The following is a 49,040-nucleotide window of genomic DNA, read 5'->3' as shown; positions in this document are numbered from 1 at the left end:
GCATATCCTTACGAATCTTATCTATCGTAAAATAAGGAAGCATTCTCACAGAAACGATTTAAATAAGCGATTACAGATTAAAATAGTACCCTATTTTTGCACAGGGAAAATTGAGATAATTATATTGTTGCTGCGCCATTTATATATTTGCGGCCAGACACCACGGTGGAAATCACCTACAATAGGAGGATATAACGATGAAAGATATGGAATTGTTGAATTCTAGTGAGGGAAAAATTGTACTTGCTCGAATGTACGGTCAACAGCAGGTTGCAGAGCAAACGACGCGATATCAATCACTTCTACAGGCGTACCGGGAGCACTTCGGCGTCGGGGATATTGAATGGTTTAGTGCTCCGGGAAGATGCGAAATTGGGGGGAATCATACAGACCACAATCACGGGAAGGTGCTGGCAGGCAGTATTACACTTGATACCATCGCTGTAGCTGCTAAAGTGGAGGAGCCTGTAATTACGTTTTTTTCCGAAGGCTACAAAACGAAATACGTCATTGATTTAAATGACTTGTCACCACGACCGGAGGATGACGGTACGATGCTTCTGGTCCGCGGTATTGCGGCTGGCTTGCTCGAATTCGGCTATCGCATCGGAGGATTCCAGGCTTATATATCAAGCAATGTATTCTCTGCTTCAGGATTAAGCTCTTCTGCTTCATTTGAAATGTTGATTTGTACGATAATCAGTCATTTTTATAATGAGGGAGCGTTGGATGCTGTCGCCAAATCCAAAATCGGCCAGTACGCCGAAAATGGCTACTGGAACAAGCCGTCGGGGCTGCTTGACCAAATGGCTTGTGCATATGGGGGATTGGTTGCCATTGATTTTGTAAACCCCAAGGAACCGATCATAAATTCAGTTCATTGGAATTTTCAAGAAAACGGATATTCCCTGGTTATCGTCAATACAGGCGGAGATCATGCTGATTTAACGGACGATTACGCGGCAGTACCCAACGAAATGCGTGCAGTGGCTCAGTCCTTAGGTGCTTCTGTTTGCCGTGACTTATCGCCGGAGGATCTGTATGCCAACCTCAAAATGGTCAGGGAAAAAGCAGGAGATCGTGCAGTGCTGCGTGCGTTGCATTTTTTTGAAGAAAATAGGCGTGTGGATGAACAGGTGAAGTCGTTGGAGGAGGGACGTTTTTCTGATTTCTTGAGGCTCGTCACAGAATCCGGTAATTCTTCATGGAAATGGCTTCAAAACGTATATAGAAGTGGGGTTGACCGGGAACAGGACGTATCTGTCGCGCTTGCATTAACGGAAATGTATTTGCAATCAATAGATGACAGCGCATGCAGGGTACATGGTGGTGGCTTTGCTGGAGTCATCTTGACGATTCTTCCCAATGATCGTGTTGATGATTATAAGACGTGGATCAGCGGAATGCTGGGAACTCCCGTACTCGTTGTCAACGTCCGTGAGCAGGGTGCTGTTAATGTAAGTGATTTGATTCATGCGACAACGAAGGATTGAAAATGAAGCCAGAGTTGGACGGATCTCAGGAGTTATTGCGAATTGACTATACTAGACCGTTGAAGGCTTTAACCTCTGGGTTAAAGTCTTCGTTCTTTTTGGCCGATGCAGTCCAGGCTTGCGGTATAATAGAGCATGGAAGTTCTAACGAAGGAGGGCCTATTCATGGCTATGTACCCGTCCTGGTCCTATTCGCAATCGAGGGCCCAAACGTTCGATGAATGCCTACGCAAATACTATTACCATTATTACGGCTCGCATAACGGCTGGAGCTCTGCACAGGGCAGTGAAGAGCAGGTTACGTTGTATCGGCTCAAGCAGCTGAGCAACTTATATATTTTATTTGGGAATATTACGCATCAAATGTGTGAATCGGTCATACGTGGTTGGGTGGAAAAAGGCGCTGTTCCACGTCCGGCGTACCTGGAGACAGCGATGAAGAACATGCTGAATGACAGCTACAAGGAATCGCTGCAACGTGAGCTATGGCTGCAAGACCCCAAAAATCGCATCATGCTCGCTGAAGTTTATTATGATGACGAAGTGCTGCCGGAACGAATTGCCCGGATTAAGGAGCGACAGTATGCGGTGGTACATAATCTGTACCGGACTGCGGTTTGGCGTGAATTGCAGCAGGGTGAGGCCCGAATCGTCGAGGTGGAAAAGTGGGATACGATGCTGCTTCATGAGACGAAGGTATATGTCAAAATGGATTTGCTTTACCGTAGAGGTAATGGAGACTTGGTTATCGTAGATTGGAAGACAGGCAAGGAAGGCGACTTCTCCGACCAACTATTTTTGTACGCTTCCTATGTGCAGGAGCATTACCAGCTTCCCTTGGAGAAGATCGAGGTACGTGTGGAATATTTGATGACCGGAGAGCATGAAGTGTACCATCCTGCGCAGGAGGATATCGACAAGGTCGTTGCCAATGTCGGGCGATACATCGAGGAAATGAAGTCCTGTCTCGATGATGATTATTATAATCGGCCGAAACCCGAGTCTTTTTTCACTCCGATGCCTTCACGCAGAGCGTGCGGCGGCTGTAATTTTCGGGAGGTATGCAAGTACCGCGCGGTGTAGGATGGGATTGTGACAGGCGCAACCAATGCGGATGGAGGGATCACATTGAACAAAGGCGCCATGATAGGAAAAGGCATGAGTGCTGAGGTTTATGAATGACGAATTATCAATCAATCGCAATTGATTGGACAAACGCAAGTATAGGAGACCCGATGTGCGATGTAGCAAGAACTTCATTAATGTTGCTTTCTCCGTTTAATCCACCAGGGACACCAAGAACGATGGAGCCTTTATTGTGTCTATTTAAAAGAATACTAAACAGAGCTTACCTGAATGAATATTGCAGAAGGTCCAATATAAAAGCTGATAGCATGAATAGCTGGATATTACCTGTAGCGGCTGCCAGGTTGCGAGAGGGGATTCCTGGTGAGCAAGAGTGGCTGCTGCATCTGATTAATCATCGGCTCCAAAACATGTAGGTACGCTTATACAATCTAGCCGGAATCATTACGACAAGCCAGCCTAAGAGTGTATGGCAAATCTACAATTCTCTCAATTTTTGAAACCGCTTTCTAATTTAAGAAATACAAGGTATGATAAGGATATTATTGGAAAATGTTAAGGAGGGAATGTGGAATATGACTAGCAGCACTAATACAGGACGCACACGTATTCTTTTTCAGGGGGATTCCATAACAGATGGAGGAAGAGGACGGAATGAGGACGCGAACCATTGGCTGGGTCAGAGCTATGTGTATCTGATCGCAGGTGCATTAGGGAGCCGTTTGACTGCTACGCAGCCAGAATTTGTGAACCGGGGGATTTCGGGGGATCGGGTTTCGGATTTGTATGCACGCTGGAATGAGGACACGTTTAGCCTGAAGCCGAACCTGCTCAGTATTCTGATCGGAGTGAACGATGCCTGGCGGATCGTGGAGCAGGAGCCGTCCGGGGTGACGGACCGATTTGAGCGAGCCTATCGCCACATTTTGGCGGAAATGCGTGAAGTGCTGCCTGATACCGGGCTGGTGCTGTGTGAGCCGTTTATTTTGAAAACGGGAGCTACCGAGGCACGCTGGGACATTTGGCAGGAAAAAATAACGGGCTATCAGCGTCTGGTGCGTCAGCTTGCGGACGAATTTGGGGCCGTATTTGTGCCGCTCCAAAGCCTGCTGAACGAGGCTGCTACCAAGGCGGATGCCTCCTATTGGCTGCATGACGGGGTTCATCCGACAGCTGTTGGGCATCAATTGATAGCGGATCAATGGATAGATATCGTGCAAAAGAGTCCGCTGGCGATTCGCTAACTTGGTCAACCATAGTCTACTCCTTGTCATTTTTGGGTAATACACGATTATGGACATAATGACTTATAGGATCTGTCCATCCAAAAATGAACGTCATAAGGGGGGGCTTCTTGCTTCGTATGGCGGGGCAAGAGAGGGCTGTGGAAACTGTGAATATCATCCTGGTCATTTTACTGATTGCGTTAACTGCGTTTTTCGTTGCATCCGAGTATTCCATTATTCGCGTGCGGGTATCCCGTATCAACCAGCTTGCATCCGAAGGGAATAAAAATGCCAAAGCTGTCAAAAATATTTTGTCCCGACTGGACGAGTATTTATCCGCTTGTCAGCTAGGGACCACGTTAACCTCGATGGCGTTAGGCTGGCTCGGGGAGTCTACGGTTGAAAAGCTGCTGCATCCGCTGTTTGTGCTGGCGCATATTCCGGCCGGACTCACGGGAGTATTATCCTTTTTGCTGGCTTTTCTAATTTTGACGTATTTCGAGGTGGTTATCGGGGAGCTGGTGCCCAAAACATTCGCTATACAGATTGCGGAGCCGATGGCTTTGTTTTTTGCCCGTCCCATTACAATCTTCTATAAAATGACGTATCCGCTGAACTGGGTACTCAGCCGTTCCTCGCGTGTTATTACGGGACTTTTCGGGCTGAAAAAGGTTTCCGAGGAAGATGCGGCTCTCAGTGAGGCAGAGCTGCGTTTGGCATTATCCGAAGGATACCGCAGTGGTGAAATTACACCGACAGAATATCGCTACCTGAACAATGTGTTTGATTTTGACGACCGTGCGGCGCAAGAGATTATGGTACCGCGTATCCATATCCGCTCCATTTCTCATCTGGCAACGGTGGCAGAGTTTATGGAGCTGATCGAGGACAAGGTCTATAACTTTCTGCCTGTAGCCGAAAACGGGGATCGGGATCGCATCATCGGAATGATTCGTGTGAAGGAAGCGCTGCATGATTTGGCCCGAGGGCACAGCACAGGGAATACCACGATGGCTTCCTATATTCATCCAGTGCTTCAGGTGATTGAAACCATTCAGGCCCGGGACCTGCTGATTCAGATGCAAAAGCGGCGTATTCCCGTAGCGGTGCTGGTGGACGAATATGGCGGCACATCCGGATTGGTCACACTGGAGGATATTATGGAGGAGATTGTAGGGGACATTCCTTCCTATACCGATACCGAAACCCCTGCGGCGCTAACCCCTCTCATTACAAAAACAGACGATCATCGTTACATACTCAAATCGCAAGCGCTCATTCATGAAGTCAATCGGCGTTTGGAGACGGATATTGAGGCCAGAGACGTATATACGATTGGCGGCTGGATGCTTTCAGAGCATTTTGATATCCGACAGGGAGAGAGTATGACCATAGGCTCATGGGAGTTTACCGTACTGGAAAAAAACAGTCACCAAATAGACACAATTGAAGCAGTCAAAAAAACAGCTAGTGAACAGGAAAATGACAATAATGCCGAATGATGGAATGGTTGAGTGCCTGAAAATCAATGGTTTAATAGGTGACGAATGGCCTGTAAAGCAAGCAGCAGTGCGGTTCGTCCCTTTTTTAATGCACGCTGATGCCTGTTACATGTTATTTTTGGCTGTTAAGGTGGGGGCCTAAAGTCTCTCTATCTTTATGCTCATAAATAAGGCTGTCTGTGAAAAACACCACTAGAATTGTAGCAATTATATGGTAAAATGGAATCAAATTTGAGTTTTTTGGGGTGGGCTACATTACATGAAAATGTCACTAGGTACGAAAATGGTTGCTGCATTTGTCGCTATTTCTGCAATCACCTATGGAACAAGCGCTTTTTTTATTTTGTACTCAAGGACTGGCTTGCTCAAGGTACACAGGAATGGCTGTATATCTCAATCATTCTGTTAATGGGCGTTCTGTGGAGTGGCATTTTGGGGTGGTTGATCTCCAAATTTCTCACACGTCCGATTGTCAGATTGGCAAAGGCGGCTGAGGAAGCCTCGGCGGGGAATCTGTCCGTTGTCATTCCTGATCGTCGTTCAGATGACGAAATCAAGGTGCTCTATGATGCATTCCGGCGTATGATGCTAAACATCAAGGATATGTTTAACGAGATATCGTATAGCTCAAGAGCGACTTCACAAAATGCGGAAAACCTTAGTTCGGCTATTGTACAGGCTACGACACAGATTGAGTCCATGACTTCGGTGGTGGAGGATATTTTGGAAGGCGTAAAGCAGCAAAGGGATGCGTCTGTCCAATCTATTGAAACAGCGGATCGAATGTTGGGCGATTTTAAAATGATGCGCAGCAAATCGGGCCATATGCTGGAACTGTCTGGCCACATGGAGCATTCGGTCGATTCGACGCAGACGGTTTTTTCATCCCTGATGGAGGGAATGGGGGAGCTGACTGCTTCGCATAGTCGTTCGCAGCAGGTCATTGCACGACTGGAAAAGGAAGCTTCACAAATTGAAGCGATTACAAGCACCGTCAAGGATATCGCGGAGCAAACTCATTTGCTGGCGCTGAACGCCTCCATTGAAGCCGCACGTGCAGGAGAAGAAGGTAACGGGTTTGCCGTAGTTGCTCACCAGATTCGCGCATTGGCTTCACAAAGTACGGAATCGGTGCAGCAAATCAATGCCATCGTTAGCCGTGTGCAGTCGCAAATTGTGGAAACGGTACAATTAATGCACCAGCAAACATCACTGGTCAGCGCTGAGGCGGAACGGACAAGCTCGGTGGATCAGACGTTGAGTCGTTTGAACTCGATTGTGCGTGAATTTGTTGAAGGTATTCGCTTAATGGAAGAAGCTGTGACGGAGCAGACGAATCGGGTAGATCAAACCTTCGAGCAGATCAATCGTATTCAGCAAATGTCAGGGGCCTTCTCGGAAGGTGCGCACAAGATTTATACAGCCGCTCATGAGGAAACGGCTATTATGCAGGAAATTTCGTCTTCTTCCGAGGACCTGAAAGTGCTTACGAACAAGCTCATGATGAAAACTCGTGGAATGCAGCTGTAGAACGTAACGTGTCAGAACATGCGAATGTAACCGCTATATACCGGAAAACGAAGCAAGATGGTTCTCCGGTGTGTAGCGATTATTTTTTTATTTCAAAAAACTCACATTGCTTTCTGGGATGGTAGGCCAGATCACTGACACTGGATTGCACGACTATAGTTTGATCGTCAAAACGGATAATGACTCCGCCCGAACCAATCAACTGGTCATCCTGAAAAATGCGGACACGAAGATGACGTTCCAACGCCTCGGTGAAATCCTGATCTGTGATCAAACGGCGATTAATGGGCATGAGGGGTCTCCTTTGAATATGATATCTTTTATCATAAAGGCTAAGGTGTCGAACAAGCAAGAAAGAGAAAAAAGATAGAAGGGGGCTTTTGATGGACAAGCCGTGGTCATGGTCCTGGTTCGATGCTGCTGCACCGGAAGGATTCGAGGCTTTTACTTCGTCACATTGGGTGGCTGTACTAGGGCTTATTTTATGTGCTTTACTGCTTTGGCTGACTCGGGGCCTGATTCAGTCGCATAAGCTGTTAAGTGAGGGGATTCGCTGGCTCCTGGTTACCATACTCATTCTGTCAGAGGTAACTCTGAATATATGGTATGTGACGCAGCACATTTGGGATGCTCAGACATCATTGCCGCTGGAGCTGTGCAGTGTGACGCTGCTGCTGTCGATTCTGCTGCTGATTTTCCGTAGCCGCTGGCTGTATCCGATCATACTTTTTGCCGGAATTGGAGGAGCGCTTCAAGCGGTACTTACACCTAATTTGGCGTACGCTTTTCCGCACTATCGTTTTATTCATTTTTTTGTGGCTCATAGTGCCATTATATGGGCTGCCTTGTACATGACATGGATCGAAGGGCTGAAACCGACGTGGAAGGGCGTTGGGGGAGCAATGCTTTTCCTCAATGGCTTGGCGCTGATCGTTTGGCTCGTAGATAATGTACTCGGAGCAAACTATATGTTTCTTGCCGGAAAGCCGTCAACACCGTCGATATTGGATGTTTTGGGACCATATCCGTTGTATATTTTGGCAGAAGAGGTCATTGCGCTCTTATTCTTTTCTCTTACGATGTTACTGTTCGAGGTGCTGCCTGGAGGCAGGCTATATGCCCGCTTTCGCAGAGGAGCTGTGCACAGAGCTGAACGTCTTGGGGAAGATCATAGCACGGAGAAAACACTGCGCTGAGGGGTCAGTGATTTCCTCTTCATCCGCTCATAAGCTAACCTGACTCGTTATTCCAATACCTCTGATTGCTGACTGCTGCATTTCCGTCTGTAAGTCTGCATTTCACTGAATTTGCGAAGTATGGTAACATAGGCGAACCAGCAGGAGCATATAGCGAAGAGACGGGTAACGGAGGTGGATCCAATTGAGCTTTAACGGAAATGACGGGACACAATCAACAGGATTTATAACTTTGACCGGAAAAATAAAGCCATGGGCGCTGAGCGGCCCCAGTATTCAAATAGATCCGTTGTTTCCCTATTACGCCAACCGTTCGCGGGACAGTATAGCCGATGAAATCGCCCTTGCAGGCTACCGGACCGTTCATTATTTTGTTGTGCGTGAAAATGAAGTGGATGGAGCGCTCGTTGCGGCCTTTCAACGCAGGGGAATAGCGGTATGGGCGATGGTGCTTGGCAATGGTTCCTTCGGTGTGTCACAGCTGCCACCAGAGTGGAAAGGATGGCGCATGGAACTGCTGCGCGAGCCGAATGACGGGTTTCAGCGGCTTTCGCATTTTGCACAGGAATACGTGGAGTGGAAAAAGAAAGCCGCTGCCCGGCTGGTCACCGACATTCCGTTCGACGGGTTCGAGGTGGCAGAGCCTTATTTTCCCGAATGGAACGGGCTGCGCAGTGGAGTGTACGGGGATATTGGCCCGCATGCCCGGCGGGCCTTCCGCGAGCGCAGCGGTGAGGACATTCCGGATTTCCGCGACAAGCATACGCGGAATTACTACCGAAAGGTCCCGGAGCTGTACGCGCAGTGGGTCGATCTGCGCGTGGACGCCGTGAACGCGCTGATCGGCGAGCTGGTGAACGGCGCAGGCGGCGTGCGTGATGTCCGGCCGGACATCTGCGTGGCGACGTGGTCGCTGGCCGTGAACGGACGCGGCGATGTGCCCGGCCAGCTACGGGAATGGCAGGGGCTGGACGCAGTAGCGATGATCCGCTGCGTAGCCCCGGATATGCATGTGCTCCAGACCCATTGGCCGGACTGGATGCGTCGTCGCCTGCCGCCGCATTATATTGGCGGCTACGCCCGCATAGCGCAGGCGGTACGCGCCGCTAATCCGAACCTGCCCCTCGGGGTGCAGGCGGATATCGGTTCACTCGCGAGCATGGTTCGGGACCGCGAATGGACCCGGCAGTTCGGGGCTACCGCCCTGGAGGGCGGTTATGACGTCTGGACCGCCTACGAATACCATCTGGGCGGCTATATGTACGATGAGCCGCCCATCCCGCTCCGTGCGGAAAGATCGACCGCAGATGATGAGGTGGTCGTTTCTTTCAGCAAGCGGATTGCCACGCCGTCTGTGAATGAGCTGCGTGTCTGGAGCCGAGAGAGTGCGGCTGATGCCACGGGCGATCTGATTCGCACAGGCAGGAACGATTCACTGAGGCCATTAGAGCTTGTGGACGCAGCGGCAGACGGTAACCGTCTACTGTTACGTATACGTAATTTGCCGCCGAGGGCGTTCAGCTTGAGACTTGAAGGGGTACAGGATACACCGAAGCTATGGCTGCTCAAGGGAAGGAAGGCACATCACAATCTGCCGGAGCATGAAGTGCAAGTTCCTTAAAATGTGGGTAATAACAAGGTACGACATCTGTTCAAGAAATAAAATGTAGTGGAGTGAACAAGAGTATGTGGGATTGGGATTATCTGATTCGGGTCATGTTCGCCGGCTTGTGCGGCGCGTTAATCGGCTATGAACGCAAAAGTCGGATGAAGGAGGCGGGCATTCGCACGCATTTCATTGTCGGTATCGGCGCGTCGCTCATGATGGTGGTATCCAAATACGGTTTTCAGGATCAAACAGCTTGGTCGAAAATGAGCCGGGCGTACTGAATCGGATTAAAGAACTGCTGTCATTACTTCAGGAGATGGAAGGTATTCGTTCGGTAGAAACCAAATCCAATTAGACGGCTTATACTGCTCATACAGTATCTCTTTCAGTGCTTCTTTTGTCGAACGCTGACAGGCCCTTATCGGTGAAAAAAGCTTTAAAAATAATGATTGAAAACGCTTCCTTTTGTGTATATACTCTTACTACATCACAGAGGCAGCAGCCAAGTAAACATTACTGTGGAACACGATAATCATCTTTGTAGAACATGTAAAACGACCCCATGCATACGCACAGGGCCGATATAATCTTACTTCACTTTGACTGGAGCCGGATATTTCTTACCCAGCGTGTCCACGGTTACTTTTTTCATCGTCGCTGGTTTGATGGGTTTATCATTGCTGTCACGCTTGGAGTTCACGATGGCATCTACCACGTCTAATCCAGACGTTACTTTGCCGAAAGCAGCGTATTGACCGTCAAGGTAATCCGCATCGGCAACCATGATGAAAAATTGCGATCCGGCTGAATCCAGATCTGCTGAGCGGGCCATGGATAGTACGCCGCGCGTGTGCTTGAGCGTATTGTTGACACCGTTGCTCTTGAACTCGCCTTTGATGCTGTAGCCGGGGCCGCCTGTACCGTTACCCTGCGGGTCACCGCCCTGAATCATGAAGCCGGGGATGACACGATGGAAGATCGTACCGTTGTAAGCGCCCTTTTGCACCAGGGAAATGAAATTGTTAACGGTGTTCGGTGCTACTTCCGGGTACAGCTCAAGTTTAATCTTTTTACCGTCGTTCATGACAATCGTGACGACAGGATGGGAAACAGGTTTACTTTTGTCTTTAGTCGCGGCAGGGGTTGTACTGCTTGTCCGGCTTGCGGCTTCTACATCTGTCGCTTTTGTGCCACATCCGGCAACCAGCACGAGCATGGTAGCCAGCAGGCAAAGCATATACCAGGGACGTATCTTTTTTCGGATCATTTGTATTCCTCCTGAAAGATTAGATGTGTAAAATCCTAAATTATAGTTTGGGGCAGCGCAGAGCACTTTTCCGTTTTCTATCATACCTTTTTTTGTTGGGATTAGGAAATACGGGTTTGAATACCGTATTCTTGACCCATACTGCTGCTATTCCCAAGGAAAGGGGCAGGATCATGGTGGAGGTAGACAAAAAGCTGGCTAAAGGTCTCATATGGGGGATGGCGTTCAGTCTGCCGGTTTGGGTAGGGGTGCTGTACTCGGTACAACACATCCGTGACTGGCTATAATATAATCAAGCGTGGAGATAGGCCAAAACCGGGATGGTTTTGGCTTATTTATATTTGTGCCAGTCCAGATTGCTGTTATTCAGCAGATGCTCGAAGTTGTTGTCCAGCTTCTTCTGTTCTGCTTTTTTTGCTTCGAGGGCACGCTGCCGTTCGTCTTCCTTACGTTTATCCTGCTCTGCCTGGGCTTCATTGGCCTGGGCCTTGAGCTTATTCAGCACGTCTTGGCTCAACAGATCCTTTAACGTTGCAGGTTTGTCCTGAGCCGCAGGAGCGGTGGAAGACGAATTTCTTTTTTTAGCCATGTCATCAACTCCATTCCATTCGATTATATCAGCTTCTGCATGGTTGTTCCACGGCTGAAGGGTGAGGTTTGCTGTGGACTTTTCTAATTTAGAGGTTAATAATGGAATGAGGAGAAGGGACGTGTAACATCATGCATCTTTATTGGAAGCGAAACCTGGTCGTTTTGTGGATCGGTGTATTTTTTTGCAGCATGGCCTATTCCGTTTCCATTCCGTTTTTACCTATTTTTCTGAATACGGAAATGGGTGTGACCGATCATCTGGAGCTGTGGGCGGGGATCGCCTTTGGGGTTACCTTTTTAGCCAGTGCTCTGATTGCTCCGTTTTGGGGTTCGCTCGCAGATAAGTACGGACGGAAGCCGATGCTGATTCGTTCAGGCTTTAGTCTGGCGGTATTGTATTTGATATGTGCCTTTGTGACTGATCCGTATGTGTTTGTAGGGGTACGGCTGTTTCAGGGCCTGCTCTCCGGGTTTATTCCTGCTGCCATCGCATTGGTCGGAACGGGTTCGCCTGAGGATAAAACGGGTTATGCACTCGGCATTATGGCAACCTCCGGGGCGACGGGAAGTATCATAGGTCCGTTGATTGGCGGAGTGGTAAGTCATTATTACGGCAACCGGAATGCCTTTCTGTTCTCTGCGGGGCTTGTGCTGGTCTCTGCGCTAATTGCGACCTTTGCCGCTAGAGAGGATAACTTCAAGGGAACCAGTACCCGTTCGCATGTCCGTGACGATATCAAGGAGGCCATTGCTAATCGGCCGTTGTACTTTTTGCTCATACTGGCAGGATTAAGTACCTTTTCCGTCATGATCTTGGAGCCGCTGATTACGGTGTATGTTCTGGAAATGGGAATTGACCGTAGTCGAGCGTCTTTAAGCTCCGGAATTGTATTCTCAGCTGTAGGTATTGCGGCTGTGCTGATGGCCCCCCGCTGGGGACGGATGGGTGGCAGGATTGGATTTGCACAAGTGCTGCTGATCGGGCTGATTGGTTCAGGTATAGGGAATATCCTGCAATTTTTTGTATCGAATTTTATCGGCTTTGGTGCGCTTCGGTTCGGTTATGGATTGTTTTATGCGTCTGTCATTCCGGCTATCAATGCGATGACTGTGGAGGTTACCAAACCGGAGTTTCGTGGACGAGCCTTTAGCTTGAATCAGTCAGCGACACAACTGGCGATGATGGCGGGGCCGCTCATTGGCGGCTTGCTTGGTAGCTGGATGCCGATCCGCTGGATCTTTGTGTTGAACGGTGGAATGTTGCTGGTGGCGGCATTGCTGTTATGGGCGAAGGGAAGAGAGATTTTCCATGCCTCTGCCAAAAATAACGCAACGGATCGGGATGTTCATCCTGCCGGATAGGTGGAGTATAGTTAACTGTTCGATGTGCATTAACAAAGGGCCCGTGGAGCTTGACCTCCATGAGCCTTTTTCAATAGTTTAGGTTGCAAAGTAATCCTATTGAAGGTATATGAAAACATTCCAGAAGATGGTATGATTATTTGCGGAAAACTATATTATTATTTGTTTGTCATAGTTTTCATTTATATTGGTCGATATCCTAAAAAGTTAACTTTAAAGGGGTGGTTTATTTTGTCCAATACAACCACGATACTCGCAGAGATGATGAAGTACATGAATGAAAATGGTTTGAACATTAGCGATTTAGCCAGAGAATCCAAGATGAATCCCGGCACAGTGAGTAGTATCGTCAATGGAAACCGTAAGTTTTCAGTCTACCAGTTGGATCGAATAACAGAAGTGATGGGACACCCCATCGGCTATTATTACGAACGGTACATAGACGAATATTTGGCAGATTCCAACCCGAACTGGCGTAGAATGAGTCCTTTTTTGTATAATTGCGCAAAATTGAACAAGCTGGACTGTATTCAGCAAGTTGTGGATATGTTGTTGGATAAGTTGGGATATTCCGATCCCTTATTTGAACTTGCCGAGGAATTTTTCAAGGACGGTATGAATGAAGCGGCAGCTATACTTTATGAGAATGTGGCCCTAACTGAGAAAAAGCAGTATTCCGAACGTTTGGCTATTTGTCAGTACCGTTTATTCGTAACGAGGCAAGGGGATGACTCAGAGAAAAATTATGAGGCTGCTGTCCAGTTTGAGACTTACGTCGATCGTCTTGATGAAATTGACCAGCTAGATGCATTAAGAGATTTATTGAATACATATCGCTCATTGCGTAAGTGGGATAAAGTAAACAAATTCGCTAAAATTTTGGGGAATTTGGCTGAAATCCAATATAAGCTGGAACTCCAGCAGCAAAAAACACAGAAAGAAAATAAAAAAAAGCCGTTTTACCCTCTATTTGTATACTGGGGAGTTTCATATTTACTTCGTGCAGAAGTTTGCGATGCAAGGAAAGACTATGAGCAGGCACTCCTACATATTAACACTTACGCTGATGTAAGTTGGGTAAAGGAAACGGATGAAACGACCCTGAAGTGGAAGAATCGGTTTAAGGAGTGGTCGGAGGTCAACACGTATGTAAACAGGCTTATGTCAGGCGATGTAAGCGTACTCTCGGATTATGTAGCTTATTTTTCTACAAAGGAAGACGAAGTTCTCCCCGCATTAGATAACATCATTGAGGCGGCTAATCGTTATAATATGAATGTAGATGATCTGCTCAAGCGATTTGAAGTGCAGATTCTATCTCTTCTGGAGCAACAAAATGGGGTGGGCGTGTACAATCAACAATTTATTTCAGAACGCTTTACTCATTTTTCATGTGAATTGTCCATCTACTATTTGCGTAAAGGTATGTTTTTGAATGGTTTTACATTTTTGTTAAGTTGTTTGGAAAAATCTACTGTGATTAATAATAAAGCATATATAATCAAATGTATGAGACTGTTTGAGTCTTTTAGAGAAAATGCAACCTCTGAGGTAAAGGCAGTTTATCGTAATTTGATTAACGAGGTGGACGAAGATGAAGAATAAAATGGTTTTAACCTTATTGGTGACAAGTTTTGCGTTATTGATGGTAGTAATTATTCCTTACCCATATCAAGAGAAAGGATCTACTTTCGAACCCACAGGACATCATGGTGGTTTCTGATCATTCTTGATATTAAAAAATGCTCCATTCCAAGACCCGCTTTCGTAGCAGGTCTTTTTTTGTTTGATTATTGATAATTATCCCAAACCTTTACTTTTAGTAAACTTATTCATAACCCTCTAAACTAAGGATACAACAAGGAGGGTTATATCATGGTAAGGGACGACATTTTGCGTCAACGGTTGGAGAAAGCTCGACAAAAGCTTTATGCTTTGCAAGCAAAACATGGTTTCAGCCACGCCAGCGTGCTCAGACAATCTATGATTATGGACAAGCTCATTAATCAATATAACCACCATTTTTATATGAAAGAGAAAAAGCCGACTGCATAAATGCAACCGACTGGGCGAGAAACTTTTGGTGAGGTCACTCGCCCCTTTATTGTAGCACAGGATACATAATAATACTTCCCCGTTCTATTTGCTGCTTGGTTGATGTGCACTGAGTAGGACACCTAGGATAACGACCAAACCGCCAATAATTTGTCGCCACGAAATGGTTTCCTGCAACAATAGAACAGAGAATAATACCCCGAATATCGGTACCAAATTCATTAAAGAAACGGAGCTGCTCGGTGACAGCTTGATTAATCCGTAATTGTAAAGCAAAAATGCGATAACGGAACAGAATACGCCCAGATATACTAACAACATAAACGATCCCGTTGTCGGAGCTTGCCAGCTATCTTTTTCAATGAGTGCCAGAGGTATAAAGAAGATACTGCCTGCTACGGTTTGATAAAAAGATAAAGTCACGGGCGGGTATTTGTCCACAACCTTGCGCGTCATGAAAGTATAAAATGCCCACGCAAAACCAGTTCCAATCAATATTAAATTTCCGATCAGTTCATTCTTTCCATTCGAGCTTCCGCCTACCGAAGTCAAAAAATATACCCCGATCATAGCGAGTGCAATGCCGATGATTTTATATTTGGACAGTTTCACTTTATATATCATGAGTTCAAGCAACGATGTGATCGCGGGATAGGAGGCGACAATCAATGCTGCGTTGGAAGCTGTAGTCAGGCTTACTCCTATATTCTCCATCGAAAAATAAAGAGTGATTCCCAAAACACCGCTAAATGCAATAATAGCTAAGTCCTTTGGCTTAATTTTGACAAATTCCTTTCTTATAAGCAAAACAATACCCAACACAACAGAGGCTATCATAAATCTGGATAGTCCCAACGTAAGAGGGGGGAACGTGGTATACGCTGCTTTTGTGGCGATAAACGATGTGCTCCAAATCAGCAGGGCCAGAATCGTAGCACTATAATAGATACGGTTGCTGTTGCTGTTGATAGCTATGACTTTGTTCAAGTGAAATCCTCCCTGACATGATCTCGTATCAAATGAAATATTAGTAGTTACTTGAGTAGCTACTTTAGTAACTACTCATAAAAAGATAGTTCGTATATCGGTTTTTGTCAAGGGGAAGTGATATAGTAAGGTTGAACATGAATTTGAGGAGAATGCGTCATGAAACCAAATGTGTTAGAAATTCTGCGGGATCTGAATTTTACGGAATATGAAGCTAAAGCTTATGTGACCTTGTTGGAAAGCTCTCCACTTTCGGGATACGCTGTGTCATTGAATTCCGGCGTGCCAAGATCCAAAATTTATGAGGTATTATCAGGGATGGTTAACCGTGGGGACATTATGGTCAGTCAGGATAATACACCGCTATATGTACCACTCCCGCCCCATGAATTGATTGCCCAGAGAAAACGCAAAGCAGAGCAGATTTTTAATGTAGCGCAAGAGACATTGGAGCAGTATACAGCATCGTCCCAAAACAGAGAGAATATTTGGAATATATCGGGTTATGAAGCCATTATAAGTCGCATACAAGAAGGAATTAAGGGAGCCAAACACCGAATCTTAATGGAAATTTGGAAAGAGGATGCCGAGGTGTTCAGAGCTGCTTTAGAGCAAGTCGCCCGGGAAGGAGTTGAGATTTTCATTGTAGCGTACGGTGATCTTAACTTTGAATTCGCCACCATTTACCACCATGATATGAGTGAAGAGATTACGTCCGAAATTGGTGGGCGGTGGATTGTACTCAGCGTAGATGACCGGGAGGTTGTGGCTGGTATACTTTCACTCGGGGATGATAGCCGTGCTGCATGGACGATGCATCCAGGGCTTGTGATGCCGATCACGGAAGTGATTATTCATGATGTTTATATTATGGAAATCATGTATGAGTTTCGTGAAGAGTTGGAAGCCAAATTCGGCCCTAATCTTATCCATCTTCGCAATAAATTCGCGATGGGTCCGAATGGCAAAGGATATTATGTCCCTTTACCTGAAAAGAAGGCTTAGACGAGTATGCGCTGGTCCAAAATGCATAAATAAAGGCCCATGGAGTGTTAATTCCATGAGCCTTTTTCATTGGACGTTCCGTCTGTTATTTTACAGTTACAATCACACGTTGGTAATGTTTTAGCTGATGCTTTCCATTGTCCTGTACTTCTGCGATGATATGAATCGTATTTCCGGACTTGGCATCTGCTGGAACTGTAAAGCTTACCGTATTTGTATCGCTGCCTTGCAGGTCAATCGTATTTAATTTCTCACCCTTGGCGACTGCTCTATGAAGTCCAAGCTGCATGTTACCCAGCATTTCAGGCTTCACTTCCGCGGGTTTTACTTTAGAATCTTCATACGTATCGGCTTCAAAATATCTCCACCATTTATAGGTTAATTGATCGCCGTCCGGATCTGATCCTTCTGCATGCAGTGTTATTTTCTCTCCGGGACTAGCTGCTACATCTACTCCTTCTTTAATGCTTAAAGTTGGATTATGATTGGCATCTTTATAGTCGGATGCAATAGCCCAATCTGCACGAGCTGCAAAGTCATTTTGAATATCATCAAACCATCTCATCAGAGAATATTCTGCTTCAAATTTTTTCGTATACACATCATAGTCTAAAACGGTATTTCTAAATAATTTATCGTTAACCACACCGAAACGACCACCCCAGCCACCATAGGTTGGGTTTTCCATACTCCGCAGACCGTTATCAATCAGATAGAAGAATGATGGAGAGTCTCCTTCAGAGATAAAATCATATTTATCATATTGTGGATTTTTCTTTAAATAAGCGTCACTGCCTCTTTGCTCTTCAGCCAATTCACCTGGAATCATTTTTCCATCGCCCATCAAAGCGTACATATCGAGCAATTTGCCGTGGCCATTTTGGATATTCTTGAAGTTCCAATCCCCGTGTAACTTGCTATTGACTTCTTCCGTGTGCATTTTCCAAGCGTATGCAAAATGCCAGAAGTTAGATTGATCATTGATAATTCTGATGTCCGGCCAATTTTTTGCGATGTACTTATTGTAGCTGTCATCCTGATCCAAAATGATATAAAGAACGAGCTTATCGCTCACCTTTTTTTGGATATCAGCCCATTGAGCTGTATTTTTGTATTCGTCCTCAATGGATTTTAAAGCTCTGGCTGTCGTATTTGTGCCACCCCAGGTTTGTACATATAAATCTCTTTTGTCATCATCCAGGAAAAGATTTTTAAGGAAATTAGATCCTTCTGTTTCTTTGTCCATCTCACCTTTGTATGAAATATTGCCTATCTTGGTAACGCTTTTAATATATTCAGGCTTTGGATATCCTTCGGCTTGTTTAGTTAGATTAGGGTAAATTTCTCCATAAGCATCAATCATATCCGTTACCCATTGAGTTCCAGTCCATCTGAATGGCTTTATGCCTGCTTTTTCATCACCTGCATAATGGTACACGGAACTGGTCAGTACGATACCGGACAAGTCCATTTCATTAGAATAGAGGAGGAAGCGAATAACCGAATTCATATCATCGACTTCTCCATCGGTCGTAATAACGGTTCTAGCCTTCGTCGCTTTAGCTTCTACTTTATTGTCCACTTGTTCTTTGGCCGGAGTAGCTTTTTCATCCTTTGCAACAGCAGGAGCTTTTCCGCCGCTGCAACCACTGATGATCAAAATACATATCATCCCTAATAGAAAAACGTTTAACCATTTTCTTTCTCTCATTTTCTTTTCCCCTTCCTGAACGTACACATGATGTTTTTTAGGATTAAGACTGTATATACATTGATGGTTTTATATCTAATTTTAGGTATAAAAAAAACCTAAATACATTATGCGTCAAAAAGAAATTGAGCATACATGTATCTAGGTTTTGCCTGCATTATCAGTCACAATCCTGACTTGATATTACATCATAATCCGAGAAAATGAAAGCGATTTATTTCACTTTGAACAAACCCGATTCTTTTACTTCGGACAGGAAGTTGTGGAATTCAGGAATATTCAGCTGTTGCTGGGCATCGGACAAAGCGACTGCCGGGTTCGGATGGACTTCCACCATGATCCCGTCAGCTCCAGCAGCAAGTGCGGCCTTGGCACAAGGAGCGAGGATGTCCTTACGTCCTGTGGAGTGGGTCACGTCGACCAGAACAGGCAGATGGCTTTCCTTTTTCAAAATCGGCACGGCGGAAATGTCCAGCGTGTTGCGAGTCCATTTTTCATACGTACGAATACCGCGTTCGATCAGCATGACTTGCGTATTGCCACGGGAAACGATGTATTCCGCTGCGTGAAGGAATTCTTCCATTGTAGCAGCAAGTCCGCGTTTGAGCAGGATCGGAGTTCTTGTTTCGCCCGCAGCTTTGAGCAGCTCGAAGTTATGCATGTTACGCGCACCAATTTGAATGATGTCGATGTATTGGATCGCTTCCTCCAAATGTCTTGGGTCGACGATTTCACTGATTGTAGCCAGTCCCAGCTCATCGCCTACGCGTTTGAGAATTTGCAGACCCTCAATGCCCAGTCCCTGGAAATCATACGGAGACGTACGCGGCTTGAACGCGCCACCACGAAGAATCGGAACGCCTGCCTCTTTCAGAGCTTCCCCGACTTCACGGGTTTGCTGGTAGCTTTCCACCGAGCAGGGACCTGCAACCATAACGGAGGCTTTGCCACCAACGAGCGTGTCTTTAACCTTGATGACCGTGCTATCCGGCTGATTTTTGCGGCTGACGATCAGATGCTTTTTGTGTTCTTCTTTTTGGTAGTTCAGCGAAGCCTTGAAAATATTCTTGAACAGCTGGCGGATCGTTGCGTCATCGAACGGTCCGCGGTTCGCGGCGATCAGCTTGTCCAGCATTTGTTGCTCGCGCACCGGATCAAAATCAGGCACCCCTTGAGCTTCTTTTAATTTACCAAGTTGTCCGGCCAGTTCAGCACGCTGCGACAGCAGCTCCAGCAATTGCAGGTTGGTAGCATCGAGCTGTTCCCGCAGCAGCTCCAAAGAATTTTCATTTGTCGACATACATAACATCCTTTCACGAATAAAAATTGTTTTTTCTGCCAATCATAGACCTTTTTTCAGAAAATAACACAAAAAGGCACTCGCCGCAAGGGACGAATGCCGTGGTACCACCCTAATTACAGAAGTATACATACAAGTCGTCAACATCATTTCAGCCGACAGTAGCTACTTCTGAGCTTGATGCCCGTAACGGGGGCTTCCGGAAACCTCTAATGCAGATAAGAAATGAATCTTATGCTGGTTCAAGGCTCGACTCGGGAGTGAATTTCAACGCGGGATTTCGGTACGCTCTCAGCAATTCGTACCTTTCTGTGGAAATCCGGGTAGACGTTTACTTGTCTCCGTCCATGTCTTTGTTCATGTGATTCAAAAGAGTTGACCTTATTTTAAACAAAGTAGGTGCAGAAGGCAAGACCTGTTTGTCAGGTTCGGTTCTCGCCCGGTTTTGAATCGGTTATAATGTGAACAGCAACGGGAATCCCTTGCCATCTAAAAGACGTTATGTACAAGGAGGAATTATGAGCAAAATCAGAGTATCGGCGGTTCAATACCATCTGCATACGATTGATTCGTTTGAGGAATTTGCCCTTCAATCGGAGCATTATATCAAAACAGCCGAGGAATTTGGTGCGGAATTTGTTCTGTTTCCCGAGTTTTTTACGACCCAGCTCATGTCGATTGGTGACAGTCAAGGCAAGGCCCTGACCATTAACGACCTACCGGATTTTACAGATCGCTATCTTGAATTATTCACTTCATTCGCCCGCCGGACCGGGATGCATATTATCGGCGGTACCCATGTGGTGCAACGTAACGGACGTTTATATAATACGGCACACTTGTTTTACCCGGACGGACGTGTAGTCACTCAGGACAAAATTCACATCACACCCACTGAGGTGCATGAATGGAATATGGCTCCCGGCGAGGGACTAAATGTGTTTGAGACATCCAAGGGTAAAATAGCGATGCTGACTTGCTATGATATTGAATTTCCCGAAATCGTACGCATGGCGAAGGCAAAGGGAGCAGATATCATTTTCTGTCCATCCTGTACGGATGATCGCCACGGTTTTTACCGGGTACGGTATACAAGCCACGCCAGAGCGGTTGAAAATCAGGTGTATGTAGTTTTGACAGGCACTGTAGGCGCTTTGCCTACGGTTGATTTTATGCGGGCCAACTATGGACAGGCGGCAGTCATTACACCGAATGATATTCCATTTCCGCCACGCGGCATTATGGTAGAAGGTGAGTTAAACAACGATATGATCGTCACCGCCGATCTGGATTTGCAGCTATTGTATGATGTGCGTGAGCGCGGATCAGTGACCACATGGCGTGACCGCCGTACGGATTTGTACACAGACTGGAGCTAACGAAAGGAAGGTCGTCATGTATCGCAAAGAATGGTTTGTCTTTGACGGAGATCGCCCGCTGCGGGCGGTCATCCGTAATTATTCCATAGCCGATTATGAGGGGCTGCTGCGTATTCAGCAGGAGAGCTTTCCGCCGCCCTATCCGCAGGAGCTGTTGTGGAGCCGGGAGCAGATTACGAGTCAGGTTGAGCATTTTGCAGACGGAGCGCTGTGCGTGGAAATTGAGGGGGAACTGGCGGGTTCGGTGACCAGCCTGCTGATGCATTATGATCCCGAGCATCCCCAGCATACATGGGAGGAAGTCGCGGACGACGGTTATATTCGTACCCATCGTGAGGACGGTAACGCGCTGTATGTGATCGACTTGGCCGTTCGTCCCGCTTATCGTAGACTGGGGCTGGGCAAGTGGTTGATTTTTTCCTTATACCATCTTGTCATTGAACTTAAACTGGATCGTTTGTTAGGCGCGGGACGCATGCCTGGTTATCAGCATCATGCCGACCAGTTAAGCGCAGAAGCGTATGTAGATGCTGTGGTTTCCGGCGAGCTCAAGGACCCGGTGTTAACGTTCCTGCTTCGTTGCGGGCGGGTGCCTGTTTGTACCATGCCTGATTATTTGGATGATGAACAATCGCGTAATTATGCGGCCTTGATGGAATGGCGAAATCCGTTTCATACCGATCACTAAATCACTACATCACTACATAAAAAGGAGTATGCCCATATGGAATATCATCGCATTACCCATATAGAAGACCCGCTATTTGCGAGCATGCATCAGTTAATGCAGGAGGTATTCCCACCGGAGGAAGTGCTGGAGTATAGTCTGTGGAAAGAACCGTTGGAAGACCCGGGCATCCGTGTCTTTGTCGCCGTACAGGATCAAAAGGTGGTCGGTGCAACCGAATATCGCTACTATGAGGATTTTAATGTCGCCATGACGGACTTTACGATCATTGGACAGCCAGGGCTCGGTATTGGCCGTTTCCTTTGGAAGCATCGTCAGGCTGATTTGCATTCGCTTGCTCAGGCCAGCGGACAGCGGTTGCAGGGGATGTTTGCGGAAATTTATGATCCTTATCGTGGCAATGATCATACCTTTGGCGGCGTCAAGCCGATGGACCCGTATGTACGGCGTGAGGTACTGTCTCATCTGGGCTACAAACGACTGGATCTGGACTATATACATCCATCCTGGAATAACGATGGCGTCGCTGTAGAAGGGCTGAATTTGGGCTTTATGCCCGAGGATGACAGCGTAAACGAGGTGAGCGCAGCGTTAGTGGCCGCCTTTCTGCGCCGCTACTACACGGTGTTGCCGAACAAGCCTGCGGCATGGAATGAAATGGTCGAGGGATTGGAAGCCCAATCAACGATCACGCTGCTGCCTTTGTAAAAATACGAATAGAAAAAGGGTGCCCAAGCCAGCCATTCATCATCTGTGTGGCTTGCGGAGACACCCTTTTTACTTCCATATGTGTTCCCTGATCATGCCTGGTCGTTGGGCACGGGCTTTGCCGATGCGACGCCTCGCGGAATGTCTTCGACAAGATATTGCTCGGTATCATCTGTATTGGACTTGTCCGCAGACCTTCGGTCGTCCTCTTCCACAGGATTCAAGGCTTTGTAGCGTTTATATGCCATATCCGCCTGAGACATGGGATCTTTATACATAACGGACCTCAACTCCTTTCGTTTGTATATACTTCATTACCCTTTTGAAAGGCTCGGTAACCGTTCGTCATCGTCATTCCCATCGGCACCATTCAGTAAATCCGTGCCATGTAGAAATTCCGCTGGTGCAGAAGGGTCAATAGGGCTGTCGGGGGAAAGATCATCGGCATCAGGAATGTTTTCCAGTGGAGTATCTGGTCCTTCGGTCAGGTTTTCCCAATTCTTTTCTGCATTTTGCAGGGAAGGCTCAAAATCGTTGTCATGAAGCTCATCATTTATATGATCCCGGTTTGCCATCGTACTCCAGCTCCTTTGTTAGTTTATTGCTTATTCCGACCTTACCCAAACGGCAGAACGATTAAACCTTGGGTTAGTGTGTCTGTACGAGGTTAAAATCATGCGAAATAGGGATGTTGCCATTCCCAATGAACGTTTTTTTCGGTTAACTGCTGTGATATGATAAAGAGAACAGGAAATCATCATCAATCAATAAGAAGATTTTACAAAAAATGATTAAAAAGAACATGATACCCTTCTTATGAAGAAGGTATGAACATCATCGTATAGAATAATATTATTCCAGACGTTGAAAAATGATAAAACGTATACAATTTTGTAAATCCTACTATGTAACTTTGAGGTGCTTAACATGAGGCTTGTGCCCAAAGCTGTCGCCGCCCTGCTGGCGGTCATTGTAATACTGTTGTCGATAGGCCTACCCGCCTATGCGGCCAAAACGACCCCTGAAATGGAATACCGGATACCCTCCTGGGATATGAGATGGGGAGTGGAAGGGGAGGATGGATCACTTGACGAGGTGCGGGACCCAAGCAAAGTTTGGATGCATATTAATGATGATTCACAATTGTTCAAGCAGCCCGCGAATACCGGCTCTGCTTGGATTCGTCTTCAGCTTCCAACGCTGAATGATGAAACGCCAGCGGTGCTTTTTGAAAATATTTATGGCAGACATATTACGCTGTATAAGGACGGCATCAATTTTTATGAGTCCTATCGCGGGTACAATTATGAAAATAATCGTATTCTGATCCCGCTTAAACCGGAAGACAGCGGTAAAACATTGTACATATGGACGGAAAGCAGCAAGAACAGACTGGGCATTACCGGAAATGTGAAGACTGGCGATTATCGTGATTTGCTGGGAACCTTGGTCAGAATGGATGTTCTGGATATCGTACTGGGCAGTACCTTTATATTTATAGCTCTGGTGTTGCTGATCTGCTCATTTTTTCTGTTCCGTCCAAGCATAGCAATGTGGCTGTCCTTAAGTGCAATCGTGCTGTCTATTGGTCTGATGATCGTGACGTATTCACCCTTCCTGTATACGTTCTATCGTAGCTACGGCAAGCTCTATTTACAGTTTTTTGATGTAGGGTTGTTTATTCTGCTGCCCTCATTAGCTTACTTTTTTGAACAAAATATCAACTCGATCATACTAATCCGCAAGTTTCGAAAATTACTAACCGCCTACTCCTTGTTCTGCTTTACAATGATGATTGTGAATTTAGGGGTACAGGAGCGGTTAAACGATGTATATTATTTTTTCAGTGTAATTATCCTGGGTGTTTTACTCGTGGCATTACTTGTGTTGCTGGTATTTGCTTCGGTTCGCATGGCGCTTAAGGGAGACCACGAAGCGATCATTTTATCGATAGGATTTGCTTTTTTCGCAGTCATTTCCATCGGTGAGCTGACCTGGTTCTTTATTAGGGATGGACACTACAATATGTTTCTGTGGAAATGGGGCGTGTTCGGCTTTGTGCTGGCGCTGATTGCGATTTTGGGCAGAAGGCTGGCAGAAAAGCATAAGCAGGTGGTTCGATATTCCAGAGAGCTAGAGATGTTCAATAATGAGCTTCAGCGTTCGGAGAAAATGGAGATTATTAGCGATCTGGCTGCATCTGTAGCTCATGAGGTACGTAATCCGCTTCAGGTTACCCGTGGATTTCTCCAGTTGATGAGCAAGCAGGAGGATGGAAAAAACAAAGACTATCTGCATATCGCGCTGGAAGAGCTGGATCGTGCTTCCGGGATTATCACCGATTTTCTGACATTTGCCAAACCTGAATTTGAGCAGACCAAAACGTTGTCGATCCTGGATGAATTTAAGCATATTGAAGGAATTATCAGTCCGATGGCTAATTTGCAAGGCGGTAAAATTTCTTTGGATATTCCCCAGGAAATCAAAGTTCGCGGGAATTCCTCCAAGTTCAAGCAGGCATTCATCAACATTATTAAAAACAGCATTGAAGCGTTGCGTGATCAGGGTCATATTCATATATGGGCTTATGTGGAGAACGGAGAAGCTGTTATTCATATTCGGGATAATGGCGAAGGAATGGACGCGCAGACCTTATCCAGACTGGGTGAGCCTTACTTTTCCAATAAGACCAAAGGCACAGGTTTGGGCATGATGGTGACCTTTCGGATTATTGAAACGATGAACGGCAAAATATCTTTTACAAGTGCAAAAGGGGTGGGAACAGAAGCGACCATCCGCTTCCCTGTAGCCGGATAATATCCGGCTTTTTGTGCTAGGGAAAACGGAAGGAGGCTTGCTGAACCCACCCGCATGGTGTAAGGATTATAAAACCAGTAAGCTACAAAAACAAACTTACCACATGGAGCGTGGTTTCTGAGATGAAGCGAGCACACCGGAAGGGGCTGGAGGGATGACCAGATAAAATTGATCGGGTGTTTCCTCTAGTGTTTTGATTTGGATATGATCGGGGATAACGACTCCTAACACATCACGGATTGCAGACTTGGGATCTGTCATCAGTTTTTCTCTAAAACTGGCATCCTCCCACGCTTTTTGAATGACTTGTGTTTGAAGAACTTCAGTAGCCATCAAAAATCACCCTCTCATTCAATTGGTTATATTTACCTAGTCAGTATACCACGAAAGTCTCATCAAAATCTAGCATTATTTCATATTTTTGGAGAGCCAAAAATCCAGTCCGCCTCTTCGCAAATGCGAACGTCCGGTTTCAATTTCTGCCGCCTCTTCACCCAGTTCTTCTGCGATAGAACGTGTGAACATACGCAGTCCAGGGATGTCAGGCTCCAGATTTTCCAACTGCTGGACCGCTTGATCAGCAATGCTCACGTAACTGGCAAGCGCCCCGCGTACATAAATCGCCTCCCGAATCTGCTCTGGTCCCAGTCCTTCGCGATAAGCTGTCTTCTGCTCGGCGCTGATGTGGGACAATAGGCAGTTGTAGCTATTTTCCTCCAAGTCCTCCGACCAGTCGGCCCAGTCATCCGACATTTGAAGTACAACCAGTGCTGTATCTGTCATGTCTGTAATGGCCTGGATCAGATCGGCCCGCCCAGAGAGCAGTAAAGCACCCGTGCCAGCCATTTTTAACGGACTGGCTTTCAGCGCCACCTGATGTCGTTCCCCCTGAAAAAAGTCCTTTGTTCCCTCAGATGTCACACTAACAGCCCATTCACCGATATACGTTCGGGCATACGTCCAAAAAGGAGAGGACGCGGGAAAAAGGTCCCGGTATACGTCCAAACATTCGGTATAGAACAATTGGCTTAAAGCGAGTTGCATTTTGCGGTTGTCTGCTGCTGTATCCATCACATCGTCCTGAATCAAATAATGAGCCATGACGAACACGTTGCCGAGTGACAGCTTACGGCAAATTTCGGGAGCCAGCCCGGTGAGTTCCTGCAGCCAGAACGGAAGCAAATAGCATATGTAGTTACGCGTGCTGTCTTCCCGTAACGGATTAAAACGGGCCAGATAGTCCAAGCCCTGATTCTGAAATGGAGCAGGAAATGCGGCTGTCCGTTCTTCCGCTTGACGAAAAACTTTTTCCAATTCATCTTTGTATGCAAAATACCACTCCATCGCTATCACCTGCATCTCTTATAGATAATTTTATAGCGATATCTAGTTGTTACCCGCCATTATAAAACAGATTGCAATTTTCAACATTTTGTTATTTTTACATTAAGGATTTTGCAAAAATATGTAGGATGAATAAAAAAAGCAGAAAGAGAAAATATAGTATGAAAAAGGACGAAAGAAGGGTCTGCATCATGAAAAATCAATGGAAATTGACCGCTGCTATTCTATATGGAGGGGTGATGATGTATGGGACTGCGGGGGCTGCCGGAGCTTCCGGTACTGAACCGGGCAACCCATTGCAAGCTCCTGCTCCCAACGCATCAAGCCAAGGGGAAGCTCATCAGTGGAAGGTTGCACCACAGGATCATCACGGACAAGGACATGTTCATAGACATGGACACGGACATGGTAAAGGGCCAGGCGGCTGGAATTACCATTTGAACGAGAAGATCGCCAAGCTTCTGGGTATCACTCCTGCCCGGTTAGAGAATGAGCTGGGACAAGGCAAATCGTTGGCCGATATTGCTAAAAGTAAAGGCATCAAAGAGGAGCAGCTCATTGACAAGCTGAAAAATGAAATGACCGTGGATCTGAAACGGCTCGTGAACCGTAAAGGCCCGATTACATTCGACCGTAAGTCCGGGGCTCCACATGAAGCCCAATTGAAGAGGGAGCCAGGGACCCCCTCAACCTCGGTTAATGAAAACTAAGTTAAAAAGTTAAAACTAGCATGATCCTTTTGTACTAAAAAAACCTTGAGAATGGCGGTTCTCAAGGTTTTCATATTCACCGGGCGGTCCGCATTGGATTCCTGCTCTCACAGGGCACCTTGGTCTGGCACAGTCCGCAGCCGGAACCCGCTTTGGCCTCGCCGCCGTTGAGCACCGCAAAGTCCCGCGATGCCTGGCCGTACACAAATTCCATGCAGGCGATTTTGTCATGTCCGCCGTCCTTGCTGATCGCCTGCACAGGGCAGCGGGTGATGCACACACCGCAGATGCCCTTGCTGCACAGCAGGCAGTTTCCGGTATGGCCTGTTGACGTTCTGGCATCAGGCGGCACTAAGAGATCGGTCACCACGGACAGCAAGCGGATGGCAATTCCTTTTTCGGTGATGAAGCCGTCATTGATACTGAAGGTGCCAAGACCCGCAGCATATGCAATGTGGCGCTCCGACCAGTTGGAGACCGGCCCCCCTGCGGCGCCATGGATGCTGTACCAATCCTCATCCAGCGGCGCAACTGCACGGTAACCAAGGCCTGTTAAATATCCCGTCAAATGCCGCCTTGCAGACTGTACAAAATATTCATCGCCGAAGGTTCGTAGCAGCGCCCATTCCCTGGAGGCTCTTTCTTTTTGTGCCCGATTAGCCTTGCGGATCGTCTCGCTGATCGGCAGCACAACGCTGATAACGGTGCCTCCATCAAAACTCCCCATTCCAAAGGAACGTTCAAATGCTTCCTGCGGCGTGGCGTGGTCGGGCCCCACCACTCTTTTGTACTCCTCAAACAAAGGATCATTGGCCTCGGCAAATTGAATAATCGGCTCCTCGTAATAAGGACTCTGCAGTTCTTCACAAACATTGCCTTTGTCTTCGCTCACATAGGCCTTCATCTCGGCTGCGATGATTTCTCTCATATCCGGTACGGATTCAACCATCCTATCCACATCCCTCTCCGATTGTTCACAGCAAAGAACTAATCACAAACCCAAATCTTCAATTTTGGATAAGAGTGCGGTCAGTATCTGCAGCTCCCCGTTTCCCAATGACTCCTGCAAAAAACGCTGCGCCTCCTCCCAAAGCTCTGCTGCGTCGTTGTATGTCGTTCTTCCACTCTCCGTCAGAGTAAGGCAGCGGTTGCGACTGCCCTCAGCAGATGTATCCTCCACATATCCGCTATGCTCCAGCGCCTTCAAATTGCGCACAATCGTGGTTCGGTCGAGCCGCATCTCCAGCGCCAATTCACTTACACTTGCCGGTCCCAGCGCAGTTAAGTGCTTGAGCAGTGAGAATTGGCTAATATTGAGTCCGCTTGGGGCCAGATACCGGTCATACAGTCCCGTAACAGCCATTGAGGAACGGCGCAGATTGATGCAGGTACAGACTGAGGCAGATCGCTCCAGCGAAGATTGCTTGTTTTTCCTTGTCGTTGCCATAGGTTCTCCATTCTTTGCGCTGTTTCGTGTATCTACACTATTTCAAAAATAACAAGTTTTGTCAGATAAATTTGTCACAGCAGTCGGCTCTGTCGGTCTTTCTGGTAGGACGCTTCTTTATGCTCATCTAAAATTTATCTGTAAAATTCTTGAGAAAAGCAACAAAATTTCGATTTGATCGTCTATGTATATAGATATCAATTTAGGCAAGGATTGGAACAAATTGTGGTACTAAATATCTGTTAGGTCAATACATTTTATAAAGGAGCTATTCAAATGAAGAATTTAAGAGCAAAATACGCTACTGCTTTTCTGTCGAGCATAGTGCTTGTGGGAAGCTTGAGTGGTGTTTCTATGGCTAATGCAGGAACCCAAAATCCATCAGTATATCAGTCGATAACAAAATTTAAAAAGAGCGAGAGCCAAGGCCAAGTGATTTGGAAAGAAAAGAATATTACGGTAACGGCGAAAAAAACGGAGCTGAAAAATGTACCAGGCTCTGAAAAAAGCGTTATTACATCAATAACGATCCAAAAAGGAGAAAAGATCTACACAATTAAAACAGATGGTTTTGATGATAAGCTGCGTGATATATCGAGTATTTCAGTATCACCTTCAAGTCATTGGCTCGCTATACAAACACGACGTAGCGCAGGGGAGACGGTGCTGCTTATGGATATGAAAAATGGAAAGCATCAAATATTAAATGACCAGTTAAGCGCTGCTGGCAAGGAAAATATTGAAACAATAAATTCCTATAATTGGTCACCAAAAGCAGACCAACTTGCTTTCTCATACGGAGATCCTGCCAGAAGCTCCATAGCCATTTATGATTCCCAAAAAGGTACGTTTACTTATTTACCTAGGGAAACAGATTACATAAGTACAAGTTTAATTTTATGGAATAAAAATGGAAATCAATTGAACTATATAAGTGAATATCCATCGGATCAAAAAAGACTGTATACGTACTCTATGATCACTAAAAAAGTGAAGACTGTTAAAAAAATAAGTGAAAAAGAATTTCAACAATGGTTAAAGCTTGATAAATGAGCATTTTGCAACAATCCCAAGAGCGATTTCAAATCTATCTATTGTACTTTCGAGCGTTGGGAATCGAATGATGCAAAATGCTGGAATACGAAGCAAATTGACGAGCAAGAAGGGTTGTTTTATTGAGAGTGAATTTGATGGAGTCGCAAACACCAGAATGGCTCCACATTCTTTTTTAGTGCTTGTATCAATTTCGCTCTTCACTTAGATAGGCAATTTGGAGTCGATAAATACAACGAGTCATTCGTATTTTTTTAAGTTTTCTAAAAAAAACACCCATTCAAAACAAGCTGAGTATATTTGCCCGATACTGAATAAGCCTACTGGAAGCACTAATCAGTATATTGATACTTCGAACTATCAGATACAGAGCTCGCAGAAGCATAACCTACAACATTAAGCAGAACAATTAGTGCCAAAAAGCTGGAAATAGACCTTCGTAGAACAGATTTCAATGAACATCTCTCCTATTACTTTATTTGGTACACTCATATGTTGTGCTAAATTATGGTATAATACAATAAATAAATCAAAATTTATGGAGGTTATGTAAAAATGAACATGAAAATGTTAGTTTCTCTTATTGTGTTGCTTATTGCTATTGTTGGACTCATTTTTACTCAGTTAAAAAATGAAAATATTAATATTATTTACAGTTTAGCTGGGATTATTTTAATAGTAATATTCTTTATGATTATTTCAAAAAATGAAAAAAAGAAGAAGTAGGCCATTGTTAACAAGATTCTAAGCCGATCCAAGTACGGGGACTGCCCCGTATATCAGGGAAGGATCAGAACATTTAGCAAGTTTAAATAACCAGTCGCGCTGTAAACAATCAGCTACTGGTTATTTAGTTTCGCGTGAGTATGAGCTGAGCGATACCTATAACAGCTTTTTAAGCTGGGAAATACGGCCTTGTGACACGCCAAGCCATTTGGCATAGTCGCCTTGCTTGGCTGTAGGATGCTCACTCATGAGTCTTCTTAATTGTTCAGCCAGTTTTTTTGAAGACGACCGATTTGCTCTTTTTTCTTTGTACGGTTTCTTAACAACAGGAGCAGGTATTGGACTCACACCTATGTTTCCTTTCAGGTCGAGTATGCATTTTTTACATAAAAATGAATCCCTGAAATAGGTTAAAGACTCAACCGAATTGCACAAGTTGCAGGCGACTCCAATATACTTCCGCATACTCAAAAATCCTGTTTCAACATTTACATAAAATTCTAAAGGATCGCCAACATCAATACCCATTGAAGTTCGCATTTCCTTAGGAACAACAATCCGGCCTAACGTATCCAAGGGACGTGTCATACCTGTATTTTTCAAGTGATCTTCTCCTTTTATTTTCTTAACAGTCACCCGCCTGATCGAGCATTTTTGGTATGAGCTGACTTACACGGGCTTTGGATGACTCTTGAGCATATATCTACAGCTTGTACATATAAGAGAACCCTTAAAGTAACTTAATCCCTCGGTAGATTGACAAAACTTACAAGACTGACCAATGTATTTTTTTAGGGATAGGATACCTTTTTCTTCATCTGTGAAAAATTCTATAGCATCATTTGCACAAATATCACAGGTTATGAGTATTTCTTTGGGAATTACGAGTCTACTAAAAGTTTCTAAATTCCTTGTCATTTTTACGGACATCATCCAATACTCTCCTATTAAAAATATAAAAAGCAATAAAATAATAGTATTTATTTTTGTGCCAAAAGATGGTATTGTCATGGATAGACAAAATATTGAATTATACTATACATTCCCAAACTATAATTTTTTTTGAAATTGGTATCCTATGAAAACGCTGAAAGGGTGGTTTATCCATGGAAATCACACCTACGATACGAGCAGAAATTCAAACCTATCTAAAACGAAAAGGCTTAACCATGACCGGGTTTGGTCGCATTATTGATTTGAATGTAGGTACAGTTAGTAGCATTGTGACGGGCAATCGTTCTATATCTGTTCACCAATTGGATTGCATTACTGCGGGAATGAATTTACCACTGGATTATTTTTACGAACGTTACATTGAAGAGTGCATTGAAGAATCTCCACTCAACTGGAAAAAAATCTGCCCATTCCTATACCGATGCATTGAGCTAGGGCGACTGGACTGCTTGCAGCGAGTTGTAATTCTGTTGTTGGATAACCCTACTTATCCACCGTCGCTCTTTGAAGTTGCAGAAAATGTGTATAAAGACGGCTACAATGAAGCAGCGGCATACCTGTACAAGAAGGTGGCTGAAAGTGAGAAGCACCAGCATTCAGAGCGATTGGCGATCTGCCAGTATCGCCTGTTCCAAATCAATATCGGACAGGATCGGGCTGTTAATCTTCAAGCTGCCATTGAATTTGCCCCTTTTGTTAATCGTTTGGACGAGATAGAGCAATTAGATGCTTTAAAAGATTTAGCAAACGTGTACAGATCATTAAGCCTGTGGGACAAGGTTCAAGAATTTGCACATCAAATGGGTCGATTGGGGCAGCTCCAATATAATTCGGTTCACAACTCCAAGCGAAAAGGGACAGAGCCACAAAAAAAGCTAAGTAGGCCGCTGTTTGTATACATAACTTACGGCGAACTTCTGTGTGCTAGTGCTTGCGATGCAAAAGGAGATCATGAACAGGCATTAGAACACATTCGTCGTTATACCGATCTAAGTTGGGTGAAGGAGAAGGACCCTGATTCGCTTTATTGGAAGCGGCAATATCAGCAATGGGCGAAAATTAATACTTACGTAAACAGACTTATGTCTGGAGATGTTAGCGTCCTGTCGGATTACGTGGAGTACATAGCTGGTGAAAAAGAGATTTTTGCCGAGTTACTAAACGTCATTGAAGTAGCCAACCGATACAATGTGGATGTGGACCATATTCTACAGCGTTTTGAGTCCCAAATTGCAGCTTATCAGGAACCGTCATCTTCTGACATGTATACACAACAAGTTTTACCGGAAGAATACGTACGGTTTTGGTACAAGATGGCTAAGTACAGTCTAAATAAAGGTAGATATCCATATGGTTTCAAATGTCTGCTAAATGCATGGGAAAAGGCAGAATTCATTAATAAAGGACTACTTTCGCATAATTGTGCAATGTTATTTGAACGATTCAAAGCGTATGCCGTTTCTGATACACGAGATCAGTTGCAAAGTCTATGGGAAAAAATTGATCAAAAAGATGGTTTTCTTCTTGATGGTAACTAGCCTATTGCTGGTATTCACAGTACCAGTGCAAGCTGGAAACCCAAGCTATGGAATAATTCAAAACTAATGGGCACGTTGGTGGGTCTTGATCCAAGTAATCATCTTCATATTCACTAAACTGGACCAGCTTATTGCTGGTCTTTTTTTGGATTATTTTGTGATTTCTTAGCTCAAAAAAGAACATGAAGTATTTGTTCATTACCTCCTAAAATGAGATTCACTAGGAGGTATGCAGGTTGAACAGGGATGAAACGTTAACGTTAATTCAACAGATGGAATACGCCAGACAACACTTGCATGAGCTTTACGAAGAGTATGGCTTCGGACACGCTTGTGTACTTGAGCAGTCTATGCTTTTGGATGAACTGATTAATCAGTACAACCGTATGTTTCAGACCAAGAAGCAATCTCACCATGTTTTGAATCAAATCATTGACAAAGACGATGCTATGTCCATCCGATCCCCCCATTCTTTTTATTGAAAACAGTGACTTCTCCCACATAACGTTTATTATTATTCTATATAATGACTTATTTTAAAATAAAATACATGTTCATGGAATAATGTGTTAATAAGTTGGGGGGGTACATACTTTGCATTCGCAACAGTAGCCAGGCGGACCGCACTAGAAACAATTGCTCATATGACGTGGCAGACCAATGCAGCAAAAAAAGCAGAGCTCAATAAGAGAGCCCTGCAAAAGTCTTAATTTTGTTTGAATCAGAACTCCGAACTGGAAAACAGACCTATATAAGCTGAATTTAAAAAATGTACCCAGGGAACGGAGTAGGCGAAATGGTGTTGTACAAGCGAAGCGGTCGCTTTTGTCCCCGGATTTCTCCTCTGATCATAGGTTTTATTCAAGAAATCCGGGGGCGGTGGCGATGGGAAGCACCATTCGACTGCGTAGTGGCACAATAGGTAACTTTTAAGTTCAACTTATTATAGAAGAAACTTTCCACAAAAAATGTATTCGTTTTGCAGGGCTCTCCTAGAGCATCTCTTTTTCTATTAGCCAAGCTCCTGCGTGCTTTTGGAAGCTCGTTTGGAGGAAAGCGGCTGGAGCCGAAACGGCCAGGTCAAGCGCTGTTTGCCTTTTGAGCCAACAATCCAGTTGCCTCCCGGTAGATGAGCGAACAGCCAGCTAATGCCGAGAGACACGCTTGCCACGACGACAAACGTAAGCAGTGTCGCCGTAAAATGATGATCGCCCAGTGAAAGCGGGCGGGTGAAGTAGGATATGAAGGCCAGCACGAGTGCATGGGCCAGATATCCCCCGAAGGAATAACGTCCGATCCAGTTCAGCATACGGCGGAACGGCTCGGAGCGCTGGTCTTTTTGCAAATGGAGTAGCAGTCCATATAGCAAAAGCAGCTGCGAGACAATCAGTACAAAGGTACTTGGCTTGAGATAGGTGGAAATGTTCAGATTAATCGTATTGCCCGACTGGATCAGCATCGTGTGACCCATGAGCATGAACAGACCAATAAAGACAAATACATTCCACGGTAATGTCTGCTTAGCCAGCCCCCGCCAGGTGTCCGTCATATAAGCGCACACTGCGCCTAGCATAAAATAGAAAAAGTACATAATAAAGTTATAGGTGCGGTAATCTAACAAGGCCTGCCAAAAGGACGGCAAACGGGTGCTCCATGCAGACATGTCATAGTAGGACCATTGCAAGAGCAGAGCATAGGCCGCCGCCGCTGTCAGCATTACAATCAGAACGAGCTGTTTGCGTTTTTTGGTGTTGTAGCGACGGAGGAACGCTTGTACATGCCCGGCTGCTTTTGCAAATAAGGGAAACAAAATATAAAACTGAAAAATCATCACCACAAACCATAGATGATATCCGCTGACAGGTATAATCATTTCCTCGAACATGCCCTTGTAAAAATAAATATTTCCCCACTGCGCCGTCGACCAGTTCTGGTTACATACCCAATAAACGACCGTCCAGCAGAGAAAAGGAACATAAATATCTCGAAACCGTCTGCCAATGTAACGGGGAAAGCCAATCGGTTTATTGCCATTATAAAAAAGCAGCGCCGCAGACAGGAAAACGAACGTCGGTGTGCCAAAGCGTGTCAAATGGTACAGCATTGCGAGCATAACGGAATCCGGCTGCTGGATATCGCTGCGGTAAATATATTCACCAATGCAATGCTGAAGCACGACAGCGAGGTAGGCAAGACCCCGCAGTTCTGTCCACTCCGCGATACGCGGCTTGCTCATCCCTATCACTCCTTTTCCAAAAGAAATCGTATACCTTCTCCATAACACAATTTAGGTATTGTAACGCAGGAATATTAGTGCAGGATTAACGCTACCTGAAAGTAAGAGGAGTGGAAGTAGTTCCAATTTGATATGATTGCGTTTACAATCTAAGTAAATTCACAACTTTGGGATAGGTACAGAAAGGGGGGAGGGAGGAAGGATGAAAAAAACACTGCTGGTATATATTTTGCTGATTGCGGCTTTCGCATTTTACGTGTTCAGGTACGAACAATCCGGGCCGTTGAACGGAACCTGGGAAGAAAAAGGGCTACGCGGCAGCATTGGAGAAACGTATATCATGATTACGTTCCAGTCCGGTTTGGAGTATTGGAAAAGCGGGCTTAAGGGCTTTGAGGATGCCGGGGATGCGATGGGTGTGACCGTCGAGTATCGGGGGGCTACCCGTTATGATGCACAGGAGCAGACGACCGTGATTGAGCAGGCGATTGCCCGAAAGCCCGCAGGGATTGCGATTTCGGCGATTGATCCACACTCGCTGATCCCGGCGATCAATAAGGCGCTGGACGCGGGCATTCCTGTGGTGCTGTTTGATGCTGGAGCACCGGGCAGCCGGGCGTATTCTTTTTTGGGAACGGACAATTACAAGGCGGGCGTGACCGCTGCGGATAAAATGGCAGAGCTGCTGGGACGGGAAGGCGAAGTAGCTGTTCTGACGTTACCCGGTCAGCAAAATCACGAGGAGCGTTCCCGTGGTTTTCGTGACACCATTCAGCGGCAGTATCCTGCCATGAAGGTGGTGGAAGTGGCGGATGGACGCGGTGACGCAATGGTATCCCGGGATGAGTCTCTTCGGCTGATGAAGGCGTATCCGAAGCTGGCAGGAATTTTTGTGACCGAGGCGACGGGAGGAACAGGTGTCGGTGAGGCGGTATTGAGCCAAAAGAGCCGTCGTCCGCTGAAAATCATTTCTTTTGATACGAATAAAGCGACCCTGGATATGATCCGTGGAGGGACGATCTCGGCAACCATTGCTCAGGGAACGTGGAATATGGGCTATTGGTCGCTTCAATACCTGTTCCATCTGCATCATCATTTGACGATTCCCGCTCCTTCCTCCTCCGGTGACAACGCCCCGCTGCCCGTACGGGTGGACACAGGAATATCCGTCGTCACACGGACGAATGTAGATGATTATTATGCGAAATGATGATCAACGGAGATGGAAGCGTATACGCGCATGGTCGGTTCAAAGGATGCAGCGTTTGCGCTTGCGCAATATGCCTTTGCGGTATCAGCTTATGTTGTTATTCCTGTTTTTTGGCATCGTACCTTCACTGGGATTGGGTCTGCTGGTCAACTGGACGGTGGAACGGATTATTGAGCGGCAGGTGGAAGACCATACGATGCAGCTCATTGGCAAGGTAAATGAGGCATTGGATACCAAAATGGAAAATTTGCAGAACATGACGTATTTGATTGGCTTTAACCCGGATATCGGGGAGTTCTGGCAAGGACGGACGCTCGCTGACGGTCACACGGGTACAGTAGTGCAGTCGGTTGCGCAGGAGAAACAACAGGGGGAACGGGAACAGGATACGCTGTATGGGATGAAGCAATTTTTGCAGGGCTTTACCACGTTATATCCCGAGATTGCGGGTATTCTGATCGTGAACGAACACGGCGACTATATTAGTAACGAAATGTATGCTCGAAGCACGCGCAGCCTGACCGAAGAAGACTGGTATAAACAGGCGGTGCAGCATGCAGGTATTTTTACTGTGCTGGGACGGCCGAGCCATCGTAATGTGACGACTCATGTTCAGTACAAGGATAGCGAAATCGTGTCTGTCGTCCGGTCGGTGACGGATTCGGAGACTGGACGTGTGCTAGGCGTGATTATGATTGATCTTAAGCTACGGGCCGTGTCGCAGGCTGCCAGAGATGTAACCTTGGGCAAAACCGGGTATTTAATGGTGACAGATGCTGAGGGACGTAGCGTATACATGCCTGATATGCCGCTGATCAAGCGTATTCCCCCGGAATGGTTCGGGGCAGGTGACAGCGGGATGTTTACTCGTGAAGCTGGAGGAAGGGAATTGCTATTCATGTTCCGGGCTTCCGAGTTTACGGGCTGGAGAACGGTGGGTGTATTCCCGGCGCGGGAATCAACACTGGAGGTACGACAAATTCAATTCTACGTCGTCTCCTTTGTCTTCATTGTATGTCTGTTCGGACTGACGGCATCCTTAAGGTTGTCGCTTTCGATTGCGCAGCCGATTTTCCGGCTGATGTCCTATATGCGGACAGCAGAAACGGGGGATCTTACGGTTCGCCAATGGAGTGAGCGCGGGGATGAAATCGGGATGCTCGGCAGGAGCTTCAACCGGATGCTGGAGCAAATTCGCCGTTTGATGTCGCTTGGCGAACTAAGGGAGCGGCAGAAGCGGGATGCCGAGCTACGCAGCCTTCAGGAGCATATTAAGCCTCACTTTTTATACAATACATTGGATACGATTCATTGGATGGCTCGTAAAAACGGGGCAGATGACGTGTCCGACATGGTGGGGGCGCTATCGAGATTGTTTCGCCTCGGGCTGAGTAAGGGGGATGACTTTATTCCGCTACGCAGCGAAATTGAGCATATATCAAGCTATATGCAAATTCAGCAAACCCGGTATCGGGACAGACTTCGCTGGGAATTAAATGTATCCGAGGAATTAGGGGAGCTGTTCGTGTTGAAGCTCATGCTTCAGCCTGTGGTGGAAAATGCCATTTACCACGGCATCAAGGCCAGACGCGGGCCCGGCACGATTGGGGTCGAGGCGCGGATTGAGGGAGATAAGCTGCTACTGACGGTACGTGATAATGGCGCAGGGATGACGGTGGAACGGTTGCGGGAGCTGCGGCATTTGCTGGAAGCACCGCTGGACTCGATGGAAGGACAACAGAAGCCAAGTGGAGCCAGTGTGAATGCGAACGATAGGAGCTATGGCATGCTGAATGTACAGGCGCGTATACGGCTATCTTTTGGTGAGGAATATGGAATTGTATTGGACAGTGAAGAGGGGGCAGGTACCTGCGTTACGATTGTTCATCCGTTGCTGCGGGATATGACGCAACTGAAGAATTCTCATGAAAAAGGAGCGGATCAGGATGACGAAATCACACAGCATCGGCACCTCGACAACGACGAGTCTGACGGACAAGACCATAACGGAAGTGACGACGATGACGGCAAAACGGTACACAAAAAAACGCTATCAGGTACTGATAGCAGATGATGAGCCGATCATTCGTGAGGGCATACGAGATTGCGTAGACTGGGCGGCTCTCGGCATGGAGGTTGCGGGTGAGGCAGAGGATGGAGAAGAAGCGCTGGAGCTGGCGGTACAGCTTGGCATCGACATCTTGCTGGTCGATATGAATATGCCGTTCATGGACGGCATTGAGCTGATCCGGCGGCTGCGGGAAGAACGTCCTGAATGTCGTTGTCTAATCATTTCCGGCCATGATGAATTTGCTTATGCGCAGGAGGCTGTCCGACTTGGCGTGGAGGATTATATATTGAAGCCGGTCGATGCGGGGCAGCTTCACGCTGCGCTGTCGCAGCTCGGTGGGCGGCTGGACGAAGAGCGCAAGCGTGCCGCCTATGTAGAACAGGCCGCCGGGCAGATTGAGCGGAATATTCCGCTGCTGCGCCAGCGCTTTTGCCTGGAATGGCTGGAAGGGCAGAACACGGGAAAGGACGTGATGGAGCAACTGGCGTTTTTACGTCTTCCTTCCCGGCCGCCCGTTCAGATCGGCGTGGTGCGGTGGCCTGCGGCAGAGGCGCGGCAGACAATTATGCGCGAGAATGACCGCCAACTGTTTCTTTTTGCCGCTGAAAATATCATTGGCGAGCTGCTGGAGGGCCTGCCGCATGTATTGTTCCGCGATGCAAACGGGCTGATCGGCATATGCCTGTGGCAGGAGGCACCCGAAGCGATCGGCGCAACGATGGAGCAGGCTATCGGGCGCTACCTGAATATAGCGGTTCATACACATGTGGAGCGAAATGTCCGGGGGCTGGAAGGTGCGGTTGATGCGTTCCAAGTGTGTCGTGATCGTGTGTATGGCGAATCGCAGCTGTCTCCACTCGTGCGCCGGGCACGGCAGCTTATTCAGGAAGGCTTCGCAGACCGGGAGCTGACACTGGAATCCCTCGCCTCGCGTTTACAGGTATCCGCCGTGTATCTCAGCCGTGTGCTCAAAAAAGAGCTAAACGATAGCTTCGTGACCCTCGTCACGCGCGCCCGTATTCGCAAAGCGGTGCAACTGCTGGACTCCACCACGCTGTCAATCCACGATATCGCAGAGCGCACAGGATACGACAGCCAGCACTATTTTAGTACGGCTTTTAAAAAGACCATGGGTGTTTCCCCTGTTCAGTACCGCAAAGGCGGTGGGATCGTCGTAATCGCGTCGGATCAGGAGTGAGCTGAAAAATGTGTGTGTAATCACACCTGCGCGTTGGGGGGTCTGTTACGCTGTGGATAATGAACAAATATCTATCAATATTTGGAGGAAAACGATATGTTTTGTTATCAGTGTGAACAGACGCCGAGTGGCGGGTGTACCGTAGTTGGGGTGTGCGGCAAGAATGAAACGATAGCGAGCTTGCAGGATACGATGATTTTCGCATTAAAAGGCATTGCGGCCTATGCGACACATGCTCGTCAGTTGGGCTATAGCGATCCAGAGGTGGATCGTATCACGCATGAAGCGTTATATATGACCTTAACCAATTCTAACTTTAATGTACAAGAGCATTTGGACATGGCGATGAAGGTCGGAAATGCAGCCGTACGGATTATGGATGTGCTGGATCGCGCGCATACGGATCGTTTTGGCATTCCGCAGCCGATTACCGTCAGCCAGAATAAAATCGAAGGCCAATGTATCGTCGTGACCGGACATAATCTGTATGCGCTGGAGGAATTGCTACGGCAGACCGAAGGTAAGGGCATCAATATCTATACCCACTCAGAAATGCTGCCAGCTCACGGTTATCCGGCGTTGAAGAAATACGCACATCTGAAAGGCAATATCGGTAAAGCCTGGTATGATCAGCGCAGACTGTTCGAGGAATTTCCGGGTGCGATTCTCGCCACGACGAACTGCGTGATGCCGATTAAAGGCACATATGCAGATCGATTCTTCTCTTATGAAGTAGCCGGGCTGGAGGGCGTCGCCAAGATTATGGATGACGACTTTGCACCATTGATCGAGCGCGCGTTGTCGCTGCCACCCGCAGATGTAGAGTCTGAGCAGGTGCTTACGACGGGATATCATCACGAGACGGTTATCGGACTCGCTCCCGAGATTATTCAGGCGATTAAAGACGGACATATCCGTCGTTTCTTCGTCATTGCAGGCTGCGACGCACCAGGTAAAGGCGGCAACTATTACCGCGAGCTGGCTACTTCCTTGCCGAACGATACGGTTATTTTAACCACGTCCTGCGGGAAATTCCGCTTTAATGACGTGGACTATGGCACTGTAGGGGACACGGGGATTCCACGTTATATTGATCTGGGACAATGCAACAATTCCGGTTCTACGGTGAAAATCGCTTTGGCGTTAGCGGATGCTTTTGGTTGTACGGTGAATGAGCTGCCAGTCAGCATCGTGTTGTCCTGGTTTGAGCAAAAAGCTGTTGCCATCCTGCTAGGCTTGTTCAGCCTCGGCATGCAGGATATCCGCATCGGGCCGAAGCCGCCCGAGTTTATTTCTTCTGGCGTGCTGGATGTGCTGGTGGAGATGTTTGGCTTGAAGCTGATTACTACCGCAGAGGAAGATATGAAAGCAATGCTGGCGTTGTCGTAGGGGATTGGAATGGGAGGAACTGCAAAGTGCAGTTCCTTTTATTTTTCACCGTTCATCAATTCTTGCAAATATGTCCGTAAGAATCTTCAATGCCAGCTCAGTATCTTTGGATTCGCGCGTTCTCAACAGAGTCAAAATACTTTTTACACTCGAATTTCCTTCGGCAAGCTCATCATTTTCCTTTACATATGTAAGCAACTGATAAACGCCCACGTTCAATGCCTTCGCTATTTTCTCCAGATTTTTCAAAGATATATTTCTCTCTGCACGTTCAATAAAACCGATATAACTCGAATTGAATCCTGCTTTTTCGGCTAAAGCTTCTTGGGAAAGCCCTTTAGACTTCCGAATATCTCGAATACGTGTGCCGACTAAATCTAAAAGTTCAGACATGATTACACCTCTCTATAGTAAGGATTTCACAAAATTCGATTCCAGTCGCTCCAAAGTGCAATATATAGACGAACCAGACCATTTCGATCTATATATTATTTATTGGAAGTCGCTTATTGGATTTTTGCAAAATCTTCTAGTTAGAAGTGTAGAGAAAGAGTTACTTCTAATTAATAACTGTTAATAAGTAAATTGAATTAAAAACTACTATATAGTAATATTTATTGTAAAGCTTGTCCGATAGCTAGAAATTTGTGTATTTTGATCGTTTGGTCCTGCGATGTCCTCACTGTTCATTAAATTAAAATTCAGGAGTTGACTCCCCGTGAAAAATTACTCCTTAAGCAACCACCTACATAGTGATCCAGATTCCATACAGCCTAATCATAGCGACCCCAACATATTGAATTGCATGATGGATTTTCAAAAGCTCGCCCAATATCAGATCAAGCTTGCACAGATCATGCGCAATTATCATCAATTTCACAACTGCCTCATTCTTTGTGACCGGGCGATGTTTTCTTTGGCTAAGGCCGTTTATGTTCACCGAAATCAAATCATTCTATCCTCCATTAACCTATCTATAACGGATGTGCTTAGGTTAATCCACACGGATGCTGAGCCGAGTTTGGATATGGTGCTGTTTATGGGTACCGTGCATTATCTTATTTCCGCAGAGGATAATGCACATAACAAGCCAATGAAGCTGGAGGAGGTCGATAGACTGCTTTTTAGAACGGACCATATTTTAATATGTCTATCTCGTCGAATTGTAGCTGATCCTGCTGAGCGGTATCAATCTATTTTTAAAGAAAATCAGTCCATGAAGTAGTTCAGCATTTTACATAATTCGATTCCCAACGCTTAGAAGTACAATATATAGACAAACTAGACCGTTTTGATCTATATATTGCTGATTTGAAATCGCTCTTGGGATTTATGCAAAATGTTCAGTTAAATCATATGTTAATAACACCCAACCTTTTCTCACGAATGATATAATGGCGAAAAGTAAGTTGTTGGCTGCGGCCTAAGGCTACACAACAGAAAGGGTGTTATTTCAAATGCCTACATACAACAAGCTGGTGCGGGACCGGATTCCGCACATCATTACGTCTCAGGGCAAGGGATGCCGCACGCGCATTTTGGACCCGGAGGAATATAAGCAGGAGCTGAGAACAAAGCTTCGTGAAGAAGCAGAGGAATATTTTGAAGCGGCGAAAGATAAGGACGCGCTGGAGGAGCTGGCAGATATGCTGGAAGTCATCCGGGCGCTGGCAGAAGTACACGGGGCGAATGTGGCAGAGCTGGACAAGCTGCGGGCAGACAAAGCCGAGGCACGGGGTGGCTTTCAGGAGCGGGTGTTTTTAATCGATGTCAACGAAGCTTAATGTCAAGCTCATTACAGATAATTTAGCAGATGAGCTGATCGCCGGGATACAACATGCCTCTGGGATTTATATTATGACTTCTTTTATTATGCAATCCGGGGTGAATCGCTGAGAAATTGACTTATCTGCTCCAGTACGCTTAAAGTCTAGCCAAATAGTACACATGGAATAAGCCTATTTTCTTATCTATTAGGTATAGTTAACGTTTGATGATTCTTATGTACATGCCATTGATGAGATGTTCGCGTAGATCAATTATTCAAAGAAGCTTCTGCTGAAGTTTTGGCGGGAGTTTTTTGTTTGAAAGTATAGTTAGCAGTCGTAATATTCTTCCATTTGATGATACAATATAAACATGATTCAAAAGGACTATTTCGAATACGATGATTCGTTTAATCAATTGTATTTCTTATATTTACGAACTTCGTGAATATTACGTTATCTGAAAGACTATAAGGAGTGAGAAAATGGCACATAAACTTTTGAAACTTTACAAAAACGATCTGAGTTTATTTCATACTTTAATCAAAAAAATGAAATGGACTAATTTCTACAAATCAATATTTACTTTAATATTAAGCATAGCCTTAATTATCATATTAAAAAATCAAATACAGTCTTCATGGGGGAATATTTCATTTGTCATTCTGATCTTATGGTATGTTGTCTTTTTTAGAGAGTCGAAGCGAGAAAGGGATCGTATAATTCAGATTGATAACGGAGGGAAAAGTTATTATCAAGTCCGAATTGATGGTCTGAAAAAGTTCTTGAGAAATGAAGGTATTGATACAGATCCCCAAAAAATAGATTTATTAATAAAAATGGTGGAGAAACACTCTGAGGAAGAGAAAGTTCCCTTCTTTATAGGGCGAGGAATTATATTGACTATAATTATTCCTATAATAACCGCTACATATACCAATATATTAAATAAATATATAGATAGATTAGAAACGGTTATTCTCATATTCATAGTACTTATAGCCATAATATTAATCTTATTCTATTATGTTTCAATTTTTAAATTTTTTTATGATGAATTTATTAATGGTGATTATCAAAGATATAAAACCATAGCTAATGATTTGCGTGAATTGTATTTCAAAGAAGTGTAGTCCTTCAGATAACATAATATTCAAGCAGCCGCTCCTGATGGAGCCTTGGTCTGCGGGAAGGAATTCGAGGAGGGATTTCAGCAGACAACCCCTTTGGGGTTCATGAATACGAGAACGTTATGAGAAATCATCGTGATATAATCATAGTAAAACGAATCAGGGCAGGAGAGACAAAATCCATGGATGACTTTACAAAGAAGCGGATTATGAAAATCATGGACAAGTACACCAAAAATGCAGTACCCGAACATGTAAAAAACCAGATTAAAATCAGTTATAAGATCAGAGGAAATCATGTGACATTGATTGAAGAAAGACAAGGATACAAAAGTGATCAATGGGTGCAGATGCCTGTAGCTCAGTTCAGATTAGATGAAAACGAATGGAAAATATATTGGCAAGACAGCAAGGGGAAATGGCATTTCATAGATGACATAGAACCGGATGAAGATTTTGAAAAACAGTTAAAGATCGTGGATGAAGGGCATAACGGACTGTTTTGGGGTTAGCTCGAAGAGGTCAATGGCATCTCATAACATAATATTCAAGCAGCGGCTCCGTTGGAGCCTTGGTCTGCGAGTTGGATTTCGGAGAGGTATATCAGCAGACAACCCCTTCGGGGATCTTGAATACAGCAACGTTAAGCGAAAGTACTGGTAAATATTATTTCAAAAATATTGATTATTTTATAAGGAAGAGGTATTTAACATGGCTAACTTAAAGATATTTATTTCTTCAACTTGTTATGATTTGAATATTGTTAGATCACAATTAAGAAACTTCGTAGGGAATTTTGGATATGATCCTGTAATGAGTGATTACGCAGATGTTCTATACGATCCAAGAATACATACTCATACTAGTTGTATACAGGAAGTTACTAACTGTGACATTCTAATATTAATAATTGGTTCAAGATTTGGTGGAAAAGCTATACCAACTGCACTTGAATCTGTGGATTTGGATTTTGTTAAAGAAAAAAGTAATAGTAAAGAATTATTTGATGATTCAAGTAATATCTCAATTACTCAACTGGAAGTAATAAAGGCTATTGAATCAAGTATTCCTATATTTACTTTTGTTGAGAATAAAGTGATGCATGATCATCTTGTGTATGAGAAAAACAAGGATAAAGATTTTATCAGTGGTTTAGATTTCCCATCTTTTGCGGAGAAGCCAGAGACTGCAAAGTATGTATTCGAGTTTATCAATTTTTTAAGACATAGAATTGAGAATAACAGCATTGTTAGTTTTAATAGATTGGATGATATTGAATCATATCTTAAAAAACAATGGTCAGGCTTATTACAAAGGTTACTTTACGAGCAAAGATTCAAAAAGCAGGAAGAAATTAAAATTGATTATATCTCAAATCAAATTGCAGATATTAAAACTGCTATCATGACATCAATATCAAGCACTGACCTCAAAGATACAGCAAGAGGGGCAATTAAGTTTAGGCAGTTAGTCGATTTTTTTAGACAATTAAAAAACCCTCATACAGTAGACTTATTATTACAAGACATACCTTTTGATTCATTATTAGGAGAGATGAGAATTGTCGAGATCTTTCCTCTTGAAAACTCAAATCGGATGCAACAATCAGTAATACTATTACTCGATGATAGCACATTTTTTGAAATAAAATATCCAATAGGGTTTATTGAAAGACTAAGAGATAACTGGCAAGAGTTTATTAGATTAACACAAACGTCGAGACAAGCAATTATTAATGCAATTTATGATAATGAAGATCAAAGACCTATGCGTTATATTAGATACGTAAATAAACCGTTTAGCGAATTTGCTATTAATCTTGAAGATAGTCAAGAATCAGTATCTCATAGAAGAAGCTATAGTAATTCAAAGGAAGAATAACGCTAGTATTTCAGGAAGCCAGAACCTTCGCTTAACATAATATTCACGCTGCGGACATTTGTCCTTGGTCCGGTAGGGGCCGGACACCCGGCATACGCCGGGGCGTGAATACAGGAACGTTAGGTGAAATTAATTACTTAATTCTATTTCTAATCAAAGGAGTATGATTGCACAATGAGTTTTACTTCAACAAGTATCCTTCCAGACGATGCATCCTATAATAAATTAATAAATTTAATAGATGTATTAGGTTACATAAAGCAGAGAAACGAAGTTAAAATTGAAGGTCTACTAGCAAGTTATTTTTGGTATCAGTATCAAAATTATAGATCGTATGTTGGAGTCGAACTTTATATTTATAGAGAAAACGGCGTTATTTCAGTTGACACAAGAACTAGAGCGGGGAGAAGTTATTGGGATCTTGAACATCAAAATAAAACTATTAAATATATAAAAGATTATTTTAAAGGAAGCTTTTCGACGGACGAAGGGAAAAATCGTTATTTTATAATGGATGAGGAAGTTCCTACTGAGTTAGAAGCAGGACTATTTATTGCTAGATGGACTTATAATAATGCTCTTATTAAACCTAAGATATATTTGGATTCAAGAAATTTACAAGGTCAAATTGCAAGGCCAGATTCTACAGGTATTGTGTATATCGATGAATTGAATCCAAGGTTCTTCTCGAATAACTTATTAATACCTTACTTAGTAGCAATTTGGGAAGAATATTTAAAGACATCATTTATTGTGCTGTTGAAATATACAGATAATAGAGACAAGATTTTTAAAGAAGCACGATTTTCAGTAAATAATCTGAAAGATATCTCTGCTGGAAAAATGTCAATTGAAGAAGCTTTAGTTGAAAAGTTTTCATTTCAGAGGCCTAGGATAATCGCTGAAAATTATAAAAAGCTGGATGAGAAACTAGATATATTTACTGTGTTAAACAAACCTATTTCAAAGAGAAAAATACCTCTTTTCGATTCTATTGAAGAAATTATTGAATTAAGGAATGCTTTTGTTCACGAAGGTGGAATGGACTTAAGTATTACTGACAAAAAACTTAAAGTCATCATTAAAGATTTTGAAGTTGCGGTAGATAGAATTTACGATAGATTTGGAACTTATTATAATTTTGAACCTAGTAGAGATTTTTAATGTGAAGGACGTAATTAACTTCACTTAACATAATATTCACACTGCGGACATTCGTCCTTGGTCCGGCGAGAGCCGGACACATCCGACTGCGTCAGACGTCGTGAATACAGGAACGTTATACGACAGAATCAAAAACAGAAGAAAACAAAGTCACAAGTCTTTTATTTCTAAAATGTTATAACGCAATAGAAATTTGTAGGACGTTTTAAAGTTCTGTATGCCTTCATTTCTTTTTATGAATTTATTGGGTTTGATATTATGTTTTCATCTTGGATTGTATCTTTGTAATAGGAGGAGAACAAGAAATTAAAAAAATGAAAGGAAGATTATTTTGTACTTATTCGATACGACAGAAAAAACAAATGCAACAGCAAATGAGTATGAGACCAAATCAATGTTGTATTTGATGGCAATGAGAGATGATAGCCCTAATATTGATATGTTTATAATTGACTGCTTTAACGATGTAACTGGTGCATGCGAAAATATTGATGAGTTATGGGATGTACAATCAAAAGGTGTAAAATCACTTAATCCTAGGAAAATCGGAACCGCATTGGCGACATTGTTTATGAATTATAGATCCAGCATGTCATTTAAATTTTACATACTTTTTATGCCTAAACTCAAGGAAGGATATCTGGTAGATGAATCCCTAAAGGTTTTTAATTATTCAAATATCAAAATTACAAAAAACGATAAAGTTATCTTGGGATTACAAGAAGAATACCTAAGACGTAAGAAAATTAATAATGATTCCAGTTTAAACGCTGATATAACCGTGTTTTTGAATGAAGTAGTATTTGTAATTGCAGATGAAGGAAATGAGCAATATGTCAAAAATTTAGTTGATTTTAGAAAAAAAGATCAATGGAGCGATGAATTTTATTTATCTTTATTCAATGAAATAAGAGATATGCAATCATCAATTAAAAATATTTGTATTGACGGTAAAAGTATTAACGATAAAAAAGAGATTGTGAAGTTCAATAAAATACTGAAGAGAAATCAATTAGAAGCTCTTGTTATTAATAGATTAGTAGGTATGGATGTTTTTATTACCAATGCAATTCCTATTAATTTTCATGAAGAGATTAAAGCATTAGATATAGAAGAGGTTCAAGATGTAATTTTAGACTGTAAAGCACAAATTAGTAGGACACTATTCAATAAATCTTTAAAAATAGAGTTTTGGAAATATTTTGAGTTTGTGATTGAAGTAATAAAAAGTAACCCGAATAAGAGCCCTAGGCAGGTTCATAGTGAAATACCAGCACAAATTATCGAGAAGATATTTACTTTAGAAGAAATAGGATCAATTTACTTCATCGCAATGATAAAAGGAGGATTAACGTAGTGATAATAAAGAAAATTGCGATCGGAAATATCGATGAAGCTTTTATTGAGGATAGATTAACTTCAGGCGTAAATATAATTTATAGCGATGATAACAATAAAGGAAAAACAGTTTTATTTCAAGGTCTTATGTATTCACTAGGGAATGACCCAATATTCCCTTCAAATTTTAATTATAAAGATCACTACTTTTATTCAGAAATAGATGCTAACGGAATTAAGTATGAGTTTCTAAGAAAAAATGATACTTTCATAGTAATCAACGAATCTGTATTTCAAATTTGTGACAATCAATCTGAACTGAAGTATTTTTTGAATGAAAATTTATTTTCTCTACCTATTATAGTCGTCGTGT

At 44.5% G+C, this 49,040-nt stretch carries 48 protein-coding genes, 3 pseudogenes and 1 other annotated feature; of the genes and pseudogenes, 36 read left to right on the top strand and 15 right to left on the bottom strand.

The genetic code is table 11. The features are described 5' to 3' along the window. Positions 1-197: 197 nt before the first annotated feature. The 5 genes and pseudogenes from QD47_RS21590 (at position 198) to QD47_RS21565 (ending at position 6,837) form a co-directional block, all read left to right on the top strand. Positions 198-1,493, top strand: coding sequence for a galactokinase (locus tag QD47_RS21590; RefSeq protein ID WP_044648063.1), 1,296 nt, complete (start codon positions 198-200; stop codon positions 1,491-1,493). A 165-nt stretch (positions 1,494-1,658) separates the two neighbouring features. Continuing rightward, entirely contained in the window at positions 1,659-2,576 is a 918-nt protein-coding gene (locus tag QD47_RS21585) for a PD-(D/E)XK nuclease family protein (protein WP_044648062.1), read from the top strand. Between the two features lie 533 nt (positions 2,577-3,109). After that, complete coding sequence (locus QD47_RS21575; protein WP_082067265.1) at positions 3,110-3,823, top strand: SGNH/GDSL hydrolase family protein; 714 nt, start codon at positions 3,110-3,112, stop codon at positions 3,821-3,823. 140 nt (positions 3,824-3,963) lie between these two features. Continuing rightward, positions 3,964-5,307 (top strand): hemolysin family protein, encoded by a 1,344-nt coding sequence (locus QD47_RS21570; protein ID WP_044648069.1) that lies wholly within the window; start codon positions 3,964-3,966, stop codon positions 5,305-5,307. 259 nt (positions 5,308-5,566) lie between these two features. Beyond that, positions 5,567-6,837 (top strand): annotated as a pseudogene (locus QD47_RS21565) (methyl-accepting chemotaxis protein). A gap of 79 nt (positions 6,838-6,916) precedes the next feature. On the opposite strand, the gene QD47_RS21560 reads toward QD47_RS21565, so the two are convergent. Further along, the gene (locus QD47_RS21560; protein ID WP_025686491.1) at positions 6,917-7,129 is read right to left on the bottom strand and encodes a hypothetical protein; all 213 of its coding nucleotides are present in this window, start codon (positions 7,127-7,129) and stop codon (positions 6,917-6,919) included. 91 nt (positions 7,130-7,220) lie between these two features. On the opposite strand from QD47_RS21560, the gene QD47_RS21555 reads away from it, so the two are divergent. From QD47_RS21555 to QD47_RS21545, 3 genes and pseudogenes are all read left to right on the top strand, one after another. After that, the gene (locus QD47_RS21555) at positions 7,221-8,033 is read left to right on the top strand and encodes a YwaF family protein (protein ID WP_044648060.1); all 813 of its coding nucleotides are present in this window, start codon (positions 7,221-7,223) and stop codon (positions 8,031-8,033) included. A gap of 184 nt (positions 8,034-8,217) precedes the next feature. Continuing rightward, positions 8,218-9,654 carry a hypothetical protein gene (locus QD47_RS21550; RefSeq protein WP_044648059.1) on the top strand — a complete coding sequence of 479 codons (1,437 nt, stop codon included), beginning with the start codon at positions 8,218-8,220 and terminating at the stop codon, positions 9,652-9,654. Positions 9,655-9,719: 65 nt separating this feature from the next. Continuing rightward, positions 9,720-9,908: pseudogene (locus QD47_RS21545) on the top strand (MgtC/SapB family protein); the annotation flags it as partial. 323 nt (positions 9,909-10,231) lie between these two features. Here QD47_RS21545 and QD47_RS21540 read toward each other — a convergent pair. Then, on the bottom strand, positions 10,232-10,909 hold the full coding sequence (locus tag QD47_RS21540) for a peptidylprolyl isomerase (RefSeq protein ID WP_044648057.1): 678 nt from the start codon (positions 10,907-10,909) through the stop codon (positions 10,232-10,234). Positions 10,910-11,025: 116 nt separating this feature from the next. Between QD47_RS21540 and QD47_RS32615 the strand changes: the two genes are divergently transcribed. Then, positions 11,026-11,196 (top strand): hypothetical protein, encoded by a 171-nt coding sequence (locus QD47_RS32615; protein WP_200893490.1) that lies wholly within the window; start codon positions 11,026-11,028, stop codon positions 11,194-11,196. Between the two features lie 44 nt (positions 11,197-11,240). Here QD47_RS32615 and QD47_RS21535 read toward each other — a convergent pair whose 3' ends face one another. Continuing rightward, positions 11,241-11,498, bottom strand: coding sequence for a YqkE family protein (locus QD47_RS21535; protein WP_044648056.1), 258 nt, complete (start codon positions 11,496-11,498; stop codon positions 11,241-11,243). 131 nt (positions 11,499-11,629) lie between these two features. Between QD47_RS21535 and QD47_RS21530 the strand changes: the two genes are divergently transcribed. The 4 genes from QD47_RS21530 (at position 11,630) to QD47_RS21520 (ending at position 14,917) form a co-directional block, all read left to right on the top strand. Continuing rightward, complete coding sequence (locus tag QD47_RS21530) at positions 11,630-12,862, top strand: MFS transporter (protein WP_044648055.1); 1,233 nt, start codon at positions 11,630-11,632, stop codon at positions 12,860-12,862. A 231-nt stretch (positions 12,863-13,093) separates the two neighbouring features. Then, on the top strand, positions 13,094-14,467 hold the full coding sequence (locus QD47_RS21525; protein ID WP_082067266.1) for a helix-turn-helix domain-containing protein: 1,374 nt from the start codon (positions 13,094-13,096) through the stop codon (positions 14,465-14,467). Further along, positions 14,457-14,585, top strand: a complete 129-nt coding sequence (locus tag QD47_RS33770) for a hypothetical protein (RefSeq protein WP_268794265.1) — start codon at positions 14,457-14,459, stop codon at positions 14,583-14,585. The genes QD47_RS21525 and QD47_RS33770 overlap by 11 nt, the downstream gene beginning before the upstream one ends. Positions 14,586-14,737: 152 nt before the next feature. After that, entirely contained in the window at positions 14,738-14,917 is a 180-nt protein-coding gene (locus QD47_RS21520) for an aspartyl-phosphate phosphatase Spo0E family protein (RefSeq protein WP_044648054.1), read from the top strand. An 84-nt stretch (positions 14,918-15,001) separates the two neighbouring features. Here the strand turns inward: QD47_RS21520 and QD47_RS21515 are convergent, their stop codons facing one another. After that, the gene (locus QD47_RS21515; RefSeq protein ID WP_044648053.1) at positions 15,002-15,904 is read right to left on the bottom strand and encodes a DMT family transporter; all 903 of its coding nucleotides are present in this window, start codon (positions 15,902-15,904) and stop codon (positions 15,002-15,004) included. A 159-nt stretch (positions 15,905-16,063) separates the two neighbouring features. Between QD47_RS21515 and QD47_RS21510 the strand changes: the two genes are divergently transcribed. Next, the gene (locus QD47_RS21510; protein WP_044648052.1) at positions 16,064-16,909 is read left to right on the top strand and encodes a TrmB family transcriptional regulator; all 846 of its coding nucleotides are present in this window, start codon (positions 16,064-16,066) and stop codon (positions 16,907-16,909) included. An 85-nt stretch (positions 16,910-16,994) separates the two neighbouring features. Here QD47_RS21510 and QD47_RS21505 read toward each other — a convergent pair whose 3' ends face one another. Then, positions 16,995-18,620, bottom strand: a complete 1,626-nt coding sequence (locus QD47_RS21505; RefSeq protein ID WP_044648051.1) for a DUF1593 domain-containing protein — start codon at positions 18,618-18,620, stop codon at positions 16,995-16,997. A 214-nt stretch (positions 18,621-18,834) separates the two neighbouring features. Then, positions 18,835-19,920 carry a bifunctional 3-deoxy-7-phosphoheptulonate synthase/chorismate mutase gene (locus tag QD47_RS21500; protein ID WP_044648050.1) on the bottom strand — a complete coding sequence of 362 codons (1,086 nt, stop codon included), beginning with the start codon at positions 19,918-19,920 and terminating at the stop codon, positions 18,835-18,837. An 85-nt stretch (positions 19,921-20,005) separates the two neighbouring features. After that, positions 20,006-20,277 (bottom strand) — a binding site (T-box leader). A gap of 161 nt (positions 20,278-20,438) precedes the next feature. Between QD47_RS21500 and QD47_RS21495 the strand changes: the two genes are divergently transcribed. From QD47_RS21495 to QD47_RS21485, 3 genes are read left to right on the top strand one after another with little or no spacing between them, the layout of a single operon-like run. Continuing rightward, positions 20,439-21,299, top strand: coding sequence for a carbon-nitrogen hydrolase family protein (locus QD47_RS21495; RefSeq protein ID WP_014280150.1), 861 nt, complete (start codon positions 20,439-20,441; stop codon positions 21,297-21,299). Between the two features lie 16 nt (positions 21,300-21,315). Beyond that, positions 21,316-21,987, top strand: a complete 672-nt coding sequence (locus tag QD47_RS21490; protein ID WP_044648049.1) for a GNAT family N-acetyltransferase — start codon at positions 21,316-21,318, stop codon at positions 21,985-21,987. Between the two features lie 36 nt (positions 21,988-22,023). After that, positions 22,024-22,695 (top strand): hypothetical protein, encoded by a 672-nt coding sequence (locus QD47_RS21485; protein ID WP_044648048.1) that lies wholly within the window; start codon positions 22,024-22,026, stop codon positions 22,693-22,695. A gap of 92 nt (positions 22,696-22,787) precedes the next feature. Here the strand turns inward: QD47_RS21485 and QD47_RS21480 are convergent, their stop codons facing one another. Both QD47_RS21480 and QD47_RS21475 read right to left on the bottom strand, forming a co-directional pair. Beyond that, positions 22,788-22,973, bottom strand: a complete 186-nt coding sequence (locus QD47_RS21480; RefSeq protein ID WP_044648047.1) for a hypothetical protein — start codon at positions 22,971-22,973, stop codon at positions 22,788-22,790. 36 nt (positions 22,974-23,009) lie between these two features. Next, a complete protein-coding gene (locus QD47_RS21475) occupies positions 23,010-23,270 on the bottom strand; it encodes a hypothetical protein (RefSeq protein ID WP_044648046.1) in 261 nt (86 codons plus the stop codon). Between the two features lie 352 nt (positions 23,271-23,622). Between QD47_RS21475 and QD47_RS21470 the strand changes: the two genes are divergently transcribed. Beyond that, on the top strand, positions 23,623-25,512 hold the full coding sequence (locus tag QD47_RS21470; protein WP_044648045.1) for a sensor histidine kinase: 1,890 nt from the start codon (positions 23,623-23,625) through the stop codon (positions 25,510-25,512). 96 nt (positions 25,513-25,608) lie between these two features. Here the strand turns inward: QD47_RS21470 and QD47_RS21465 are convergent, their stop codons facing one another. Together QD47_RS21465 and QD47_RS21460 are read right to left on the bottom strand one after the other, a co-directional pair. Further along, complete coding sequence (locus QD47_RS21465; RefSeq protein ID WP_044648044.1) at positions 25,609-25,845, bottom strand: NHLP leader peptide family RiPP precursor; 237 nt, start codon at positions 25,843-25,845, stop codon at positions 25,609-25,611. A gap of 75 nt (positions 25,846-25,920) precedes the next feature. Next, entirely contained in the window at positions 25,921-26,856 is a 936-nt protein-coding gene (locus tag QD47_RS21460) for a class 1 isoprenoid biosynthesis enzyme (protein ID WP_044648043.1), read from the bottom strand. A gap of 191 nt (positions 26,857-27,047) precedes the next feature. On the opposite strand from QD47_RS21460, the gene QD47_RS21455 reads away from it, so the two are divergent. After that, positions 27,048-27,566 (top strand): hypothetical protein, encoded by a 519-nt coding sequence (locus tag QD47_RS21455; protein ID WP_044648042.1) that lies wholly within the window; start codon positions 27,048-27,050, stop codon positions 27,564-27,566. Positions 27,567-27,642: 76 nt separating this feature from the next. Here QD47_RS21455 and QD47_RS21450 read toward each other — a convergent pair whose 3' ends face one another. Both QD47_RS21450 and QD47_RS21445 read right to left on the bottom strand, forming a co-directional pair. Further along, positions 27,643-28,515: a hypothetical protein gene (locus tag QD47_RS21450; RefSeq protein WP_052646848.1), complete on the bottom strand. Its 873-nt coding sequence runs from the start codon at positions 28,513-28,515 to the stop codon at positions 27,643-27,645. Between the two features lie 42 nt (positions 28,516-28,557). Then, a complete protein-coding gene (locus QD47_RS21445) occupies positions 28,558-29,013 on the bottom strand; it encodes a MarR family winged helix-turn-helix transcriptional regulator (RefSeq protein ID WP_044648041.1) in 456 nt (151 codons plus the stop codon). A 276-nt stretch (positions 29,014-29,289) separates the two neighbouring features. On the opposite strand from QD47_RS21445, the gene QD47_RS21440 reads away from it, so the two are divergent. Further along, positions 29,290-30,066 carry a hypothetical protein gene (locus QD47_RS21440; RefSeq protein ID WP_044648040.1) on the top strand — a complete coding sequence of 259 codons (777 nt, stop codon included), beginning with the start codon at positions 29,290-29,292 and terminating at the stop codon, positions 30,064-30,066. A gap of 555 nt (positions 30,067-30,621) precedes the next feature. Then, a complete protein-coding gene (locus QD47_RS32200) occupies positions 30,622-30,792 on the top strand; it encodes a hypothetical protein (RefSeq protein ID WP_161797192.1) in 171 nt (56 codons plus the stop codon). Between the two features lie 156 nt (positions 30,793-30,948). Here the strand turns inward: QD47_RS32200 and QD47_RS21435 are convergent, their stop codons facing one another. After that, on the bottom strand, positions 30,949-31,395 hold the full coding sequence (locus QD47_RS21435) for an AbrB/MazE/SpoVT family DNA-binding domain-containing protein (RefSeq protein WP_200893488.1): 447 nt from the start codon (positions 31,393-31,395) through the stop codon (positions 30,949-30,951). Positions 31,396-31,898: 503 nt separating this feature from the next. On the opposite strand from QD47_RS21435, the gene QD47_RS21425 reads away from it, so the two are divergent. Both QD47_RS21425 and QD47_RS21415 read left to right on the top strand, forming a co-directional pair. After that, complete coding sequence (locus tag QD47_RS21425; RefSeq protein ID WP_044648038.1) at positions 31,899-33,284, top strand: helix-turn-helix domain-containing protein; 1,386 nt, start codon at positions 31,899-31,901, stop codon at positions 33,282-33,284. Between the two features lie 236 nt (positions 33,285-33,520). Further along, positions 33,521-33,766, top strand: a complete 246-nt coding sequence (locus tag QD47_RS21415; RefSeq protein WP_044648036.1) for an aspartyl-phosphate phosphatase Spo0E family protein — start codon at positions 33,521-33,523, stop codon at positions 33,764-33,766. A gap of 530 nt (positions 33,767-34,296) precedes the next feature. Here QD47_RS21415 and QD47_RS21410 read toward each other — a convergent pair. Beyond that, entirely contained in the window at positions 34,297-35,520 is a 1,224-nt protein-coding gene (locus QD47_RS21410; RefSeq protein ID WP_044648035.1) for an acyltransferase, read from the bottom strand. Positions 35,521-35,722: 202 nt separating this feature from the next. Here QD47_RS21410 and QD47_RS21405 point away from each other — a divergent pair, with 202 nt between their 5' ends. The 4 genes from QD47_RS21405 (at position 35,723) to hcp (ending at position 41,388) form a co-directional block, all read left to right on the top strand. After that, the gene (locus QD47_RS21405; RefSeq protein ID WP_044648034.1) at positions 35,723-36,730 is read left to right on the top strand and encodes a substrate-binding domain-containing protein; all 1,008 of its coding nucleotides are present in this window, start codon (positions 35,723-35,725) and stop codon (positions 36,728-36,730) included. Next, entirely contained in the window at positions 36,711-38,804 is a 2,094-nt protein-coding gene (locus QD47_RS21400; protein WP_235332327.1) for a cache domain-containing sensor histidine kinase, read from the top strand. Before QD47_RS21405 ends, QD47_RS21400 begins: the two co-directional genes overlap by 20 nt. Beyond that, positions 38,752-39,999, top strand: coding sequence for a response regulator (locus QD47_RS21395; RefSeq protein WP_235332329.1), 1,248 nt, complete (start codon positions 38,752-38,754; stop codon positions 39,997-39,999). Before QD47_RS21400 ends, QD47_RS21395 begins: the two co-directional genes overlap by 53 nt. A gap of 96 nt (positions 40,000-40,095) precedes the next feature. Next, positions 40,096-41,388, top strand: a complete 1,293-nt coding sequence (gene hcp / locus QD47_RS21390) for a hydroxylamine reductase (RefSeq protein WP_044648032.1) — start codon at positions 40,096-40,098, stop codon at positions 41,386-41,388. A 45-nt stretch (positions 41,389-41,433) separates the two neighbouring features. Here the strand turns inward: hcp and QD47_RS21385 are convergent, their stop codons facing one another. Then, positions 41,434-41,781, bottom strand: coding sequence for a helix-turn-helix domain-containing protein (locus tag QD47_RS21385; protein ID WP_044648031.1), 348 nt, complete (start codon positions 41,779-41,781; stop codon positions 41,434-41,436). Between the two features lie 325 nt (positions 41,782-42,106). Between QD47_RS21385 and QD47_RS21380 the strand changes: the two genes are divergently transcribed. From QD47_RS21380 to QD47_RS21345, 9 genes and pseudogenes are all read left to right on the top strand, one after another. After that, the gene (locus QD47_RS21380) at positions 42,107-42,613 is read left to right on the top strand and encodes a hypothetical protein (RefSeq protein WP_044648030.1); all 507 of its coding nucleotides are present in this window, start codon (positions 42,107-42,109) and stop codon (positions 42,611-42,613) included. Between the two features lie 232 nt (positions 42,614-42,845). After that, complete coding sequence (locus QD47_RS21375; protein WP_044648029.1) at positions 42,846-43,172, top strand: nucleoside triphosphate pyrophosphohydrolase; 327 nt, start codon at positions 42,846-42,848, stop codon at positions 43,170-43,172. After that, the gene (locus QD47_RS33765; protein ID WP_268794264.1) at positions 43,156-43,284 is read left to right on the top strand and encodes a phospholipase D-like domain-containing protein; all 129 of its coding nucleotides are present in this window, start codon (positions 43,156-43,158) and stop codon (positions 43,282-43,284) included. The genes QD47_RS21375 and QD47_RS33765 overlap by 17 nt, the downstream gene beginning before the upstream one ends. Before the next feature lie 355 nt (positions 43,285-43,639). Next, positions 43,640-44,287, top strand: coding sequence for a hypothetical protein (locus QD47_RS21370; RefSeq protein WP_044648028.1), 648 nt, complete (start codon positions 43,640-43,642; stop codon positions 44,285-44,287). A 179-nt stretch (positions 44,288-44,466) separates the two neighbouring features. Next, the gene (locus QD47_RS33385) at positions 44,467-44,796 is read left to right on the top strand and encodes a DUF3024 domain-containing protein (protein WP_235332326.1); all 330 of its coding nucleotides are present in this window, start codon (positions 44,467-44,469) and stop codon (positions 44,794-44,796) included. Positions 44,797-44,995: 199 nt separating this feature from the next. Further along, on the top strand, positions 44,996-46,165 hold the full coding sequence (locus QD47_RS21360) for a DUF4062 domain-containing protein (protein ID WP_044648027.1): 1,170 nt from the start codon (positions 44,996-44,998) through the stop codon (positions 46,163-46,165). 174 nt (positions 46,166-46,339) lie between these two features. Continuing rightward, positions 46,340-47,329: a HEPN domain-containing protein gene (locus QD47_RS21355; protein WP_044648026.1), complete on the top strand. Its 990-nt coding sequence runs from the start codon at positions 46,340-46,342 to the stop codon at positions 47,327-47,329. A gap of 331 nt (positions 47,330-47,660) precedes the next feature. Then, complete coding sequence (locus QD47_RS21350) at positions 47,661-48,686, top strand: hypothetical protein (RefSeq protein ID WP_044648025.1); 1,026 nt, start codon at positions 47,661-47,663, stop codon at positions 48,684-48,686. Continuing rightward, positions 48,686-49,040, top strand: a pseudogene (locus QD47_RS21345) (hypothetical protein); the annotation flags it as partial. The gene QD47_RS21350 and the pseudogene QD47_RS21345, both read left to right, overlap by 1 nt.

The organism is Paenibacillus terrae (assembly GCF_000943545.1).
In the GTDB taxonomy this organism is placed as follows: domain Bacteria; phylum Bacillota; class Bacilli; order Paenibacillales; family Paenibacillaceae; genus Paenibacillus; species Paenibacillus terrae_A.
The sequence above is the reverse complement of the archived record's forward strand: the minus strand, read 5'-3'. Positions and strand labels throughout refer to the sequence as shown.

Excerpts from the sequence above, each read along its gene's own strand:
- QD47_RS21505 (WP_044648051.1), bottom strand. The coding sequence starts at position 18,620 with ATGAGAGAAAGAAAATGGTTAAACGTTTTTCTATTAGGGATGATATGT.
- QD47_RS33765 (WP_268794264.1), top strand. The coding sequence starts at position 43,156 with ATGTCAACGAAGCTTAATGTCAAGCTCATTACAGATAATTTAGCAGAT.
- QD47_RS21490 (WP_044648049.1), top strand. The coding sequence starts at position 21,316 with ATGTATCGCAAAGAATGGTTTGTCTTTGACGGAGATCGCCCGCTGCGG.
- QD47_RS33385 (WP_235332326.1), top strand. The coding sequence starts at position 44,467 with ATGGATGACTTTACAAAGAAGCGGATTATGAAAATCATGGACAAGTAC.
- QD47_RS21500 (WP_044648050.1), bottom strand. The coding sequence starts at position 19,920 with ATGTCGACAAATGAAAATTCTTTGGAGCTGCTGCGGGAACAGCTCGAT.
- QD47_RS21395 (WP_235332329.1), top strand. The coding sequence starts at position 38,752 with ATGACGGCAAAACGGTACACAAAAAAACGCTATCAGGTACTGATAGCA.
- QD47_RS21460 (WP_044648043.1), bottom strand. The coding sequence starts at position 26,856 with ATGGAGTGGTATTTTGCATACAAAGATGAATTGGAAAAAGTTTTTCGT.
- QD47_RS21475 (WP_044648046.1), bottom strand. The coding sequence starts at position 23,270 with ATGGCAAACCGGGATCATATAAATGATGAGCTTCATGACAACGATTTT.
- QD47_RS21370 (WP_044648028.1), top strand. The coding sequence starts at position 43,640 with ATGGCACATAAACTTTTGAAACTTTACAAAAACGATCTGAGTTTATTT.
- QD47_RS21465 (WP_044648044.1), bottom strand. The coding sequence starts at position 25,845 with ATGGCTACTGAAGTTCTTCAAACACAAGTCATTCAAAAAGCGTGGGAG.
- QD47_RS21480 (WP_044648047.1), bottom strand. The coding sequence starts at position 22,973 with ATGTATAAAGATCCCATGTCTCAGGCGGATATGGCATATAAACGCTAC.
- QD47_RS21590 (WP_044648063.1), top strand. The coding sequence starts at position 198 with ATGAAAGATATGGAATTGTTGAATTCTAGTGAGGGAAAAATTGTACTT.
- QD47_RS21455 (WP_044648042.1), top strand. The coding sequence starts at position 27,048 with ATGAAAAATCAATGGAAATTGACCGCTGCTATTCTATATGGAGGGGTG.
- QD47_RS21440 (WP_044648040.1), top strand. The coding sequence starts at position 29,290 with ATGAAGAATTTAAGAGCAAAATACGCTACTGCTTTTCTGTCGAGCATA.
- QD47_RS21400 (WP_235332327.1), top strand. The coding sequence starts at position 36,711 with ATGATTATTATGCGAAATGATGATCAACGGAGATGGAAGCGTATACGC.
- QD47_RS21425 (WP_044648038.1), top strand. The coding sequence starts at position 31,899 with ATGGAAATCACACCTACGATACGAGCAGAAATTCAAACCTATCTAAAA.
- QD47_RS21410 (WP_044648035.1), bottom strand. The coding sequence starts at position 35,520 with ATGAGCAAGCCGCGTATCGCGGAGTGGACAGAACTGCGGGGTCTTGCC.
- QD47_RS21535 (WP_044648056.1), bottom strand. The coding sequence starts at position 11,498 with ATGGCTAAAAAAAGAAATTCGTCTTCCACCGCTCCTGCGGCTCAGGAC.
- QD47_RS21360 (WP_044648027.1), top strand. The coding sequence starts at position 44,996 with ATGGCTAACTTAAAGATATTTATTTCTTCAACTTGTTATGATTTGAAT.
- QD47_RS21510 (WP_044648052.1), top strand. The coding sequence starts at position 16,064 with ATGAAACCAAATGTGTTAGAAATTCTGCGGGATCTGAATTTTACGGAA.
- QD47_RS21585 (WP_044648062.1), top strand. The coding sequence starts at position 1,659 with ATGGCTATGTACCCGTCCTGGTCCTATTCGCAATCGAGGGCCCAAACG.
- QD47_RS21495 (WP_014280150.1), top strand. The coding sequence starts at position 20,439 with ATGAGCAAAATCAGAGTATCGGCGGTTCAATACCATCTGCATACGATT.
- QD47_RS21560 (WP_025686491.1), bottom strand. The coding sequence starts at position 7,129 with ATGCCCATTAATCGCCGTTTGATCACAGATCAGGATTTCACCGAGGCG.
- QD47_RS21405 (WP_044648034.1), top strand. The coding sequence starts at position 35,723 with ATGAAAAAAACACTGCTGGTATATATTTTGCTGATTGCGGCTTTCGCA.
- QD47_RS21450 (WP_052646848.1), bottom strand. The coding sequence starts at position 28,515 with ATGGTTGAATCCGTACCGGATATGAGAGAAATCATCGCAGCCGAGATG.
- QD47_RS32200 (WP_161797192.1), top strand. The coding sequence starts at position 30,622 with ATGAACATGAAAATGTTAGTTTCTCTTATTGTGTTGCTTATTGCTATT.
- QD47_RS21485 (WP_044648048.1), top strand. The coding sequence starts at position 22,024 with ATGGAATATCATCGCATTACCCATATAGAAGACCCGCTATTTGCGAGC.
- QD47_RS21385 (WP_044648031.1), bottom strand. The coding sequence starts at position 41,781 with ATGTCTGAACTTTTAGATTTAGTCGGCACACGTATTCGAGATATTCGG.
- QD47_RS21540 (WP_044648057.1), bottom strand. The coding sequence starts at position 10,909 with ATGATCCGAAAAAAGATACGTCCCTGGTATATGCTTTGCCTGCTGGCT.
- QD47_RS21555 (WP_044648060.1), top strand. The coding sequence starts at position 7,221 with ATGGACAAGCCGTGGTCATGGTCCTGGTTCGATGCTGCTGCACCGGAA.
- QD47_RS21355 (WP_044648026.1), top strand. The coding sequence starts at position 46,340 with ATGAGTTTTACTTCAACAAGTATCCTTCCAGACGATGCATCCTATAAT.
- hcp (WP_044648032.1), top strand. The coding sequence starts at position 40,096 with ATGTTTTGTTATCAGTGTGAACAGACGCCGAGTGGCGGGTGTACCGTA.
- QD47_RS21520 (WP_044648054.1), top strand. The coding sequence starts at position 14,738 with ATGGTAAGGGACGACATTTTGCGTCAACGGTTGGAGAAAGCTCGACAA.
- QD47_RS21375 (WP_044648029.1), top strand. The coding sequence starts at position 42,846 with ATGCCTACATACAACAAGCTGGTGCGGGACCGGATTCCGCACATCATT.
- QD47_RS21470 (WP_044648045.1), top strand. The coding sequence starts at position 23,623 with ATGAGGCTTGTGCCCAAAGCTGTCGCCGCCCTGCTGGCGGTCATTGTA.
- QD47_RS21575 (WP_082067265.1), top strand. The coding sequence starts at position 3,110 with ATGATAAGGATATTATTGGAAAATGTTAAGGAGGGAATGTGGAATATG.
- QD47_RS21445 (WP_044648041.1), bottom strand. The coding sequence starts at position 29,013 with ATGGCAACGACAAGGAAAAACAAGCAATCTTCGCTGGAGCGATCTGCC.
- QD47_RS21530 (WP_044648055.1), top strand. The coding sequence starts at position 11,630 with ATGCATCTTTATTGGAAGCGAAACCTGGTCGTTTTGTGGATCGGTGTA.
- QD47_RS33770 (WP_268794265.1), top strand. The coding sequence starts at position 14,457 with ATGAAGAATAAAATGGTTTTAACCTTATTGGTGACAAGTTTTGCGTTA.